Below are 57,671 nucleotides of genomic sequence, written 5' to 3' on the forward strand. Positions count from 1 at the left end.
ATGCACCGCATGGTTAAGGCCTTCCATGCCCAGGTCGATAAAATCGAGCATGTTGTCGGGCAGGTGGCTGCTTTTCAGCTGTCCCAGCTTGTGCGCATCCACGATCATGTTTTCTTCTAAAAACCCCAGGCGTTCCGGCGCATGGTTTATTCGGTAGGTAACTAATTTCATTTATTTTGGTTGTTTGTCTATCTTATTTGTTTTAATTCCACATTTTTTGTCACATCGAGCGCAGTCGAGATGCTTACGATATACAATTGTTGTTCTCGACTGCGCTCGAACTGACAATCGTTACTAACTGAAAACTGCGACTGCGACTGAAAACTAAACGGTTTGGTATTTGTCCGGATGCTCCATCTCTTGGTACAACCCCAGTGACGTAATCACCGGCAGGTCATTGAAAGAGAACAGGCAAGCATCTTCGGTCTCGCTCAGGTTTACATGCTCGTGGTACGCCCACGACGGTACGCAGAAAATATCCCGTTCTTTCCAATCAAAACGCTTGCCGCCAATAATGGAGTAGCCGTGTCCTTTCGCGCATTGGTACACGAACGACCCCGTATGCCTGTGTGCCAGCGTGTGCTCGCTTGGGCGAAGCAGTTGTATCGAAGCGCCCATGGTCTGCATCACGTGGCCGCCTGTTTGCGGGTTGGTGTAATGCATGAGTATGCCATCGTAGGGCGAACCTTCATTCACCTTTGCAGCTTCCAAAAGCGCCGGGTACACCTGCTTCCACGAATATTTGAATAGGGGAGAGTAGGGCTTGTCCCAACCGCTGTCGGCAGGAACCAGTCCCACGCCGCTGTATGTCATGGGCAAATGGTTTACCGGAGCAACTAATGGCTGCTTGCCGTCAAATACCGCATAATCGTTGGCTTCCAGTGCATTCACAAGCGGAATGTCCAGCCCGTCCTGCCAAATGCAGGTTTTACCGCCTTCCTCTACGCCATGCTCATGCCACGTGCTGTTGGGCGTTATCACAAAATCGTTGACCTCCAGCATGATCTTGTTGCCGTCTACCACCGTGTAGCCGCCTTCACCCTCCATAATGAAGCGCAGGGCAGAAGCCTTATGCCGGTGCGCCGACGTGCTTTCGCCCGGCCTTGTCACCTGGATTCCGGTGTACAGCCAGCCCACGGCGGCGCTCACATCGCGGCGCTTGTCGTTGACTAAATATACCACGCGGCGGCCTGCCTGCTCGGGCGTAACCAGTTCCGATGATTTCAGTACCAGTTCCCGAAGTTGCTCGTACTTCCAAAGCATCGGCACCGACGAGGTACGCGGCTCCCATGGCTCGATGTCGTTCGCTACCGTCCATAAGGCACCCGCGCCAAGGCTTTCCAACTCTTTGTAATAGGCTTCCAACTCCGGGGTGTCCTGCACCCGCGCACGGCCTAAAACACTGTCGTCATATTTTGTTTCCATACTAAACTTTATTTAGTTGAATTTGTTTTATTTAAAGCGGAATGGCCAGTTTCAAACCAGCTATCCCTGTTCCTGCCTTCCGCTGTATCCCCGCCGAAAAAGCGGGGGATGCCGCTTCAGTCAGGGCTAACGGCTATCTACTTTTATTTTTGGAGGCTTTTCCTACTGTTTCGTATTATTCTATCTTATTTCCGTAACGTCCCATTCTTGGCTGTCTCGGCTTTTTCTCTTTTTTATAATTCCTTACTCTTGGAATGAGCGACTTATCTTTTTGACGTTGGCCTATGATGGCGAATATCCCAAACATTAGAGCCAGGCCAATACCGGCAGCTACATCTGATTTTATTTCTGAACCCTCATCTTTAAACAAAAAGACAGAATGTTCCGAATCCGTCATTAAAATAAAAGTACCTCCTCTAAATATTTCGTCACAATGTAATCCCTTGAAATTCTTAACGTGCATCTTTCCAAGGTAGTTAAACCTGAAACGAGCTTTGTTGCTTCTTGAGCCTTCACCGCATCGTGTTGGCACATCAACAATATTTACAATTACTTCCCTGCCTGTCGTAAGAACATCCAAATCATCGTACTTCAGCTTGGTAAGCCAAAGTGCCCCAGCCATCATCAAAAGGCTTACAATCGTCAGGCCTTTTAACTTCCCAAACATCAAAAATCCTCCTGCGTATCAGTAAACGTAATGTTCTTCCTCGGGGCAGTATTCACACGCAGGTCGAAGATATCAAAGCGGTTATAATGGCCCAGGATGTCGTGCATCTGCTTGGGCTGTATGCATTTAGAGAGGTCAATGTCTGCATACACGATCCCTTCCTCATCGATCAGCGGCTCGCCGATTACCGCGCCATTCGGCCCAATGACACCCGAGAACGCGCTGTTCTTGCGTGTCAGCAGTTCTTCGGCATTGGGCACATCTTCCTTCATGATGTCAATGATCTCCTTGGTGATTGTCGAACACGACACAATCGTAAACAGCTTCCCTTCAAACGAGTGTGCTGCCGCCCTTATCTTTATCGCTTCTGCCATGTTGTAATCAGGGGGGGCAACGGGGAGGGAAATGTAGTTGGCAATGTGTATCAGCTCGCCCTGTGTCAGCAGCGTAAAGCGTGCCAGCGTATTGGTGTTTTCCCCACAGGCCAAAGTGCCTATCGGGCCAATGTCTGTGTTATATACTTTCAGTGACGACCCGTCACCACCGGTCCACGTGAGCTTTTCCGCCCAGGTAGGAACCAGCTTGCGGTGCTTGCCCACAAGGTTGCCGTTATTGTCGATTATCAGGTTGGTATTGTACAGCTCTCCAAAGCTTTGTCCGCGCTCGTTTACACCGATGACCAAATGACAGTTGTGTTCTTTTGCCGCCTGGCATATCCTATCAACTTCCGGCCCGGGTACGGTAATAGAGTTCACATACAGCTTCTCGTACCACTTGCTGCCCTGTACCGGTGTCATGATCCAGTTCCAGTAGGGGTAGCCGGCCACAAAGACTTCAGGGAAGGCCACGAGTGAAGCACCGTTATTGGCAGCCTCGGCAATTATCGAGCAGGCTTTATCCACCGTGGCATCCACGTTAAGGAAAACCGGTGAAGCCTGTACTGCGGCAGCCTTGAATTTTGGTAAATGAAACATATTTTAATTCTGGATTATCGATTATTGATGTACTTTTTTTGGGCATTTCAGGCTTAGTCTCAAATATCCTCCTTACAGTACCCTTTTTTCCTCTTAGCGATACCCTAAAATCTCGGATCCGGGATGAAATATTCCTCCAGTTTTTCCCTCATTTCATCAGGAAAGGGACTCGATTTTATATCGTCGCGCCCTTCATTGAATTCTACCCTTACAAGAGATACTTCGCCCTCCAGGCACAGTGATCCGTCGGCATGCTCAAACTTAAACCCGCACTTCATTGATGATACGCCTATTTTCTTTACCCAAATGTATTTCGTTAATACATCGCCTAATCGGGCTGCTTTTTTAAACTGTATCTTTAAGTCAACCGTGGGTATTCCACCTGTTTTATGGATGTTTTTAAAAGGCATGTCAAGTATCTCGTCATAAAAGTCCTCAACTATATTGTTGAGCATTTCCAGAAAGCGTGGGTAGAACACAATCCCGGCAAAATCAACGTGCTGGAAACGAACAGTTTCATCTTTTTTAAATGCTTTTTCCATTAGGCCTGTACTGTATTTTTAGTTTAAATCGTTGTATTTTTCCGGTCTCCGTTTTCGGTAATGCATCCATATAGCGTATCTCCCTTGGGTATTTATAGGGGGCCGCCACGTTCTTGAACCAGTCCTGTATCGCTTTGGTCAGGTCATCCGAAGCTTTTTCTTTGTCCTTCAACACCACGTAGGCGCACACCAACATCCCGCGGTTCTCGTCGGGAAGCCCTACAACAGCACATTCAGCTATGTCCGCATGCGCCAGCAGTACGCTTTCAACTTCGATGGCCGCAATGTTGTAGCCGGATGAGATGATCATGTCGTCACCGCGGGCCACGAACCAGAAATACCCGTCCTCATCCTTGCGGAAAATGTCGCCGGTGATGTTCCAGCCATTCTCTACATATTCCTTTTGCTTATCCGGGCTGTTCAGGTACTTGCAGCCGGTAATGCCGCGTACTGCAAGCCGTCCAGGACTGGCATCGGTAATTTCGTTGCCTTTGCTGTCCACTATCTTTGCCTCATATCCCCGTATAGGCAATCCTGTAGCGCCCTTGCGCATGTTTTCATCGTTCGAAGATATAAAGATATGGAGTATTTCGGTGGAACCGATGCCATCGATGATTTTTAACCCTGTGGCTTCGTACCAGTCTTCCCATACTTTTAGCGGCAATGTTTCTCCCGCCGATACGCATTTGCGGAGCGAGGAAATATCGAAGTCTTTTACTTTGGTAGTCAATATCCGCCATGCCGTTGGGGCAGTAAAGCAGATAGTTACCCTGTGTTCCTCAATAGCTTTCAGTAACAGGTCCGGCGATGGTTTTTCTATCAAAAATGTCGATGCCCCGTAATAGAACGGGAACAGCACCAATCCGCCCAACCCGAAGGTAAAGCCAAGTGGCGGGCTTCCTGTAAAGATGTCATCCGGTGTTGGCTGCAATGAATATTTAGGGAATGCCTCGCAGATAAGCAATATATCTTTATGGTAATGTGAGGTCATTTTCGGCTTGCCGGTGGTGCCCGATGTAAAGCCTATAATGGCTAACGAATCAGCTTTAGCAGGATAATTTTCAAAGGTCCTCGGCTTGTTGCCCATCAGCGTTTCCAGTTTCGAAATGTGCTGACCACAGCCGTCGAAAGTGATGATATGCTTCAGGAATGGCGAATCCACTTTGATCAGCGCTTCTTCCAGAGTGTAGTCGCAAAGGGCATGCGATATTTCCGCACAATCGATCATTACGTTAAGTTCTTTTTCGCGCAATAGAGGCATGGTTGCCACTACAATGCCGCCCGCTTTCAGGATGCCGAACCAACAGGCCACATACATCGGGTTATTTGCAGAGCGTATCAGTACGCGGTTGCCCGGTACAAAGTCAAGGTTTTCTTTTAATACATGGGCTATCTGGCTGGACTTTTCATAAAGTTCCTGAAACGTCCAATTACCCTCAAACGTGTGAATTGCGATCCTGTCGCCATTGCCTTCGGCTATATGCCTGTCCAGCAGCTTTTCCACACAGTTCAAGTTGTCCGGGAACTCAAAATCCGAATGCCCGGTAAAGCATTCCGCCTGTAGCGAAGCGTGGGGCAGGTGGTCGTGCGCAAAATTATCTTCGTAATGTTTCATTGCCGTAAGGTTATTACTTTTTATGTGTCACAGGTTTCAACGCTCTCTTCATACCTTCCATAACTTTACGTTCGCCGCCCTTATAGGGGTAGAAATGCGACGCGGCCGACATGTATTGCTTCGGTATGCCAACCGAATCCAGGTCGTTTGCCCTATATTGCTCATACGCCTGTGCATTACGCACAAACGATGGGTCAAGTAGTAATGTTTTGCCCAATGCTACAAGATCGGCGCGGCCATTTAGTAATATGGTATTTATTTGATCGATATCCTGTATGTAACCGGCTGTGATGGTTGGTACGTGCACAGTATTCCGCACCATATCGCTGAAAGGTGTTTGCCACATCCTGCCCACTGCGGGCTTTTGATGCGCAACGGTAAGCCCGGTGGAAACATTAATGATGTCTGCACCTGCTTTTTTAAAGGCTTCGGCAATTAGTACAACGTCATCATCGGTAATGCCCCCTTCTGCCCAGTCGGATGCCGAGATACGCACGCTCATCGGTTTTTCAGGAGGAAATGCCTCACGCATTGCTCTAAACACCCTTATAGGGAATTTCAGCCTGTTTTCTATACGTCCGCCAAATTCATCTTCCCTTATATTCGTTAGTGGCGAAAGGAACGATGCGAGCAAAAAGCCGTGATGCGCCTGAAGCTCGATCATGTCAAATCCCGCTTCGTCGGCGTTTTTAGCGGCGTTCACAAACTCATCGGTGATGATGTCCATGTCCTCCTGGGTCATTTCATGCGGCTCAGCTATGCTATCGTTGAATGGGATAGGGGACGCTGATAGCAGCCCCCAGGCATCTTTCAAAGGTTCGTTACTGCCCTCCCAAGGGAATTGCATCGCACCTTTGCGGCCGGAGTGACCTATTTGCACCGCGATTTTTGAGGCGCTGTTTTGGTGGATAAAATCGGTTATCCGTTTCCATGCAACTGTTTGTTCTGTAGACCATATACCGGGGCATCCTAAAGTAATTCTTCCGGTAGGGGAAATGGCTGTAGCTTCGGTAATTATCAAACCTACGCCGCCTATCGCTCTCGACCCGTAATGCATCAGATGCCAGTCGGATACGAGTCCTTCCTTTGCCGAATATTGCTCCATCGGGCTCATGACAATACGGTTGTCCAGCACCATCGAACGAAGTGAAAACGGCGTAAACGCAGCAGGCGTATCCGGTTTGTTGTCGGCTAAATGCGCATTGAATTCCGCCAGTACCTTTTGCGTGAACGACCTGTCGCGGAGGCCGAGGTTCTCAAACGTAACTTTTTTGGCACGTGTCATTACACTAAAGGCAAACTGCTGGAACGGATGCTGTATGTGGCGGTCCATATGCTCAAACCAGTCAAGCGATACATTGGCCGCATGTTGTATCATTTCCACGCGGTTGCGGCGCAGCTTTTCATAATTCTCAAAAACAGCAGGCACATCGTCTTCATATTTTATAACTGAATCGGCGAGCGCAATTGCGCATTCCATCGCAAGTTTGGTTCCGGAACCGATGGAGTAGTGGGCTGTAGCCTTGGCATCGCCCAGCAATACTATTTTATTATGGCTCCATTTTTTATTAGTTATCGCAGGGAACTGCCTCCAGTGCGAACGGTTGGATATCAGGCCGTGGCCGTCGAGCTCTTCTTTGAATAATTCAGACAATTTACTGATGGTATCTTCCTCATTCGTTACCGAGAATCCTGCTTTCTGCCAGGTTTCATCGGTAGTTTCAAATATCCAGGTACTCATGCCTTCCTCATACTGGTAAGTGTGCGCTACAAACGTCCCGAATGGAGTGGTCCTGAAGAAATAGGTAAACGCATCCAATGGGCGTCTAGAGCCCATCCATACAAAGCGGTTGCTTTTCATTTCGATGTTGGTGCCGAATTCCTGCTCAAAATGGCTGCGTACGCTGCTGTTAATGCCGTCAGCAGCTACGATAATGTCAGAATCTTTAAACTGGCTTAAATCATCTACGTTTGCTTCAAAATGCAGATTCACTCCTTCTTCCCGGGCACGTTGTTGTAGTAATTGAAGTAATGTCTTACGTGAACATCCACAAAAGCCGTTTCCGGTAATCCGCACCTTCTCACCGTCACGGGCTACGTCAAGCTCATCCCAATAGGCAAATTTGGTGCGTATCAGGTCGTACGACTGCGGGTCGCGGGTTAGGAACTCGCTCAGCGCTTCGTCTGAAAACACCACGCCAAACCCAAAGGAATCGTCGGCCCGGTTGCGTTCGAATACGTCAATGGCATAGTCAGGCTTTGCTTTTTTAAGCAGGATCGAAAAATACAATCCGCCGGGGCCGCCGCCTATTACTGTTATTTTCATTCTTTTATAAAAGGTCGTTTAAGGGAGAAAACCTCACCCAGTTTAGAATAATTAGAGCCTTCGAGGCGGGCTATAGGCTTATAGGTTTCCCGGTTAATCTTATAATCAGGCAGCAATACGCTTTCGTCCACATGAAACATCACGATCCGGCCTATCATTATGGTTGCACCGCCGTCCTTATGGTCTTCAAGGCTGTAGTGATGTACGAGTTCGCATTCGAAATGTATAGGGCTTTCTGCTACGCGCGGGGCTTTTACTAAAACAGAAGGTTTAGCGGTTAGTCCGGCATACTCAAACTCATTCCCGTCGGGAGGGAGGTTAACAGAAGTGTTGTTCATCGCCTCCACTAATTCCTCGGTAGCCATATTCACTACAAACTGCTTTGTAGCCAGCACGTTATTCAGTGTGTCTTTATTGGTGTTGCCACTACGCACTGTAGAGAACATTACGTGCGGCGGGTCTTCGCCAACGGCATTGAAAAAGGAAAAAGGCGCAAGGTTGGTGATGCCGTCCTCACTTATGGATGATATCCATCCGATAGGGCGCGGAATCACAGCACCCGTCAGTATCTTGTATATATCTTTCTGGCTGGTTTGTGCCGGATCGATCTGCATGGCTGTGTTGTTTAGTTTCCACAAATAAAAGAAAAATTATGGATTAGTTTTTATGATTTTTGTGATATGTTCAGGAATTGATTGAATTTTTAATTGCTGTGACAAAAAAGTATCAGATTTTATACATATAGTGTTTTTTAATTTCCAATAAGGCTTTTTATATTTATAAAAATTATTAACCGATAAATTTATGGCAGGTAACTCAACCAAAGGCATTTGGAAAGTAATCACCGCTTCATCGCTGGGAACACTTATAGAATGGTATGATTTTTATATTTTCGGAAGCCTTGCAGTGGTTATTTCTACAAAGTTTTTCCCTGACGGCAACCCAACAGCGGCATTCCTTTCAACGCTGGCAACCTTTGCGGCCGGTTTTGTTGTAAGGCCCTTCGGAGCTTTGTTTTTTGGCCGTTTGGGTGATGTCATAGGCCGAAAATATACTTTTATGGTTACCCTGCTGCTCATGGGAGGGGCTACCTTTCTTATCGGTTGTGTACCAACTTATGAAACTATAGGTTTTTTTGCCCCATTATTAGTATTGCTTTTGCGTTTGCTGCAGGGACTCGCGTTGGGCGGCGAATATGGCGGCGCGGCAACCTATGTGGCGGAACATTCGCCGAAAGGCAAGAGGGGGTATTGGACTTCTTGGATACAGACTACAGCTACTTTTGGCCTGTTTATATCCTTAATGGTGATATTGGCAACACGCGAATTACTATCTGCTGAAGAGTTTGATGAATGGGCATGGCGCGTACCGTTCTGGATATCAATTTTAATGGTGTTGGTATCGTATGTGATACGCAAAAAAATGCATGAATCGCCTGAGTTTGCCAAAGCTAAGGCAGAAGGGAAAATAACAAAGAACCCGCTGAAGGAAAGCTTTGGGAACAAATACAACCTGAAATTTGTATTGCTGGCATTATTCGGTGCCGCAATGGGACAGGGGGTAGTGTGGTATACCGGGCAGTTTTATGCCATGAGTTTCATGAAAACAGTTATGCACGTTGAGTCTTCACAAGTGGATAGCCTGTTAGGAATAGCATTGCTATTCGGTACGCCATTTTTTGTCTTTTTCGGATGGCTGAGTGACAAGGTAGGGCGAAAGCCGATCATGATGCTTGGATTATTGCTGGCGATAATTTCTTATAGATATTTATATACAGAAATGTACGAAACTGCTGATATTTCTTTAAAAATCGAAATGAGCAAAGATATTCGCCATAATCAAAATCAAATCGATTCTTATACAATTTATGAAGATGGGACAATAAAATATAATCGTAAAACAATTAATGAAAAGACAGGCAATGAGATTGTAGCTACCGTTATAAAAATTCCTCCTGATGATTATTTTTACCTTACCTTCCTCGTTTTCATCCAGGTTATCTTTGTAACCATGGTCTATGGGCCCATTGCTGCCTTTCTTGTAGAAATGTTCCCGGTAAAGATTCGCTATACCTCCATGTCATTGCCTTACCATGTAGGGAACGGTATTTTTGGCGGATTGCTGCCCGCTATCTCTACGTACTTAGTCACCAATGCCGAAAAAAGCGGCAATCCCGAATTTTACCTGGAGGGTCTGTGGTACCCGATTATCATAGCGGGAATATGCTTTGTCATAGGGATGGTGTACCTCAAGTCAAAAAATAATACAGAACATGATTAAAATCTGATTTATGAAATTACTTAAAAGAATGCTCGGAATCGTATGGATTTGGCTGGCTGCTGCTGCTGCCTATTTCTGTATTGTTGAATTTGGCCTCCCAAAGTTCGATACAGGCAGGCAGGATGACCTTGTTTTTGGCATCATCATACTTTTTGTACTGACACCTTTAATTGTCCTGGGGTTAGGCATATTTGGCTATTATGCCCTCAAAGGCGAATATGACAATGTTTAACGTCAAAATATTTAAGAAAATTTACAATAATTTATAAAGGATTGTATCTTTACAATTCCAAAAAGCAAACACAATGAGCTACTATCAGGTAAAAAGCCTAGAACAATACTTTAAGCATTATAACAAGTCTATTCGTGAGCCCCGTAAATTTTGGGATAAAATAGCAGAAGAAAATTTTACATGGTACCAAAAGTGGGATAAGGTTGTAGAATTTGACATGCAGGAAGCCGAAGTAAAATGGTTTCTTAATGCAAAAGTTAATATCGTAAAAAACTGTATCGACAGGCATCTGGCCAAAAGAGGAGATAAGACTGCAATCATTTTTGAGCCTAACAGCCCTGAAGACGCACAGCATATCAGTTATAACGAACTTTATGACCGTGTATGCAAGATGGCAAACGTACTGCGTGAACAAGGGGTAAAAAAAGGAGACAGGGTATGTATATACCTGCCCATGATTCCGGAACTGGCTATTGCGGTTCTTGCCTGCGCACGCATAGGCGCAGTACATTCGGTGGTATTTGCAGGATTTTCTGCTTCGGCTGTTACAGCCAGGATACAGGATTCGCAGTGTTCTATGGTAATAACATCCGATGGAGGCTATAGAGGGAGTAAAACCATTGATCTCAAAGGTATAGTTGATGAAGCGCTTGAAAAATGCCTTTCGGTGAAACAAGTACTTGTTGTTAAGCGTACAGGGTCTGCCGTTACAATGAAAGAAGGCCGCGACCAATGGCTCCAGCCGCTTCTTGATGAAGCCCAAGCCAACAATGTGGCCGAGATCATGGATGCCGAAGATCCGTTATTCATACTATATACTTCCGGGTCAACCGGCAAGCCTAAGGGAATGCTTCACACCACTGCCGGCTATATGGTATACAGCGCCTATACGTTTAAGAATATATTTGCTTACGAAGAGAATGATGTGTTTTGGTGTACTGCCGACATCGGGTGGATTACCGGACATTCTTATATATTATACGGCCCGCTATTGAACGGTGCGACTACCGTAATTTTTGAGGGCGTTCCATCATACCCTGACTTTGGCCGTTTTTGGGAAGTAATAGACAAACATAAAGTAACACAGTTTTATACGGCACCAACGGCTATCCGTTCGCTTGCTAAAGAAAACTGGGAATGGGTAGACAAACACAATCTTTCGTCACTAAAGATAATTGGTTCTGTTGGCGAACCGATAAACGAGGAGGCATGGCACTGGTATAACGACCACGTTGGTAAAAAGAAATCGCCTGTTGTAGATACATGGTGGCAAACAGAAACTGGCGGAATAATGATATCGCCGATACCATTCGTTACCCCTACAAAACCAACTTATGCTACACTGCCTTTACCAGGTGTACAGCCTGTGCTAATGGATGAGAAACGTAACGAAATTGAAGGCAACCAGGTGGTTGGCAGTCTTTGCATCAAGTTTCCGTGGCCTGGCATGGCACGCACCATATGGGGTGACCACCAGCGCTTTAAGGAAACATATTTCTCTACTTTCCCGGGCAAGTATTTTACCGGAGATGGTGCGCTTCGTGATGAAGTGGGCTACTATCGCATTACCGGAAGGGTAGATGATGTGGTCATTGTATCGGGCCACAACCTTGGTACTGCACCTATAGAAGATGCTATTAATGAGCATCCTGCTGTAGCCGAATCGGCAATTGTAGGCTTCCCGCATGACGTTAAAGGCAATGCCCTTTATGGCTTCATCATATTAAAAGAAACCGGAGAGGGCAGGGACAGGGATAATCTTAGCAGGGAGATCAATGAGCATATTTCAAGCCACATCGGGCCTATTGCCAAGCTGGATAAGATACAGTTTGTATCCGGTTTGCCAAAGACGCGTTCAGGCAAGATTATGCGAAGGATATTGAGAAAGATCGCAGAAGGTGATTTTTCCAACTTTGGTGACACTTCTACATTACTCAATCCTGAGATTGTAGATCAAATCAAGGAAGCCAGAGTCTAGCAACTGTTATGTCAATAATAAGAAATGGCTTTTGGACTTTATGTTCGAAGCCTTTTTTTTTCTTCATAATTTACATTAATAACAAAGTATTATGTATGAAAGTATTATTTATTTTGATATTAGCTGTGTTGTTTTCTCCTAAACAAGGATATAGTCAAAAGGCATATAAATTTGATTATGTACTTGAATATGAGTATGAGCATCCTGCGGATGACGGAAAGGTGCACGCTCATACGCATTACAGGTTTATCAATTCATCTGATAACAGCTATATTTTACTCATAAATGTTGATGAAAAAGTCGTTTCCATGCGTTTGATTACAGAAGGCGGCCAGTTTTATCACAGTACAATCTCTGAAGAAGATTTTTTAGTTGAGGCAATCAGCCTGAGATGTCCCGCAACAGGCCATGTGACGGAAACAAAGCTAAATAATTATGCTGTTGTGCCAAAAAGCGATACGATAATTAACAGCCGTTCATTCAGCAGGGTCGAATTATTGCCGGTTAATGAAAAGAAATTCAAAAAAGGAGAGCTGTCAGCAAGAGAAATTATTATGGATAATACTCTTGGCTTAAAATTTCCGTTTTTTACACCCGACGATACAGCACATCGGTTTTATAATGAAGGCGAGAAAATTCCTAATGGACTTTTAAAAGAATCTGTTGTTACTGACTTTGAAGGGAATATAACAGGCCGTACCCGGCTCATTCAATATATCCCTTTGAAAAAGATGATTATGGTAGATAAAAATTGTAAATAAGATATAGAATTTATGATTTAAACTATCCGTTAAAACTTTCATAATATTTCTTTTCTACCTGTTTTTATGGCAAAATTCAGTAATTTTGATATGATCTCCTTACGCTTATAAAAAAGAAGACTTATGAAAGCCGGATTCACAATTTTTTATACTGATGATGACCAGGATGATCTGGAATTTTTCAGGGAGATCATCGAGAGTATTGATGCCAACGTAAGTTTGGTAACCCATACTAACGGAGACCAGTTGCTTCATGCACTCAATAATCCGCCACCACAACCTCATCTTGTATTTTTGGATATTAATATGCCTGGAATGACCGGCTTTGAAGTGCTCAAAAAAGTACGTCAGTCGCATGATAGCCTGCCTGTAGTAATGTTTTCAACTTCGGGTGATGATGAAACCATAAATAAGAGCAGGCAATTGGGCGCCAGCTATTATGTAACTAAATCAGGTATATTTGAACAGCTTAAAAAATCAATTGAACATGCTATTTCTATAAATTGGGGTAGTTTTATCCCAACTGAAAACAATTTTGTTTACAGCTACTAATCTTTTATAATGAATACTGAACTTGCCCCCTTTTTAGAAAATTTGCGGCTAACTACAGCCCAATCACATAAAGATCTCGAGAGTCTGCCCTTATCTGAATCGATTATTAACCCCGAAATTACTGATGAACAATATGCTTTGTATCTTAGCCTGATGTACGATGTGGTTTCGGATGCTGAACAGAATATATTTCCACTATTGGAAAATATTATTCCCGATTTAAATCACCGCACGAAGGCACATCTTATCCTATCCGATCTTAGTGTATTGGACAGGAATATTTTGGCACCGAAAAGTCGTCCTATAACCCAAAACCTTAATGAAATCTCACCTGGATTTGCTTTAGGCATTATGTACGTATTGGAAGGATCTTCGTTAGGCGGAAGAGTAATCCTTAAAAACATTACAACGGCTTTGGGCTATGATGGTATAAAAGGGGCGTCCTATTTTGCCGGTTATGGAGATAAAACAGGAAGTGTATGGCGAAATTTTCTGGCGGTAATGACTGAATATGAGAGTAAACATGATGCAGGAGATGAAATAATAGCAGGTGCTAACTTTGCCTTTGATGCTATAAACGATTATTTCACAGAAAATTCACCAGTATAGTTGCATGAAGATAAAAGACATTGTTAACCGCGACATAGTCAACCTGTCCAATTGCGAACAGGAGCCTATCCATATTCCGGGAAGTATCCAGCCACATGGCTTTTTGCTCGGCCTGAAGGAAAACTCATTTGTAATTGATTACTGCAGTAGTAATTGCGGAGATTTAACAGGATATACTTATTCAGAACTCCTGGGTGCTGCATTTGATGCGGTATTTGGTGTTGAAGCCCTAAAGTTGCTCAAGGAATATATATTTGATGAAAAAATGCTGTCATCATCTTTGCTAAAATTGGAGATGAGAGGCAGTAACTTTTTGTGTACAGTACATAAAAGCAACAATGTATATGTGCTTGAAGCAGAACCAGTAAATGACGATTCTCGCCCTGCGAGCGCTGTATATGACCAGACATCACAATTTTTAAGCTATATGCATGACACGCATACGCTGAAAGAACTTTGTAGCCTTGTTGCAAATGGCACCCGTGAAATTACGGGATATGACAGGGTAATGATTTACAGGTTTGATAAAGATTATAATGGAGAAGTGTTTGCCGAAAGTGTAAGGAAAGACCTGGAACCATTTCTTGGGCTGCACTACCCTCATACTGATATTCCCCCACAGGCAAGGCAGTTATACATGCAAAATCTGCTTAGGCTTATTGTGGATGTCAATTATACACCTGTGCCTATTTATACTATAGATGAAGGCCAAAATAAAAATCTTGACCTTAGCCTCTCCATACTTCGCAGCACATCGCCGATTCACGTTCAATACCTGCACAATATGGGGGTTGGGGCTACACTCACTATTTCGCTTATATATAAAAAGAAATTATGGGGACTTATAGCCTGCCATCATTATTCACCCAAGAATATCAGTCCTGAAGTGAGGCTTGCTGCACAACTACAGGGGCATTTCATAACTTCACAGATTGATGTGCGCCAGGCTTCGGAAGAATATGATGAGGCACGAAAAGTTACCAATGCGCTGGAAAAAATAAATAGTTACGCACTTGGAAGCAAGTCTGACCTGAATGATATTGCCAATACCCCTGAAATACTTAAACTTTGCAATGCGGCAGGGATTGCCATAGTTTTTAACGAAAAAGTATATAAGGGAGGGCTTACTCCGTCTGATGACGAGGTAAGGCAGATTGCAAACTGGCTTGCGGCCTATAGCAATCGCACGTCCTTTAATACAGATAAGCTGGTAGATTTTTTACCGGAAACCAAGAGCTTGTGTAGCACTGCTTCAGGCATAATCTATCATTCATTAGACATAGAGAGCGACAATTGCATCATCTGGTTCAGGCCCGAAACTATTACTGAGGTACATTGGGCCGGTGATCCTGCAAAATCAATTATGAAAGATGCTAAGGGGCTCTCGCCAAGAAATTCATTTTCGTTGTGGAAGGAAATTGTTAGCTGTATGAGCAAACCCTGGCTGCAACCGGAAATAGATACAGCGGCTGCCTATGCTAACAGTCTGCAACGCCATATTAACCTTCTTATCATTTCACTGGAGGAAGAAAAATACAGAAAGTTGAGCGAATTGCTCAGGCAAACCAATTCAGAACTGGAAAACATAAATTGGATCAGCACACATGATGTGCAGGAGCCGCTCAGGAAAATACAGCTGATATCCTCACGCATATTAAGCAAAGAGGAAGATATGTCGCCCGATGTACACGATTCGCTTAAACGCATGAATGCTTCTGCACAGCGTATGCAGACCTTGCTGGTGGACATCCTGAAATATACCAAGTTAAAGCATACTGACGATTCTTTTGAAACAGTGGATTTGGAAACTCTTTGTAGAGAAGTTGTGGAAGATATGACCGAAACGATATCTGAGCAATCTGCAGAAGTAATTATTGAAGACCTCCCTTCTGTTGATGGGATACCGTTTTTGCTGAGGCAGCTATTTACAAATCTGATTGCAAATTCAATTAAATACGCTTCGCCGGGTATAAAACCTGTTATAAGAATTACTGCTGCAGAGGAACTTAAAAGCTATTTACCGGAAGATAAGACTCTTTTCAAGGTTATTAATGTGGCAGACAATGGGATAGGGTTTGATAAACAATATGCTGAATCCATATTTAACATCTTCACAAAGCTCCATGCTTCATCAGAATATAAAGGTTCCGGGGTAGGTCTGGCGCTTTGCCGCAAGATCATGCAAAACCATAATGGGTACATAACCGGTTCGGGAGTTCCGGGAAAGGGCGCAGTAATGAGTCTCTATTTTCCTTCTGAAGAACGTTATAATTGACAGACAATCACTATTTTATAATTAAACAGAGCTGTAGTGTTTTGCTACAGCTCTGATAATCAGCTAAGCACGGCTTAGCAGGAGGGCAATTTGGGTGTAAAATAATATAAGTTACTGCTTTCGGGTCACTTGTACTGCATATAAAGATAGGGGAGGGAAAGGTTTTATATGCATTTATTTTACTTTGTAAGACATTACAAATTTTCAAATTTTTATGGAGGATTTTGTAGCCACTATGGGTGATTTTAGATACCCCAAAAGAGGTATTTAGGGTGTGGCAAGGAGGATAAAACAGGATATCCAATATGATTTTAGGGTATACTTTCCTTTTAACCTGTTATTTTGATATTAACAAGTCCCGCAAAGAATAATTTTGAAACAAAAAACAAGGCTGCAACAAACGTGGCTGCAGCCCTGCCTGCAACTGAGCGCCCCTGCCCAGCATTATGAGGTATTTGAATAAATGCCTGTTCTGTAAACGACCCTGCCAGCTGCAGGCTGTCGCATTCGCTCCGCACCTGTGCGTACAGGTAAAAAGGATGCCCCGGAATAACACACTTCCGGCTGCCTGTAACCCCACGGCTCATGTTATAAAGGTCATTGTGAGAGAAGTTGTGCACCATCCGCTCCCTGCTTGCCAGGTTTACCTTCACAGCTACATCGCCTATGTGCATAAGGTCAGAAAGCCGCCTATTCATGTCGTTATCATCAGCAATATAGAAATCGAGCGTTACCCACTCACTATCCTTAGCGGAAGCCGGAAAAGGAAGCGGTCCCTGATTCTCAAGCGAAACACTGCAGCCTGAAAACAGATAGTTTTCCTGCGGTGTCGGCCATCCGCCGTTTATCATCTGCGCCTGCAGCCTGACTGTTTTCAGCCCGGTCTCTTTTTCCGGTGCTGTTACTGCCAAATTTGCGTAGTAATTAGCAACATCCATGATTTAGCATATTGGTTACTATTTGCCTGACTCTTTCCTTTATTACCTGTCCCGCCTGGAGACATTGCAAAGTTTGACATTCCCATAAGGTGTTTTATAACCCTATCGGATGATTTTGACCGATACCCCAAAAGAGGTATCGGAAGCGCAGGAAGCATAATAAAACAAGGCTGCAACTATGTATTACAGCCTTGCCGGATAAAGCGCTTGCCAGGGATTACGGTATATTTGGGGTAAATGTTCCCTGGGAGAATGCGCCTGTCAGCTGCTGGCTGTTGGTCTGGCTCCTTACCTGGGCATAGAGGTAGTACGGGGTTCCTTTTGTGATAAGTCCCGGATTGCCCGTTACAAACCTGCCGATGTTATAAAGATCCTTTGGAAGAATGCTTGAATTTATCTGCTGGTTGGGGCCAAGGTTTACATTTAATGGCGCGTCGCCGATTGATATGAGCTGCGAACGCTGCTGGTTCATGTCATTGCTGGTGGCAAAGTAAAAGTCCAGCGATACCCATTGGCTGATGTCTACAGAAGGAGGGAAGGGATTGGACGTCTGGTTTATAACGGTAAAGCTGCAACCGGAAAAAAGGTAGTTGTTCTGCGAGTTTGGCCAGCCTCCGTTTACCATCTGGGCTGCAAGGTTTGCAATCCGGAGCCCGGGAACAGTTTCGGGAGCCGGAAGGTTGGTAAAGTCAACCACTTCGTCTTCCTGTCCGGCAAAGAGGTAGCGCAGGCCGTTAACCTCTATGCAGGCCGACCAGCACTTATGTATGCCAAAGCACGGATCGCCAAAAATGCCATTGCCCATCTGAACTTGCGTGGTTCCGCCGTCAAGGGTATCCTGTAATGCATCTGTTACATTTATAACAGTATAATTGTTGATGTTAGTGTTAGTGTTCAATGCACCGTATACGGCCCATCGAACGTAATAGTTAGTTGTACTCATAATTTTTAGTATATTGGTTAAAACTTAGTTAATGTGCCTTCGGTGATGCGCATCGCTAACAGGCATTACAAAGTTTGAAATTATAGCCTGCTGTATCATGCCCCTAAAGGATGGTTTTTATGGATGCCTCAAAAGAGGTATGGCCGGAAAAACGGGGGTGCATTTGCAGGATGACATTTTTGAAGTAAGTTTACAATACCTCTTTTGGGGTAGTCCCTGCATCAAACAGGTAGCTATATTTGCATCATATACAAACAGTAACCAATAAATAATCTAAATATGCCAACAAATTCTAAACACATTTTCGTTCAGGTAAACACGGATGCCATCATCGACATCAGCAGGAAATATGAAGGCAATTTCCCGGAAGGGGCGCAGCTGGACCAAACCATAATATACGACCAGGGTTCCATGGTGCTGGGCAGCCCTATAAAAGAGCTTTATATTGATGTGGAACCGGGTCAGCAACTTTATATTACCATACTTCCGCTGATGCTGTATGGCTATCACAAAGTGTATTTTACTGATTTTGTGCCCGAATCTCCTTCCAGCGTAATAAATAAGCTGCCTGAATTTAATTCGCACGTCGTTAGCTTTAGCTTAGATGTTGACACTGAAGCACATGTTGGCGCGCAGGAGCGTTTTGGACTTAAAGCCGTACTGGAATATTCTGACGGCGATGGCAACATCCTTACAATAGACATGGACATAGACCCGGTGCTCAGGGTAATCCAAAGAAGACAGAAATAATACATTTAGTGAAGCGACAGGTTTACAAAACAGCCATACTCTTTTTCTTTTTTTTGTGCAGCGGTATTGCTTTTGCGCAGGATAAGGAAAAAGCAGACAGCCTGAAAGCCGTACTGGCGAAGGGGGGCTCGCTTACTGCTGTGGAAAAAATGGAAGTATTGGCCCAGATTTCCACCTATGCCGCTTCGCCTGAAGAGGTGCTTAAGTATGCCGATAAGCTTTTGGCGCTTGCTTCCGCACAGAAGGCTTACCCGTATATGGTTACGGCCTATCACTACAAGGGTGTAGCGCACCGGCTGAAGGGCGATTTGAAGGTTTCGCTGAAAAACCTCTTTGCCAGTGCGGCGCTGGCAGCCAATCATAAGCTCTACACCGAGGAGGCCGAGGCATACGGCGAGATTGCCAATACCTATACCGCCAACAAGGATAATAAAAATGCCCTTGTTTACAATAAAAAGGCGGTAACGATAATGCGTCGCCAGGACAATAAGGAAAGGCTGGCAGTAAACCTGCTCAATACAGGCTATAACTATTACATTTTGAACCAAATGGACTCCGCCCTTGTGTGCTACAATGAGGCGGAGCCTATTTTCGAAAGCATTGGCCTTACGATAGGCTCGGCCTATACCATAGGCAACCGGGCGCTGGTATACTGGAAACATGGTAAAACCGGTGTGGCCGAAAAAGACCTGCTCAAGGCAATAGCAATGCTTAAAACACTGGGCGACCAGTTTGGCATGGCCGATTACCACAACCAGCTGGGGAGGCTCTATTTCGAGCAGGGGCAGCCGGAAAAGGCGGCCGGACATACCCTGCAGGCTGAAAAGATGGCAAAGGGGCTCAACCTGAAAGGCCAGGTAAGGGATGCCAACAAGCTCCTGTCGGGAATATATGAAGAAAAGGGCGATTACCAAAAATCGCTTGCCTATTACAAACAATTCGTTGCCTATCGCGACAGCATTGAAAATACGGAAAATACCAAAGAAATTGCCAATCTCAGAACCGAATTTGAAGTCAACCAAAAGCAAAAGGAAATTGCTGTACTGGAAAAGAACCAGCTTATGAGCCGTATATACATCATCATTGCCGTATCGTTATTGCTCATTGCCATACTGCTGCTGCTCTATTTCAGGCAAAGGTTCGTAAACACAAGGCTCCTGGCGGGCAATGAGCGAAAGTTACATGACGAGAAAATAAAAAACCTGCTGAAGATGCAGGAAACCAAAGCGCTGCAGTCGATGGTGGAAGGGCAGGAGAAGGAACGCAAGCACATAGCGCGCGAGCTCCACAATCATTTTGGCAGCCTGCTGGCGACCATAAAGGTGAACCTTAACGCCATTGATGAGAAGGCCATTTCCAACCATGCCACGCTGACTACGCTGGTAGACCAGGCCTGCAGTGACATCCGGAACCTTTCGCATACGCTGAACATGGGCGTTTCGGAGGACTTCGGGCTTATCCCGGCCATTAAAGAACTGGTGGCCAACATTGAGCAATCGAACAAATTGGAGGTTGAATTGTCGGCCTCTGTCGGGGATGAAGAGATGGGGGTAGAAATGGAACTCTTCATTTACAGGGTCATACAGGAATTGGTAAGCAATGTCCTGAAGCATTCAAAAGCCACAAAACTGTCGATAACCATCATTTGCTTTGATGAGGATAACCTCATAAATATCATCATTGAAGACAACGGGAAAGGCTTTGACGTAGCGCAAAAAATGAAGGCCGGCTCCGGGATGGGCCTCAATACCCTTGCCGAAATGATTACCGAAAGGCATGGCGACATTAAGATAGACAGTAATGCCACAAGCGGTACGACTGTTATAATTGACCTGCCGATTGATGCAGAGGGTTATAACCAATAACTGAACAGAGATGATTAAAGTACTCATAGTAGATGACCACCATTTGTTTGCCGAAGGGGTAAAATCCATGTTTAATGCCGCCGACGGCATAGAGGTCGTGGCCCATACCATGAACGGGAATGCCATAGCTTCGATCCTGGAAACTACCGATATCGACCTGATCCTGATGGATATCGACATGCCGGTCATAGACGGCATTGCCTCGATGGAGCTTTTGAAAAGCAAGGGGTTTGACAAGCCGATACTGATGCTTACCATGCATCAATCCATCAAAATGATACGGGATGCGCTGGAAAAAGGCGCACAGGGCTACATACTCAAGGATGCCTCGAAATCGGACCTGGTGCAGGCCATCAAAACCACGAGCCAACGGCAGAATTATTTCCACCCTAAAATTAATGACCAGGTATTCAATTACCTGCGCGGAAAAAATACGGTAAACACCGACCAGCTTTCCTCGCGCGAAAAAGAGATCATAAAATGCGTTTCGCAGGGCATGAATACCAAGGCTATTTCCGGGGTGCTGTTCATCAGCGAGCATACCGTGAAAACGCACCGCAGGAACATCATGCACAAGCTCAATGTAAAAACCTCGGCCGAATTGATAAAGCTGGCCCTGGACAAAGGGATCATTTAATCAGATGCCCAGCTTTCTTTTGAGTTTAAGAAAAACCAGGGCGGTAGTATAGGCGTTGCCCGCGGCGGTAAGGCGCTCACTCTTGCTTATCTTAACCGCATCGCACAGCTCATCAAGCGTAATGGTGGCGTCTTCAGGAAGGTCCTTCCAGCGCTGGTACAGGGTATTGGTATCCATTACAGGGTTTTTGAGGCGGCCGAGATCGAGCCTTTTTAGCGCCTGGTTGATCATTTCAATGTCCAGGTTGACGTTGTGTCCCACAAGTGTAGCATCCTTTATAAAGTTAAGGAACTGTATCATGGCCTCGGCCTCGACAAACTTTTCCTGCGTCGGCTGCCTCAGGGCACCTCCGCTAAGCGCGACCGATTGCGTATTGAACTTATCCTGCTGCACGAATACCTGCATGAAATCGCCCACTTCAATCGCATTTCCCGTAACCCCGATCGCGCCAATGGATAGTATTACATCTTCTTTCCAGTCCATCCCGGAAGCTTCCATGTCAAATATCACATAGCGCCTGCGCTCTTTGTCGTCACCTTCAAACAGGGCGAGGTAGTTTTTCCAGAATTGGGGCGCGCTGCCGCCTGTAAGCCAGTCGAATGCCATATTACTTGATGGAGGTTATTGAAAATCGGTTCTTGATCATGTCCTGTATGTCGCTTATCGGCTGGAAAGTGTTTTTAAGCTTTACTTTATCTGATTTCGACAACTCGTTTAAGTTCAAATATTTGCCGTCTGAACTGCCTTTGAGCCCTTCCTCAGTACGGAACTTCATCAGGGTATTATAGGCTTCGGCGCACTCTTCATAAAGGTCGGCGCTTTTGGGTTCCAGTTCAGCCAGTTTTTTGTAGCGGTGGTACGTATTGGTTATTTCGATAAGGTTGTGGCTTAGCGCCAGCAGCCTTGCCGCATCAACAAGGGGTTCAAGAGCCCGGCTCTTAATGTCGAAAAAGTCTTTGTGCTCCCCGTCGCTTTCCACAAGGAATTGCCTGAAAAAGCCCAGTGGCGGCGGATTTTTAAGCACATCTGCGGCAAGGTAGGCAAAAAACTTCTTATTCCGGGCAATGTTCATTTCGATATGGGACGACAGGGCATCCTCAATTACCGGCGCACCATAGATGAAATCAAAATCAAAGAAAGTGCTGCTTAGCTCTACATTCTTTTCCGCAGGCGTATTGATCCATGAATCGTATTGCTTCATCCAGTCGGTCAGCGATTTGCACCACTGGCTGTTGCTGGCCAGCAGTTTGGCCGGTGAGGGCTCATAGCCTACCTTGCCCAGGTAGTCAATCACAATTTCGGCAAGCTCTACAAAATAACGCTTTACATTATTGTATTGTTCAGGCTCAACATCTTCAAAAATCAGGGCATTGTCCTGGTCGGTAAGCAAAAGCTGCTCTTTACGGCCCTGGCTCCCGATATTCATCCATACGAAACGGACAGGAGGGGGGCTGCCGATTTTTTCTACGGCCAACTCTATGGCGCGGCGCGTTATGGCAATATTGATCTCGGCAACGATATTTGAAATGTGGGAGATAGGTATAAGGTTGTCAATAGAACTCTGGATAAGGTCGGTAAGCTTTTCACGCACATAACGCAGTTCTTTGGCGTTGGCAGCCCTGCGCGTCTGTTTTAAAAGTACTCCCGGGGTATTGGATTGTGCTGCAACCACATCGTGCTCCGAAATGATGCCGCTTACCGTGGATTTGTCTGTCCCGTCCTTTGTTACGCAAAGGTGGGCTACATTGTGCTTGAGCATCAGCATTTGTGCCTCGGCAATGGAAATGTTTTCAGGGACGGTGATCACCGGGCTGGTCATAACCTCGCGTGCCGGCGCTTCAATGGACATCAGGCCTGTAGCAATTTTGGAACGCAGGTCCCTGTCGGTGATGATGCCTATCGGCAGGTGGTCCTCATGGATGATCACGCTGCCTACGGCGCTGTTGGACATTGTTTTGGCAATGAACTTCAGTATATCGTCGGCATTGGCCGTAATGGGGTTGCGGGTATATTTTATCGGCTGGAAATATTGTATGTCAGCAACCTGGTCGCTAAAAATCACATTCTCTGCCATCAGCTTGCCGCTGCGTTCCTTGTCGTAAGGGTTGCGTGTCTGTGAGGCAAAGCTTTCGAGCAGGAACTCGAGCACTTTTGGGTTTTGCGTGATGAAAGGGCGGAAAGCCTCGATAGGAATGGCATATACAATTGACTCCTCCCGTGCACGTGCCGTCATGAGATAATCGTTTTTGGCAAAAAAAGGCCGCAATCCGAGAATATCGCCCTCGTCGCACTTGTCGATAAGGGTTTCCTCCGCATCCGAAGTAAGGGAAAGGCCCACGGCGCCATCCTTAACTATATAAAAGTCAGGGTGGGTAGCATCTCCGCCCTTAAAGAGTACCTGGTTCTTTTCGAGATAAATGACTTTTGACTGCTCGCAAATATGCATAAGGTCGGCATAGTCGAGGCTGCTGAAAGGAGGGGAGTGCTTAAGAAAGTCGGCAATGCCTTGCGCTACGGGGTTTTTCATACAAATTATTTGGAACCTAAATGTACAGATTTTTCAATTCACCCAAAAGTGATGCTTACAGGAAAAGCATAAAGGTTTGTTAAAATTGACCCGACAAAGCAAATCAACCCTGTAATGCTTAAATTTACCGTATCAATTTTATAAATAAACAACCATGAAATTATTTACGAAAACCGTAATGCTTTTTGTAGCTGTGTTAGCTACATCATTAACATCTGCCCAGGATAAAAAACCGGCCAGCCCGCCGGCAACCGCTACCGGTAAGATCAATGGCGCAAACATTACCATCGACTACAGCAGCCCGTCTGTAAAAGGAAGGGTTATCTGGGGAGAGCTTGTGCCATATGGCAAATTATGGCGCGCAGGAGCCAACAAGCCCACAACTTTTGAAACCGATAAAGCCCTGATGGTTGAAGGCAAAGAACTGCCGGCAGGAAAATATGCGTTGTATGTAATTCCGGAAAAAGGTACTGCAACAGTGATTTTCGGTAAAGATCCTTCAGTTGGTTTCAATAAGTATGATGAATCCTATAACCAGTTAAGCGTTAGCGTAAAAACAAAGAAGTCGGCCAGGATGACCGAAAGTTTGGTATACAGCATCAATAAAGATAATGTAACGCTTACGTGGGAAAATTTAGACATCCCGGTGAAGATTAAATAATTATTCACATTAAGGATATGAAAGCACATTGTCTACATCAATGTGCTTTTTTTATTTATGTAAGTGATTTGATATTTTATTTTTTATTTTAGTACCAAAATTCAATACTAAACTTCATGGAGGAAAAGAAATCCCGTTTGATAAAAATTACAATAACGATTATAGTGTTTATCGGGATTTTAATCGGTGTCTATTTTTTTGGATATTCGCAGGGGAAAGGTGATTGCCAAAAAGAACAAATAGAGTTTTATAGGAGTAAAAATTAGACAATACAAACCAATAATATGATGATTGATATAATTACCAATTAAATTATTATTTTACATAATGTAAATTATAGTTCAAAATTTACATACAGGAAAGCGGGAGTAAACCCGCTAATTCCCAGTAATTATTGTTATTTCTTGATGTCACCTGTATAGACGAATTTCTCGCCCTGGTACACTGTAACCTGTACAACCCCCGTTTTAAGCGTATGCATCACATACCCGAAAACCTGGTTATTTGGGAAACGTATGTAATATGTACTGTCAGCCATTGTTGGCGCCGGTTTTTTAAGCTTAAAGCGGTATTCGCCATCAGGCATGATGTGCAGCGTAAATTTATCCGTTTCAGCTGCGGTATACATTAGCTGGCCACCAACATAATGCTCGGTAACAGTTTCAGGCAATGACGGAAAATCTTTGAAGGAATTTGATTTTTTAAGTATCGAATACAATTCAAAAGTCTTGATCGATAACGGCACCTGCTTATCCTGTGCAGCCATGTTCATTGCAAATGCCATCAGTAAGCAAACGAGTAATTTTTTCATTTTGGTAATTTTTTGATTTAAGGACGTAAATATAAAAAGATTTTAATTCCTTACAGGGATTACATGCAATTACAGCAAAAATATACCCGCTGTAATTTCCCGTTGAAATATTCGGGCGATATTTGCGTTGGATTACCTCAAACAAACCACAACTCATATGTCCGATACCGTTAGGATCATATCCTCTGCAGTGCTTTCTGAAAACTGGGGAAAGCTCAATAAAGTCAAATACGAAACGCTTTTGAAAGACGGCTCCTGGCAGACCCAGGAACGCGAAGTGTACAATCGCGGCAATGGTGCTGTGATTTTGCTCTATAATAAGGTAAAACAAACTGTAATATTAACCGAACAGTTTAGATTGCCCACCTGGTTCAACGGTAATGCTGACGGCATGATGATCGAAGCGCCTGCCGGCCTGCTGGACGAGCATGATCCGGAAGAATGCATTCGCCGCGAAACTGAGGAAGAAACAGGCTATACTGTGACCGATGTAAAGCGTATCATGGAAGTGTATATGTCGCCCGGCTCGGTTACAGAGATCATTTACTTCTTCATTGCTGCTTATTCCGATGCCATGAAAACCGGCGAAGGCGGCGGCCTTGACAAAGAACAGGAAAATATAGAAGTACTTGAAATAAACTTTGATAAAGCATTGAAAATGATATATTCAGGCGAAATTAAAGATGCCAAAACCATTATGCTTTTGCAGTACGCACAGATACATTCGCTTTTGGGTTCTGACTAAGGTACTGAGGTACTTAGGTACTAAGGTTCTTAGAGCCTAAGCGCCTAAGCCCATCAGCAACTAAGTAACTCAGTTTAACATAACTTTACAATCCGTTCTGTAGGTAATTGCTTATTTTTAAGTTCAAATACGTACCGGATGGATATTACCTTCAACAACGACCCCAAACTTTCCATACTGTTCCCCTTTATTTATTTCGCGTGGCAGGACGATGTGCTGACCAGTAAGGAAATCAGGATAATAAGCGATTTCATTGGCAGCCAGGATTGGCTTACCAAAGCCGAAAAAGACTTCCTGAAATCAAAAATAAATACCGCCTCCCCTCCTGCCCGTTCTGAGCTTTTCCACTGGAAGGAGAAGATCAATGCAGCCATGGAGAACAACAAGCCGTCCAACCTTACCGAATTAGGCATACTCATTGCAAATTCCGAAAGGGAAGCCATTAAAAATGAAGACATTGAATCCCTTGCTGTTGCTTTTGCGGGATTGGAATCCGGATTGGGCATCATGAGCCGCGAGGTCATTAGCGGCTTCCGCCAAAAAAGGGACACCATTACCAATAAATACCGCACGGCAGAGAGTTTTAACGTTGCTAAAATGACGGCATTGCTCGATGGCAGCCAGTCGGAAATAATAAATAAGGTAAAAGCGATCATTGGCTCCGCTGAATTTAAGCTTGACATTCCAACCGACACTCAGGAATACCGTGAAAAAGTATTCCAATGGTCGGAAATACTGGCTGAAAACGGCCTGGGTTCCTATGCATATCCTAAGGCGCAGGGAGGAAAAGATGATATACTGGGGTATTTTTCGATCATGGAGACCCTCAGTTACCACGACCTGAGCCTCGTTATCAAGTTTGGCGTGCAATTCGGGCTTTGGGGCATGAGCATCCTCTCCCTCGGCACCGAAAAACATTATAAAAAATACCTGAGGGATGCGGGAACCCTTGAGCTTCCCGGATGTTTCGCGATGACCGAAACCCATCACGGGTCTAACGTTAAAGGCATTGAAACGACGGCTACCTATAACCATGCAGACCGCTCGTTTACAATCCATACGCCTGTAAAATATGCACGCAAAGAATACATCGGCAATGCGGCCAACCATGGCGAGATGGCAACGGTGTTTGCCAAACTCATCATTGACGGGAAGGATTATGGCGTAAATGCGTTCATCGTGCCTATTCGCGACAAGGAGAAACAGACCGTGCCGGGTGTTACCATAGAAGATTGCGGCCACAAAATGGGGCTGAACGGCGTAGATAACGGCATTATTTATTTTGATAACGTGGTTGTGCCTTACGAGAATATGCTCGACCGCTTCGCACAGGTTAATGAGGCAGGCGAATTTGAAAGCCCCATCCCGAGTGACAACAGGCGTTTCTTTACCATGTTGGGCACATTGGTCGGCGGGCGCATCGGCATACCACGTTCAGCTTTGGCGGCAGGAAAGACAGGATTGGCCATAGCGATAAAATATGGCGACAAACGCCGGCAATTCGGGCCGGAAGGCGGCAGCGAAGTCCCTATCCTGAACTACCGCATGCACCAGCAACGATTGATGCCGTACCTGGCAAATGCGTACGCGCTTCATTTTGGCTTACAGTATCTTACCAAACGTTTCGTAGACCGCACCGAAGATGAAATGCAGGAAATAGAGGCGCTGGCCGCCGGCATGAAAGCCTACACTACGTGGAATACCCGCGACACGCTGCAGGAATGCCGCGAAGCCTGCGGCGGCAAGGGCTACCTGAGCGAAAACCGCATTGACGACCTGAAGAATGATACCGAAATCTATACGACTTTTGAAGGTGATAACACGGTACTGATGCAGCTTACGGGCAAGAACAGGCTGGGCGAATTCCGTAAAGAGTTTGGGGAAATGAATGTTTCCACAATTTTCAATTACGTACTGGACCAGGCCAAAACCGCTGTCACGGAAAAGAATCCGTTTGCCACACGGAATACCGACGAAGCACACCTCAAAAGCCGTGAATTCCACCTGAGTGCTTTTAAATACAGGGAAAAGGAAATTGTAACTTCGGCGGCAAGGCGTTTTAAAAGGCTGGTTGATGACGGGCTGGATGCTTTTGATGCGGCCAACGTCATGCACCCCCACATGATACAGATTGCCGGTTCCTATCTGGACCGCGTGATCCTTGAGCAGTTCCAGACCCAGCTTGACATTGTGCAGGATGAAGGCCTGAAGGAAGTTTTGGAAAAATTATACCACCTGTTTGCGCTCAACAAAATAAGCGAACACAAAGCCTTTTACCTGGAACAGGGCTACATGGAGGGCAGCAAAACCAAAGCCATACGCAAGCTGGTAAGCCAGTTGTGCTGGGAAATCCGGCAGGATGCAGTGCCGTTGGTCGATGCTTTCAACATTCCGGAAAGCTGCCTGGCGCCGATTGTTACCAACAAAAAGGGCGAAGCGTAAAAAGAAAAGAATGTGGTTTTATGAAAATCTTCTTGTCCCGAAAATTATTTTGTTTCGAGCGCAGAGACGTTGCAATGCAACGTCTATATCAGGACACATAAGTTAATTTCGTATATAGTCAGTTATTGCAATTTTATATCGAACTCACATATTTATTGAGAGCTCGGGATAAGCACTTTTTCTCAAATTATTGTGTTTAAATCATTCATATAGACAATTATCCTTTTTTTTACCACAAAGGGCACGAAGATTTACACAAAGTACACTATGTAATCCGTCAAAAGGCGGGAGTTCACAAAGCTTTGTGTCCTTTCAGCGTAAAGATTTTGTCCTTTCTGTTTTGTGTTCATAGTGGAAAAACCTTGTGACCCTTGTAGTAAAATCTTTAAATGAATCTTCCGAACACTTTTGAATTAAAGAACTTGCAGATTTAGAATAATAATTTTATCTCGAATTCACGTTATTTAGAAATTAACGTTCCATGCTAATATTGTATCATAACACAGCCTTCCGTTTTTTACTACTAATGGCGAATCGAAATTATTCGTGTATAGAGCGCCGGTACCCAGTCCCTGCGGCATAGGGTTATTTTGCAGGTAGGTCCACTGCGCAATGGCATTCAGGCCGATGTTGCTCTCCAAAGCCGAGGTAACCCACCAGCCGATGTTGTATTTTTCGGCAAGGCTGACCCATTCATTGGTACCACGGAAGCCGCCAACCAAACTTGGCTTTAATATGATGTACTGCGGCTGTATTTTTTGCAGCAGCGCTTCTTTATCTGCAAAGGAAAATACACCTATTAGCTCTTCGTCGAGGGCAATGGGCAATGGTGTGTTTTTGCACAGATCGGCCATGGCGTCCTGTTGATGTTGCTTTATCGGTTGCTCTATGCTATGTAATTGAAATGATGATAATTGATCTAATTTACTTAAAGCTTCATTTTCGGCAAAAGCCCCATTGGCATCGACCCTGATTTCGATTTCCTCAGCAGAAAAATTGGACCGGATAAACCGCAAAAGCCCCAGTTCCTTTTCAAAATCGATTGCCCCAATTTTCAGCTTTATGCAATTGAACCCCTGTTCCAGCTTCTCCCCGATCTGCTGCTTCATGTAGGCCTCCTCTCCCATCCACACCAGCCCGTTTATGGCAATGTCCTCCTCCCCTTTTGTAAAGGCGGAAGGGAACAGCAGATAGGGTGTTTCTGCTTCAAGCGAACGGAAAGCCGTTTCCAGTCCAAACTGGATCGAGGGGAATTCAAGCAATGCCTCCCACAGCTTTTCTTCCCCCAAACCGATGTTCCCGCACGCCCATCGGAGCTTTTCCTCATAGTCCGGACGGTCGTCAATGCTCAGCCCGCGCAGCAGCCCGCACTCCCCTATTCCGCGTTTCCCGTCTTTTTCAAGGATAATAAACCAGGTTTCCTTTTCGGTCATCACGCCACGGGAGGTACCTGAAGGGCGTTTGAAATTGAGCGTGTATTTTTTATAAGTCGCATTCATTGAGTTTGGGGCACTGATTATTAAAAATCAACACACTCCTAAATTCTCTCAAGACTATTGTTCGGACACATCTCCACCGAAATTAATTCCCTACGGGAAAATAACGTCCGGCGTAAACTTTGCTACCAAAATTAATTCCCTAACGGGAAATATCAGCACCTATATTATCCCGTAGGGATTAAATTTCGGTAGAAATAATGACGTTATGATCGGTTTTTCCCGTTAGGGAATTAATTTCAGTTCTCAAATATTTGTGCGTAAATGATAGTCTTGAGATGGGCTAGAAGTATGCTTTTTGATGACACAATTAAAAGTTGAAAATTATAATTCTATGTCTTCTCCAATAGCGATTAGCATCAGGTCTTTGCCTTTGTTGAAAAATTTCCTGATGGCTTCCTCATGGTTGATCTTGATATATCCGAAAGTATCGTAGTGATAGCCAAGCACTTTGTCGCACTCCACAAAATCGGAAGCAATGATGGCATCCTCAACATCCATGGTAAAGTTGGAACCGATAGGCAATATGGCAAGGTCGAGTTTGGTGCGCAACGGTATCAGCTTCATGTCGTAAGTAAGCGCCGTATCGCCGGCAATGTAAATATTCTTGTGTTCGCCCTCAATCACGAAACCGCCCTGGTTGCCGCCATAAGTCCCATCCGGAAATGAGCTTGAGTGCACTGCATTCACATACTTCACTTTCCCGAAGTCGAACTGCCAGCTGCCGCCGTGGTTCATCGGGTGCGTATTAAAACCTTTCTGTTCGTAATATCCGGCAATCTCGGCATTGGAAACTATCGTTGCGCCTGTATTGTTTGCAATAGCCTCTACATCCAGAATGTGGTCGCCGTGGGCGTGGGTGATCAGTATGTAATCCGCTTTCAGCTGCATGATGTCGATGTGCGAAGCCAGTTCATTGGCCGAAATGTACGGGTCTACGATGATGTTTTTGCCCCCTACCTCAATCCCGAGGCTGGCGTGGCCGTAATAGGTAATTTTCATTTTTTAGTTTATTTGTTGATATGTTTATAAATTGATTCGGTTATTTGTTGGTCGTTGGTAACGTCTTTGGCAAATAACCAAATCAACGCATCAACAAATAAACTTCTTTTAAAACTGCAGTACTATACAAAGCAGCACCGACAGGAAAAATGTACCCAACGCTACCTTTTTCAGTTCCGGGTCCAGGTCGCGCGGCACGGTATTTTTCGCTACAGTCCTCAAATGCAGGACGAACGGTACATACGAAAGTAAGAATAAATACTGTACCGGACTGAAATTGCTGAGGATGGCAAAGGCGAGCGTTAGGCTCAATGCCGTGATGATGACTGCGAAATGGTACACCTTAGCGTTCTTGGCACCCATTTGCACTACCAGCGTGTTTTTGCCCGATAGCGCATCCGAAACCTGGTCGCGCATGTTGTTCAGGTTAAGCACCGCAACGCTTAGCAGCCCTATGGAAATGGCAGGGAGTATCACAAGGGTGTCGACTTCTTTGGCAAACAAAAAGTAGCAGCCTATGACGCTTACAAGTCCGAAGAAGATGAATACGAATACATCGCCCAATCCCCTGTAGCCGTATGCGGAGCTGCCTACTGTATACTTAATGGCGGCGGCAATGGCGGCCAGCCCCAAAAAGAAAAAAAACAGGGAGTAGGTAAAATTTTCCTTTCCAAAGGACAGGTAAATCAAAATTACAGCGGCAGCCAGTGTGAGCAGTGACGTAATGATGATGCCTTTTTTCATGGCGCTTACGGTAATGGCCCCGCTTTGTATGGCGCGCTGCGGCCCGATGCGGTTCTCGTTATCGGTGCCTTTTACGCCATCGCCGTAGTCATTGGCAAAATTGGATAAAACCTGAAGCCCCAACGTTGTTACCAATGCAAAACTCAGTATGCCCCAATTGATGAAATCCTGTGAGTAGGCATAAAAGCTCCCCACCAATATCCCTGAAACCGACAGCGGCAGTGTCCTTAAACGTGCGGCCTGCAGCCATGCTTTTATGTTTGACATTCTTTAAAATCTGTTTATTTGTGGATTCGTGGATTTGGTTATTTGTACCTCTGATAATCCAAAAATCTAATATCAAAAAAGTCTATGTTTAATCGTGGCCAATCTGAAATCTGAAATCAAAAATCTGAAATGGCCTTACATCCAGTGCTTCTCCGTTGTCTCCACCTGGTACAGCCAGTAATTGGCCAGCTGCTTCAGGCGGGTATAATTGGCCAGTCCGAAAGAGATGGTTCCCCCGGCGGTGTGCAGCGAAACGATGCCTACATCCGAACCTTTTTGCCAGAAATACTGCGTGAGTGAAACGGTATGTATCTTGTGCGGCTCGAGGAAATCGTTGTCAATGTCCCATGCCCCGCCCTGCTTTATGATGAAATCATCGTTTACGAAAAGCCTGCTGTTCCTGAACCCGAAATAAATGACAGCCATGACAAACAGCGCATATACCGGAATTATAAGGATGATGTTATATAACTCCGGCTCGTATTTATATGCCGACCAAAAGTAAACGCTCAACGGAAGGACCAGCCAGAAAAACGCAGGGAAGATCATCTTCCTGAAATTGGGCTTGAGCATAACGCCTTTCTCGGGTATCCCGCCAAAGATGAATTGCAGGAGTATGTCCTTTTCCCGTTCGTCACAGCCGGGTATTTCTATGGCCGTTTTTTTCTGTTCCTTGGCGCTGGCCTCCATATTGCTGGCCTGGCGGATGTGCAGGTCGCGTATGTTGAGCTTCTTTTGGAAGAAGTTGCGAGTGACCCTTACAATCTGTACTTTTTCAGGCTTTAGAATGGTGCTTTTGGTATTGATGAGGCCGTACGACAGTAACAACGAACCGTCCTGTTTTGTAATGCGATAGCCAAAGAATTTGATGATTGTGCGGGCCAGGTTAACGACCAATATCAGCGCCATAACCCCCACAATTATGAAAGTAAGGAACTTAAGCACCATCTCGGCGGTAATGTATTCATCAACCGAAAAATCATACCCGGAGTATTCTAAAAACTCGTCAATGTGCTGCGATGTGGTAATGACAAATGCCAGCAACAGCGCAAATGTACGTGCGTAATTCGATGTGACTCCTGCTTTCAAGAGACTAAGCAGGCTAATTTCAATAAACGACTGCCTCTTGTCCACAGCATCGTGCATCTGCGTCTCTTCGGTAAAATCTCTCTTTAAAACGCTGCCTGTATGAAGGCGGGCTTTGAGTGCAATTGCCAAATCGTGCGGTATTGCCTTTATCGAAACTTCCTGCTTACCGGTTCCTGCGGTATCTACTTCCAGAGCATGAACCCCAATGAGCCTTTGCACAAGGGATTGGTTAATGTTCACCTGCTGTATCTTGTCTAATGGGATAGCCAGCCTGCTTTTGTTGATGATACCGTCTTTTACAATGAATTCCTGGTTCTCCTCGTCAAGGTAAAAGGTGAAATTCAGGTATTTCAAGTAGGCAATGACCGCTATGAAAACGAAAAACACCCCCGAGCCGATAAGCAGGTAAAGCTTATTTATCTCCTGGAACTTGAAGAGCATCCCAAGCAATATCGGCCAAAGCGCGCGAGCCATCTTTTGCAGGGTATTGCCAAACATTACCACTACCCCAACGAGCGACTGCCTTTGCGGGCGGCTGAAATCATTGTTCATCGGCTTCCTCTTTTAGGATCTTGCCCATCAGCAATTGCTTGATGCGTTCGGCCTGGTCTTTGTCTATCCCCGGTATCTGGATGTCGCTCTTTTGTCCGCCTGCTGTGAAAATATCCACCTCGGCAAGGCCCAGCCTCCGCGAAAGCCAGCCTTCTTCGATAGCCACGTGCTGCACACGGTTATAAGGGATTATCGTTGTGGTCAGCGCTATGGCACCGCTACGGTATATCACATCGTGCTTACGGAATGCAAAGCCGCTATTCCTGAAGCGTACCGTGGCAATGACTATCGTGAGCAGCAATATGGCAGTATAGGCAATGGCAACATAGAGCCAGTACGGCTGCAATTCTTCAATAAAGTAGAAACCCGCACCGCATACCATGGCAATGATCCCAAAAGTGATGCCGATATTCAAACGTATAACGTTGATATATGAGGGCTGTAAAGGCGTAAGCTCCACATCCTCAAAGCGTGGCAACGAAGCGGTGTCTATGGTTTCGTTTGTAAAATCTTCCATTATTCAGTTAAGGGTTTGGAGTTTAGGGTTCAGGGTTTGGCGCGGCGAATTCAGGGTACTAAAAGGCAACCCGGAACTCAAAACCCAAAACCCGGAACTTTTTACGGTATCCATTTTACATCCTTAAAGTTAGGCTTCCTCTTTTCAAGAAACGCATCACGGCCTTCTTTGGCTTCTTCGGTCATATAGGTAAGGCGGGTAGCTTCACCGGCAAATACCTGCTGGCCCACCATGCCGTCGTCGGTAAGGTTAAAGGCGAATTTGAGCATCTTGATGGATGTCGGCGACTTGGCCAGTATTTCCTGTGCCCATTCGTAGGCGGTGTCTTCAAGTTCGGCGTGGGGTATAACGGCATTGACCATTCCCATTTCATAAGCATCCTGTGCTGAGTAATTGCGCCCCAGGAAGAATATCTCGCGTGCCCTCTTCTGCCCTACCATCTTGGCAAGGTAAGCAGAGCCGTACCCGCCATCAAAACTGGTCACGTCGGCATCGGTTTGCTTGAAGATGGCGTGTTCCTTGCTGGCAAGGGTAAGATCGCACACCACGTGCAGGCTGTGCCCACCTCCCACGGCCCAACCGGGAACCACGGCAATAACCACCTTCGGCATAAAACGGATAAGCCTTTGCACCTCGAGGATATTGAGCCTGTGCATGCCGTCATCGCCCACATAGCCCTGCTGGCCGCGTGCCTTTTGGTCGCCCCCGCTACAGAAAGAATATACACCATCTTTAGACGATGGCCCTTCGGCAGAAAGCAGCACCACACCTATAGAGGTATCTTCACGTGCATCAATGAATGCTTCGAAAAGCTCGGCTGTGGTCCTCGGACGGAAGGCATTGCGCACATCCGGCCTGTTGAAAGCGATACGGGCTACACCGTTACACTTTTTATAGGTTATATCTTCAAATTCCTTTACGGTTTTCCAGTTTATCTTGTTCATCAGAAATAGTTATTTCCCGTAAAAATAAGGCATTTTTTGCATTCGTCAATAAAAATTCCAATGGCGATTCGTGCGTCGGGGAAACATTGCAGCCATAAATAATTTGATTTCAAAACTTTATCCCTCCCGCGAGGAATTATTGCTGTTTTTAACTGTTAACCTTGACAAAAAAGACGCTTCAAAATACTTTGATTGCCTATATTTGCGATTTGACGCTTTTAGAAAATGAGATTTTTACGACCTTCACTATATATATTGCCTTTGCTGCTATTGTCTTCATGCAAAAAGGAAGACAAGCACATTGCCGAAAATACCCCTATAGAAATCGTTTCGCCTTTTCATGTTGATTTTAATGCCCTTAGCGATAAATACATCAAACAAAAAGGTAACAAAATAGAACATTTTTACAACAAAAACTGGCCTAAGGACGACCTGAGCGGTGGTTTCCTGATTGCCAAGAACGGTAAGGTACTTTTTGAAACTTACGGCGGGCTATCCAATAGGAAAGATAAAACAGAGATCACTGCCGATACGCCCATACACATTGCCTCGGTAAGTAAAGTGCTTACCGCCGCACTTGTACTAAAGCTGGTTGACGGGAAGCAACTGGAACTCGACCAGAAAGTTAACAGCATTTTGCCAGAGTTCCCGTATGAAGAGATCACGGTAAAAATGCTGCTCAACCACCGCAGCGGCCTTCCAAATTATGCCTACTTCAGCGATGACCGCGCGATTTGGGACCGCAGCATGCTCCACAACCAGGACATACTCAACCTGCTGGCACAGCATAAATTCAACCTGTATTTTAAGCCTGATAAAAAATTCGGGTATTGCAATACCAACTATGCCATCCTCGCCCTGATCATTGAAAAGGTAACCGAAATGAACTACAGGGACGCTATGAAAAAGATGATCTTCGACCCGCTGGACATGAAGAACACCTTTGTTTTTGACTATGAAAAAGATAAGGACAAAGTAAGCCTGTCCTACAAAGGCAACGGAGTGCTGTATGGCTTCGATTTTCTTGACGATGTATATGGCGATAAAAACATCTACTCCACCCCACGCGACCTCCTGAAATTCGACCTCGCCACCTACTCGGATAAATTCATCGACCCGAAGCTGAAAAAACAGGTATTCCAGGGCTATAGCTATGAGCACAAGGGCGTGAAGAATTATGGCTTGGGCATACGCCTGCACGAATGGGAAACCGGAGAAAAAGTATTTTACCACAACGGATGGTGGCATGGCAATACTTCATCCTACGTAACCTTAAAGCAGGATACTGTAACCATGATCGCGCTGTCCAACAAATTCTCCTACAAGCCTTATAAAACTTGGAAACTGTCGCCCCTCTTTGGTAAGTACCCGATAAAGGAAGACAAAGACGATGCTCCTGAATAAAACAACAAACCGCCTGAAAGTCATTTTTCAGGCGGTTTGGTTTATAACACAAGCAGTACTTAACGCCACCCCAACTCAGGGGCAACGTGTTCCAAAATAGCCGAAAGCACGTGTACATTGTAGTCCACACCCAAGGTATTAGGGATGGTCAACAGCAATGTGTCGGCTTCCTTAATGGCCTCGTCTTCCGCAAGCTCTTTAATGAGCTTATCCGGCTCCGCAGCATAGCTCTTGCCAAATATCGCACGCTTATCGCTTTCGATATAACCAAAACTATCCGCCGCCTTGCCCTGCTGCCCAAAATAGAACCTGTCCTGGTCGTTGACCAAAGCAAATATCGAACGGCTTACCGAAACCCTTGGCTCACGGGTATGGCCTGCCTTTTTCCAGGCTTCCTTATACAGGCGTATCTGTTCCGCCTGCTGGATGTGGAACGGCTTTCCACTCTCGTCAAACTTCAGGGTCGAGCTTTGCAAATGCATCCCGTTCTCCGCGGCCCACACTGCGGTAGCGTTCGATGCCGCTCCCCACCATATCCTGTCCCTCAGGCCTTCGGAATGTGGTTCCAGCCTTAGCAATCCCGGCGGGTTGGGGAACATTGGATACGGATTGGGCTGTGCAAACCCTTCGCCTTTCAGCCTTTCCAAAAATTCCAACGCCTTTTTACGGCCCATGTCGGCATCGTTTTCACCTTCGTCGGGTTCGTAGCCAAAATAGCGCCAGCCTTCGATCACCTGCTCCGGCGATCCGCGGCTGATACCCAGTTGTAAACGCCCTTCTGATATTAAGTCGGCCGCACCGGCATCTTCCACCATGTACAGCGGATTTTCATACCTCATGTCAATCACACCCGTGCCAATCTCTATCTGCTTTGTTTTAGCGCCAATGGCCGAAAGCAGCGGAAAAGGCGATGCCAGCTGCCGTGCAAAATGGTGTACACGGAAGTAAGCGCCGTCAATGCCGATCTCTTCGGCGGCTACAGCCAGGTCGATGGACTGTAGCAGCGTATCGGCAGCCGTACGTGTTTGGTAGGAAGGATGCTCTGCCCAATGGCCAAACGATAAAAATCCTATTTTTTTCATAGGTTTCCTTTCTGATTTATAATTCAACAGTATAAAAATTCATTTAACCACATAGTAACATAGGTTTTATAGCTTTTTAAATCCCTAAAGCAGATCCAGCGAAACATAGTGAAGCGAAGCTTCAGCTCTGTGTAACTCATTACAACCTATAAATGCTATGTATCTATGTGGTTAAATAGTAGACTGTAACTAAAAACTCATTACTCCCCAATAATTACCCGGCGGTGCTTCACTCCCCAGGCTGCAAGGTCGTTAATGAGGCTTCGCAATGACCAGCCATACTCTGTCAGGTTGTAGTGTACCGATACCGGCTGTGTATCCAAAACCGTGCGTTTAATGAGCTTGTTCTGCTCCAACTCTTTGAGCTCCTTGCTGAGCTGCTTGTTTGAAATGCCGTTCAGGTCGTTAAGGATGTCCGAAAACCTCCTTTGGTTATAATAACACATGGTCGATATGATGGATATCTTCCACTTCCCTCCCAGCACATCCATCGTATCATGTATCGCCATGATCTCTTTTTTATGGCATACGTTCTCTGTCATAAGTTACCTTGTTACTCAAAAGTTACTGTTACTTTTAGTAACAAAGTTACAATAATTAATTAACCTGTACTAATTTTGCTGTGTAATAAAATTAAAACCTAATAGTAAAATGAGTTTAGTAAACAAAAATGTAGTCATAACCGGCGGTACCACAGGAATTGGTTTCGCTACCGCCAAAGCATTTATAAACGCCGGTGCCAATGTGCTCATCACAGGAAGAAGCATTGCCAACCTGCAAAAAGCCGCCGAAGAGATCAACAGCCCCAACCTGAAAACCCTCGTATCAGATACCTCCAATTCAGAAGGCATTGCCGCACTGGAAAAAGCGGTGACAGAAAGCGGCAACAAACTGGATGTACTTTACCTGAATGCTGCCATTGCGACTTTTGGACCGATTGAGCAGGTTACTGAAGCCGACTTTGATGCGCAGTTCAACACCAATGTAAAAGGGCATTTCTTTACGTTGCAAAAGCTATTGCCACACCTGGCCGATGGCGCATCGGTAATATTCACGTCGTCTGTAGTGGCGACATCGGCGGGTATAGGCACAAGCGTATATTCAGCAACTAAAGGAGCATTGAACAAGATTGCTGAGATTGCGGCAAACGAGCTGGCCGGAAGAAAAATACGCGTGAACATCGTGAGTCCGGGCCCGATACAAACACCGGGGCTGGATTCGGTAGCTGATAGCGATGCTAAAACCAACCTGGCCGCAGCGACTGCCTTTAACCGCCTGGGTACAGCCGATGAGATTGCAAATACCGTGTTGTTCCTGGCTTCGGATGCTGCAAGCTTCATCAGTGGTGCGGACATTGCCGTTGATGGGGGCTACCTTACCTATAGCAGGAAGTAATTGCATTATAATGAAGGTAATAGCCGGAAGATAAAATGTCTTCCGGCTATTTTATTTGAACTAATTTTGTAGCTTAGTAAAAAAATATACGCCATGGACATCGATAAACTGAAAGAAAAGATCATACGCCGCATTGAGGAAACGGATGATTTGGGAATGCTGCTTGACATTCAGGATATTATTAATAATCAATCTGCCGCCGCTGAGCCCGCTGTCGCGTATGGGATAGAATCCGATGAGGACATTGCAGCTTATACGGTAGACGGCAAGCCAATGACACGGGCGGAATACATGGCAGATATTGAGGCTGCCGAAAAAGAATTTGAAGAGGGAGATTTTTACACGACCGATGAAGTTAAAAAAATTGTAGCCTCTTGGAAAAAGTAAACTGGTCAAAACGGTCGGTCAATTCACTTAACAAAATTTGGAGGTTTTATGCTGAAAAAGCGGGGGTGGTTGTTGCCGACAAGATCGTTTTGGAAATCATTTCAGAAGCTGAAAGCATCATTTTCGCTTCGCAATATCAAAATGAAGAATTTTTAAACAACGGACAGCGACGGGCAATCGTACGGCATTTCAAAGTGATCTATACATTCACTGGTGATGTTTTCAGGATTTACAACATTTTCGATTCCCGCCAAAATCCTAAGAAACTAAAGTAGGATCTTATTTCGTAACTTAGTAAAAAATATACGCCATGGACATCGATAAACTGAAAGAAAAGATTATACGCCGCATTGAGGAAACGGATGATCTGGGAATGCTGCTTGACATTCAGGATATTATTAATAATCAATCTGCCGCCGCTGAGCCCGCTGTTACGTATGGGATAGAATCCGATGAGGACATTGTAGCTTATACTGTAGACGGCAAGCCAATGACAAGGAAAGAATATGTAGCGGATATTGAGGGAATAATCAATAGCAATGAAAAAACAATACCGCATAGCGAAGTTAAAGCAAGAATGGATAAATGGGTACAAGACCGGTTGAATGGCATCCTGTAGCCATCAAAAGCTTAGAGGATATTTTCCTGTTTATTTTCGAAGAGAGTCCCCAAAACGCCGCTATGGTATATCAACAGCTTTTGGAACTGGCCGAAACAGCTAATCTGTTTTCAGAAAAATATCCCTTGGAAAAGAGTTATTTTAATCCTTCGGTACGATTTATCCCAAAATGGAATTACAAAATCGTTTATCAAATACTCGAAGATAAAATACTGATCCTGAAAGTATTTCCGACACACCAAAACCCAAAAAAACTTTCCCGCTGATCGGAAAAGATTATTGTTGTATTTAAATATCCTTTATCAACACACCCTGCTCACAATTTTAACTTTTAGTACTCTACCAATTAGTAGCATATTGATTTTTACCGTATTTATTCCGAACGCGAAGATTTGCAGAACGCCTGCCATCTTTTTGCTATCAGAAAGGTGTTTACGATAAGGAGTATCCATAGTAAAATGTACCGTTTTTGGAAAGGGTTTTCCTGAAAAAGGTCTGTCATTACAAGAATCAGTAAAACAGTTCCAATGCAATAAGCAATTGTGATCCCGTAAAGGAACTTTTTAGTGAATTTCATATTATTGTGTATTAACCAATTTTCAAGGGGGAATCCGGCCTGCTCTGCAACCTTTTCAACTCCAAACTATTCCTTGACCAAATAAATACCGTCTTCTTTTATTTCGATAAGCTTTTGCTTGTAGAGCGCGCCGATGGCTTTCTTAAAGCTTTTCTTGCTCATCTTCAGCACGGTCTTGATGTCTTCCGGGTGGCTGTCGTCATTGAGGCGCAGGAACCCCCGGCTGGCACGCAGCTCGTCAAGCACCGTTTCGGCATCCGGCTCAATGGCAGCAGCTCCCTGCTGGCGAAGCGTAACATCGATCTTATTGTCAGGGCGTATGGTTTTGATGTAGCCTGTGATCCTGTCGCCGGTGCGAAGGTCGTCATATACCTCGTTCTTATATACCAGTCCCTTGTACAGCTCGTTGATGATCACATTGATTCCTTTTTCGGTAATGTGCGATACGATCAGGTTCACCTCGTCGCCTTCGGCAACGGTAAGTTCGCTGTTGTCCAAAAACTGGTTGATCTTGCTGGTGGCTGCAAGCCGTTGCGTTTCATGGTCAATGTACATGAATACAAGGTAGCGCTTGCCTTTTTCCATCGGCCTTGCCTGCTCACGGAAAGGCACGAAGAGGTCCTTCTCCAACCCCCAATCCAGGAAAGCACCGAACTTGTTTACATAGTTTACACGAAGCAATGCAAACTCATTCAGCAATATGTAGGGTTCCAGCGTGGTAGCCACTTTGCGTTCCTCATGGTCGAGGTAAACGAACACGATAAGCTCCTGCCCTACCTCAAATTCTTTGGGTACATATTTATTGGGCAGCAGTATGTCTTCCGTGCCATCGGTCAGGTAAAGGCCTACTTTGGTATCGCGCGCTATCTTCAGCGTATTGTATTTTCCTATCTGGATCATGGTTGTAATTTGAAGGTGTAAAGGTACGAAGAAACTATCAGGATTGATTAACTAAACCAACTCCCTAAAATACCCCAGCAACACCCCGTCATTCTCCCGCATAGGCGTAAAGACTTCCAATATCTTGGGTTGCCCTGATCTTTCCATGAAGGATGGTAGGGCATCTTTCAGGCTTTCTTCGTCTGATGCCGACTGGTATCCAAACCCATACATTTTTGCCAGATGCTCTGCCGTAAGGTGGTGTGCCGTTTCAAAATAGGTGTTGAATACTGCATTCTCCGAATGGCCGGGCAATATCCTGAAGATACCTCCCCCGCCGTTATTGATAACAATGATCTTAAAATCCTTCGGAATGTAGTTGTTCCATAATGCGTTGCTGTCGTATAAAAAGCTCACGTCGCCGGTGATCAGTACGGTTTCTTTTCCGCTGCCTAATGCCGCGCCCACAGCTGTCGACGTACTGCCATCTATCCCGCTCGTGCCACGATTACAGAATACTTCAACATCGCCACGCATTTCAAACAGCTGTGCGTACCGAATTGACGCGCTGTTGCTTATCTGCAGTTGCGAATTTTGTGGCAATGCAGGCAATATCGTGTCGAACGCCTTCAGGTCGGAGAACGGTACTTTCGCCAAATAAGCATCGTGCTTTACTTTACGAAAGGCCTTTAATTCCTGCGCTTTTTGATTGTAATCGCTTTCAATTGGCTGTGTTTTCGGTAGTAAATCATTAAGGAATACATTGGCATCAGCCACAAAATGCTTTGTCAGCGCGCCAAAAGTATCATACGCCCTGAAGGTATCGATGTGCCAGTGCTCTGCGGGAGCGTATTTGCGGAGCCAGGCCTTCACGCGTTTCGACACCACCATGCCCCCAAATGTCAGGAGTATGTCCGGTCGCCACGCCTCAAAATCGTCGTGGGTAAACGGTGTTATTATCGTATCAATGCTGCCTAAAAACTTTTCATGGTGTAGGTTGGCCGGGGTTTCGGTCATCACAACTACCGACGGGTCGTTCGCCAATTGCTCAATGATAGCCCTGTCAATCGTATTGGGGTCATTCACGCCTACCAATACCAGTTTCTTTTTAGCAGCATTCCATTTCCCGATGAAAGGTGCCAAATCTTCCTGTACAGGCAGTTCCTCAGCGGCTTCGGTTACGTTTGGCGTAACCGAAAGTTCGTTCACCGTTTCATACAACGGCTCTTCAAACGGCGCGTTGATGTGTACGGGGCCTTTTTGCGATACAGCCGTGTTGATGGCCTCGTTAATTAACCTGTCATTTTCCTGTGACGCTTGCTCGAGCAGGTTGGCATTGTAAAGTATGTGGTTGGCATACACATTTTCCTGGCGTATGGTCTGGCCGTCGCCGATGTCAATCTTGTCGTGCGGCCTGTCGGCAGAAATGACCACCAGCGGTATCTGGCTGTAAAATGCTTCGGCGACTGCCGGGTAATAATTCAGCAATGCCGATCCCGACGTACATACTACCGCCACCGGCTTTTTGATCTGCTGTGCAATGCCCATGGCAAAAAATGCGGCGCATCGTTCGTCGGCAATGCTGTAGCAGGTAAAGCCGGGATGGTTGGCAAAGCCAATGGTTAGCGGTGCGTTGCGCGAACCGGGAGAGATAACGATATGGCCGACTCCTTTAGCAAGGCATATTTCGATAATACTTTGAGCCAAAGGTATTTTAGGGTAGGTCATTTAATTGATTACGTTAAATGCAATGAGCATTGTAGTTACAAACAGGGAGATGAGGCCGGTAAGGAAAACCACATCGGCTACCTTCTCATACTTCGGTGTTGCCTCCCGGCTGCTGCGCATGGAAAGATACGATAAGATACTGCTGGCCATGAACATGATGATAGCCCCGGCAGTAAACTCATCGATAAGGGAAGCCTCCCTCGAGTTGGTTACGTGCATAGACGTAAGCACCACGAAGCAAAGCCCCAGCAGCGTAGAGGATGCCGTGAGGATGTGGGGAAAATTGTTATTCCCGCCCATTGGTTAGGCTTTGATCCAGTCCACCACCTGCGGGTCGGTAGGCAGTGTTTGCGGGCCGATCACTTTTTCAAGCTCACCCTTTTCGTTGATAAGGTATTTCTGGAAGTTCCATTCCACCTCGCTATCCTGAAGTCCGTTCTTGCTTTTCTCGGTCAGGAAATGGTAGATTGGCGCCATGTCTGCACCTTTTACCGAGATCTTTTCCATCATCGGGAAGGTTACGCCATAGTTCATCTGGCAAAACTCCGCAATCTCCTGGTTCGTGCCCGGCTCCTGCGAAGCAAAGTTATTGGCAGGGAATCCCACAATCACCAGTCCTTTGTCCTTATATTCTTTATACAGTGCCTCAAGGTCTTTGTATTGCGGTGTAAGCCCGCATTTGGATGCCGTGTTCACGATAAGTATTTTCTTGCCTTTAAGGGTCGAAAAATCAAATTCCTTGCCGTCAAGGGTGGTCACTTTATACTGGTAAATGGTTTCTTTTGCCATAGGTTTTGTTTTTTCGGTTGCTTTGGCGGCTTTGGTCTGCGCCTGGTTCTGGCAGCTGAACAGCAGCAGCATCCCGCAGGCCAGCATTGCTATTTTTTTCATGGATTATTTTTATATAAAATTACGATAAAAGTAAGAACTATCGCAAAGATTCGCAAAGGAAGCACAAAGTTACACAGAGAAATTTTTAGAACGGTTCTATGCGCTCTCAACAACAATTTAACTTTGCGGATCTTTGTGCCTTCTTTGTGCATCTTTGCGAAATAGCCCGCAACTACTTCCTCAAATGCCTCCTGAACTGGACATATGCCAAGCCTCCGAGGATAAACACGCCCAGCGCCATCCAGAAGAAGTACATTGGGGTCCTCACCTCCCCGCTCGCATACGAGTGCAGCCCGGTAAGGTAAAAGTTTACGCCAAAGTAGGTCATTAATATCGATGCAAATGCCAATACGCTGAAGAAGTTATATGTCCAGCGGCTGCGCAATGCAGGTACGAAACGCATGTGTATCACGAAGGCATATACCATGATGCTCACCAATGCCCAGGTCTCTTTAGGGTCCCAGCCCCAGTAGCGGCCCCAGCTCTCGTTGGCCCACTGCCCTCCAAGGAAGTTGCCTATGGTAAGCATTACGAGGCCTACGGTAAGCGCCATTTCGTTGATATAGGTGATCTCTTTGATGTTCAGGTCCATTTTTTCCTTGTTTTCCTTGTTGGTAAACACCATTAGCAGCATGGCTACGATGCCCAGCATAAAGGCAAGGGTAAACGGCCCGTAGCAGGCCACGATAACGGCTACGTGTATCATCAGCCAGTACGAGTTGAGTACCGGTACGAGATTCCCGATTTCCGGGTCAGTCCAGCTTTGATGGGCTACCCACAATATTATGGATGCCACGAATGCCGCCGACGCAACCGTAAGCTCCGACCGGTGGTTTTCAGACAGGCCAAAAAATGCCCTCAATACGGCCTTTATTTTGAATACCGGCTGGTAGCTGAACGCACTCAGCAGGAACCCGAACAATACCGTAGCCCATCCTACGTAGATAACCGACTCATAAGCATTGCTCCACGGTGCATGGCCCGATACGTACCAGCGTGCGATGAGGCCGAGCGTATGGAGAACCAACAAAAACATAACGATGCCATAGAAAACATTAACTGTGATACGCAGCCATTTCCAGTTCCTGAATATTTTAAGTATCACAAAGATCATCATCAGCACCCCCGCAAGCATGTAATACGTGTACAATTTCTTGAATATATCGTATTTGTTGTACAGTATTTCCGCTTTTACCTTGTCATCAGAAGGCATGACATCTTTCCCGTACTTGTGCTGCATCTTGTTCAGTCCTTCCAGGATGCTGTCGGAAAGCTTGTAATCACCTGTTGTTACCGCCTGGCCCAGGCTTTGCAGGTAAAAGGGTATGATATTTTTAATGGTGTCAAGGCCTTTAATGCTTTCTTCGTTAGCCTCGCGGTAGTTAACCCAACGGTTTCCTTTGTCGCCCGGCACGGGTATCACCCGGAATACCTCGCCGGAAATGGCCCAGTTGAGCAATGTGAGCCTCTTATCGATATCAAGGAAATCCTGCTGGAATTTATTGGGTACCTTTTCCCTGTTGGCTTCGGCCAATATTCCGGTCAGCTTGTAACTTTGTGTTTTAGGATCAACAAAGTCGGCCAAAGCGGCATATTTTGCATTTTTCGGAAGGCCAAGCACCGTGCGTATACTGTCATTGCCTCTTTGGAGGTGCAATATCGGGACATTGTACCAAATCCTGTCCATAAGCGCCATCGAAAGCAGCACCTGTTCGGCGTTCATGCCGTTGTAGGTATCGCTCTTGCTCACCTTGCGCAGCAGTTCTGACGCAAAGGTGTTCGCCGGCTTCATCCTTCCGTTGTCCTGTATCACGAGACGGCCGAATTTAGCCGCGTGTTCCTCGCTTACCTTATACTTGTCAAGCAGCGAGTCGATCTGCTTCTGGCTCATGCGCTCATGGATGTGGCCCTCCTGTGCGAATGCGCCAATACTTATGAACAATGCAATAACCGTTACCAGCTTTGCTTTCTTCGCTTTTACCTTATCCAGTTTTTTCTTCAGGTCGCCAAAGCGGGTATTCTTGTCGAACAGTATCGCCATCAGGCCAATGTATAAAAAGAAATACCCTATGTAGGATATCCACGTTCCCCAGAAATCGTGGCTTACCGATAGCACCGTGCCCTTTTCGTCCGCATCGTACGAAGCCTGGAAAAAGCGGTAGCCTTTATGGTCGAGTACGTGGTTCATGTAAATGTGGTAATCAAAATTATCTTCTTTTTCAGGGCCGGAAAGGGTCACCTTGCTTTCAAACGACTTATAAGTCGTTTCAGACCCTGGCTGCTTCTCGGCAATGAAGTCATTCAGCTTAACATTGAACGGCAGTTCATACACCTTACTGCCATAAAGCAGCGTATACTCAAGGTTGCCCTGCTTGAAGGATACCGGTGTGCCTATCCTTTTCATGCCGCCCAAAAGCGTTACATCACGCTCCTGCCCTTCCGACTTCACGGTAACCGTAAGCGCTGATTGTTCTTTGGTCTTAAAGTCATTATCAGAAACATAGTCCCTCCTGGCTTTCAGCGATGTCTCCGGGAATACGAACATGGCGCCCCCTACCGTGTACAGCGAGCGCAGCATCAGCGGCTGTGCGGTGTCTTTGGCAACCTGTCCCTTCATTTGGTCCGCCATGCGCATGAAGCTGCCATCAAACGGTGTTTTTATAGTGTAGCCGTCACCCTGTTTGGTAATGTTGATGGCGCCCTCAGTAGGCGCATTAAAGGCAAACAGGATGTTGTGGATGTTCTGCACCTCACCTGCCTTGAGGTAATGCTCGTGGCGGGTGCCTCCACCGGCTTCCACCAGCTTCAGGTACTCATCGCCTTTCGGGTCGGCCACCAGCGTGTCCTTCGCCCCTATCTTGTAATCTTTATAATTTACTTCAAAAGGTATCTTGTTGAAATCGCCTTTGATGGTGAAGTCATTGGAATTCATAAATTCTGCGGCACTGAAAAGCAACGGCTCTTCAAAAGTACGGCGCTGCATGGAGCCCTGGTATTCGCCGTCTACCCAAATGGTAAGGTAGGCTTTGTCGGAGTAGAATTGTTTTTCGGTTGCGCCTTCGCGGATGTTCATTACGCCCTCAAAACTAATGTAGCGGGTTACAAACGCGCCAACGATGATGAATATGAACGAAAGGTGAAGGAGCAGCGTAGCCCATTTTTCTTTTTTGTGGAGCTGGTAACGCTTGATGTTGCCTATGAAGTTGACAACAAAGAGGAACATGATGAGTTCAAACCACCATGCATTATAGATAAAAAGGCGTGCGGTTTCGGTGTTGTATGCATCTTCAATAAAGGTACCTATACCCATGGCGAGGGCAAAAACGAGGAAAAGCACTGCCATTAAACGGGTTGAGGAAAAGAACGATATTATTTTATCCATGAGTGTGGAACGTTGAGTATAAATTGGTGCAAAAATACTGGAAAATTTACTCTCACGGTAAAAAAATAGCCACGAATTACACGAATTTCACAAATTAAAGAACCGCTAATTATTATAAATTTAAAACTGCATATTTTTCCGCTACAACACCTGACAGGTTTTTATAACACAGGTGTTCGGAATAGTTTTAAATTACTTATATGCCGCTCCTCCGGAGCTATAAGTCACTCATCATCAATATTGCTATAAACATTTCGCCCCGCTGGGGGGGGCTGCTGCTGAGTCCCGGAGGGACGGTATGTTTATAGCAAGAATGTTAGCAATCCCCTTGAGCTCCGGAGGAGCGGCATATAAATGATACAAGCACACTAAATAAGCCTGAAAATGGAATAAGCAAGCTTTTATCATGTCATTTATTGTGAATTACAATATTCCAAACAACCTGTGTTTAAATCCTGTCAAGTATGAAGAAAATTGATGAAATTCGTGCAATTCGCAGCAAAAAAGGACGACCTCTAAATATTTTTCATTATTAATCAGAACTTAGGTATATTTGACGTTTACCAGAAACAATTAACTCAACAAAAAACGTAACGATTACATGAGATTACCCAAATTAGCACTACTCATGGGACTTATGGGAACCATCGCTTTTGCACAGGAACCCGCCAATAAGAACAACCAGTCTGAATTTGATGACGTAATGTACCGCCGGGGCAACGAATACCGCGCCGCATCGGGTGTGCCGGGCCCTAAGTATTGGCAGAACAATGCCGACTATTCCATTGAGGTGGAACTGGATGACCAAACCAACATCCTGAAAGGCAAGCTGACGATGACCTACCATAACAACAGCCCGCAAACGCTGGAATATATCTGGATGTATGTGGAGCAGAACCGATTTACCGAAACTTCGCGGGGTACGCTTACCACGCCAATTGCAGGCAACCGCTATTCGGGAGATACCGATGGTGGCATTACAATATCCAACCTTTCGGCAAAGACAAAAGGCAACCCCTCGAACAAGTTCCTCATCAGCGATACAAGGATGCAGGTATATTTTAACGAGCCGCTAAAGCCTAAGGCTAAAGCCGTGGTTTCTATGAACTTTGAATTTAAGGTGCCTAAAGCAGGCATGGACCGCATGGGACAGCTGAAAACGCCGAAAGGGACCATTTATTCCCTGGCGCAATGGTATCCGCGCGTGGCAGTATATGACGATGTTGTAGGCTGGAACGTAGAGCCTTATCTTGGCGCAGGCGAATTTTATGTTGAATATGGCAACTTTGATTATAAGGTAACCGTACCGTACGACCATATCGTGGTGGGTTCGGGCGAACTTGTCAATGGCAAGGAGGTACTCACCAAACAGCAGCTGGCCCGTATGGGGGAAGCTGAAAAAAGCGACAAGACCGTATACCTGATTACGCCGGAAGAAGTAGGCAATACCGCCATTACGCGGCCAATGAAAAGCGGCAAAGCGACGTGGCATTTTAAAATGACCAATACGCGCGATGTGGCATTTGCTACATCGAAAGCATTTGTATGGGATGCCGCGCGCATCAACTTCCCAAGCGGAAGGAAAGGCATGGCGCAGTCGGCCTACCCTGTTGAGCGCAAAGCCAACACTGCATGGGGCCGCTCTACCGAATATACCAAAGCATCTATCGAGCACTACTCAAAAATGTGGTTTGAATATCCTTACCCTAATGCTGTAAATGTAGCGTCGAATGCGGGCGGGATGGAGTATCCGGGCGTATCATTTTGTGAGGCGGGAGCTTTTGGGGCAAGCCTTTGGGACGTTACCGACCATGAGTTCGGCCATAACTGGTTCCCGATGATCGTAGGCTCCAACGAGCGCCGCTATGCTTGGATGGACGAGGGTTTCAATACCTTTATCAATTATTACAGTACGCTGGATTTCAACAATGGCGAATACCCAACCGACATTGCCAAGGCGCAGAACCGCGTACACTATTTTAAATGGAAAGGCCGCGAGGGCATCTCTACCTACCCTGACGTTGCCAAGAACATGAACCTGGGGTACACCGCTTACTACAAGCCTGCTACCGGAATGATCATGCTGCGCGAGTACATACTGGGCCAGGACCGTTTTGACTATGCTTTCCGCAGTTATATAAAGAACTGGGCATTCAAGCACCCCCAGCCTTCGGATTTCTTCAATGCAATGGACAACGCCGCCGGCGAAAACCTGAACTGGTTCTGGAAAGGCTGGTTCATGGAGAATGGCAACATCAACCTGGGGATTTCGGAAGTAGAGCAGGAAGAAGGTTCCGCCATAATCAAGTTTGTGAACAAAGGCGAGATTCCCATGCCGGTAGTATTCAAGATCACTTATGACGATGATACCATCGAGATGCGTACCCTGCCGGTTGAAACCTGGATGCGCACGAAGGAATGGAAATACCTTGTGAAATCGGACAAAAAGCTCAAATCTGTTGAAATCGACCCGATGAAAGTAGTACCGGACATCGACCTGAAAGACAATAAATGGGTTAAAGAATAATGAGAGCGGCTTCGGCCGCTTTTTTTGTTTTAGTACCGTAAAGGAACACTAAGTCCCTCCAATTATTGAGTAACCGGAACGATGATTAGCATGGGAAATCTTCGAATCTTTGCGCCTTCTTTGCGAATCTCTGTGAAATAACTTCAAGCGTAGCGCTTCCTAAACCTGAAAGTTTTTTATAATTTAGCCGTCATGTTAAAAACAGTCATTATCGGGTCGGGAAATGTGGCGCAGCACCTTGCAAAGGCCATCGATGCATCGGGGCAGGCAATGCTGGTGCAGCTGTATGCCCGGCACCCCGAAAAGCTGGCACATTTGTTTCCTGAAGAGAAGATCATCTCCTCTTTGGAAGACCTTGGCGATGCCGACATTTACATCATTTCGGTGACCGATGATGCCATCGCGGAAGTATCTGCAAAGCTGCCGTTTGAAAGAAAGCTGGTGGTGCATACTTCGGGCAGCGTGGCACTGGAACAGATGGATGGCAAAAATCGCAGAGGGGTGTTTTACCCGTTGCAGACGTTCTCCAAAAGCAAAACTGTTGATTTCAGCAAAGTGCCGTTGTGCCTTGAAAGCGAGAACGAAGCCGACTATAACGTCCTTGAAACATTGGCGAATGCCTTATCCCGAACGGTTTACAACATCGGTTCCAAACAAAGGCAGGCACTGCACGTGGCGGCCGTTTTCGTGAGCAATTTTTCGAACCATATGTATGCGTTGGGCGATGCTGTATGTCAGGAGAATGATATCCCGTTCAGCATACTGAACCCTTTGATTGCTGAGACTGCCGACAAGGTGAATACCCTCTCCCCTGTTCAGGCACAGACAGGGCCGGCCATACGCCACGACCAAAAGACCATTGAAAAGCACCTTGACTTCCTGAAGGACGACAACCAAAGGAATATCTATAAAATATTAACCCAATCGATACAGGACACCCATGGCTGAAAGCTATAAAGAACTGATGAACAACATTACCACATTCATTTTTGATGTGGACGGCGTGCTTACTGACGGCACCATACACGTTACCCCTACCGGCGAAATGCTGCGCAACATGAACATACGCGACGGCTATGCCATGAAGGCCGCTGTGGAGAACGGTTATACCGTATGCATCATTTCGGGTGGGCTGAATGAGGGCGTACGCATACGCCTGCGCAACCTCGGCATTACTGATATTTATCTTGGTGTGCCTAATAAAGTGGAGACATTTGATGAATTTACCGACATCTATAATATTAAGCCCGAACAGGTGTTATATATGGGTGACGACATTCCTGACTACCACGTGATGCAGCTGGTTGGCCTGCCTACCTGCCCGCAGGATGCAGCTCCTGAAATCAAGGAGATAAGCCGCTACATTTCGCATAAAAATGGCGGTACGGGCTGTGTGCGCGACGTGATTGAGCAGGTAATGAAAGTACAGGGGAAATGGATGGAGCATTTTAATGCACGTTATGATTGATTTAAATTCCAAGTTTAAAATAACAAATTACAAACCATCAATACAAATAACCAAATCCACAAATAACCGAATAAGCAATAAATGAAGATCTTCAAATTACTCAACATACCCGACCTTATCATCCTTGCCGTGTCACTGTTTATTTTCCGTTATGGGTTCATATCGGCACAGGAGGCGGTCATTCCAGCGCTAAACGACTGGCAATACGCGCTGCTGGCTTTTTCATGCATTTTTATAGCTGCAGGGGCTTACTTCATAAATAACACAGCCGGGATTGGGCATAAAGAGTACGATATTTCAGAAGCACAGAGCTATAACCTGTATATAGTGCTCACCATAATAGGTGTCGGCCTGGGGTACTACATTGCCAATCTTGTCGGGATACCCCTATACTCCGGTATAATGGTGGTGGCTGCGGCAACGCTCTACATTTATGCTACAAGCCTGAAGCAGACGCTGCTAATCAGTAACGTCCTGATCGCAATTACCACGGCATTACCTATCGTAGCCATAGGTATCTTCAATTTTTACCCGTTGCTGATACCGGAGACAAAACCGCTGTTGGGCACACTTTTCAGTCTGTTACTCGATTATGCCCTATTCGTATTTGTCATTGCATTGCTCCTTACTTTTGTACAGGATTTAGCCCATGCCGACAGCGACTACAATGCAGGCATCAACACCCTGCCCATTGCTTTGGGTAAAGAGCGTACAGTTAAAATTGTCTGCGCACTTACTATAATACCCATTGCCATGGTCCTGTATTATGTGAATACCTACCTGCTCAACCTGTTATGGGCAATGGGATTCTGCCTGTTGTTCCTGCTTGGGCCGGTCATATATTTTGCCATTAAGCTGTGGAATTCCAAAACCCAGAAAGACTTTACGCAATTGGTTACCGTTATGAAGCTTGTGTTGTTCTTCACATCCGTTTCCATTGCGGTTATAACATTCAATATCCAATACAATGCTAAGGGATAAGCTAAAAAACCATAAGGTGGTACTCGCATCCGGTTCGCCAAGAAGGCAGCAGTTCCTGAAAGAACTCGATGTGCCGTTTGAAGTGCGCCTGAAAGAGGTGGAAGAAATTTATCCGGACAACCTGCAGGGAGCTGAAATAACAGATTTTCTGGCCGAACTGAAGGCCAAAAGCATGGACGACTCGCTTTCGAACGACGAGATACTCATAACCAGTGATACCATTGTGTGGCATAACGGCAGGGCATTGGGCAAACCGAGAGATTATGATGATGCTTTTGCAATGCTTACAACGCTTTCAGGAAACACGCATGAGGTGATTACATCGGTGTGCATAAAGAGCCCGGATAAGACAGAAGTGTTTAACGAAACGACCAAAGTCACTTTTAACACGCTTTCGGATGCCGAGATCAAATATTACCTTGACAACTACAAACCCTTTGATAAAGCGGGGTCTTACGGCATCCAGGAATGGATTGGGCTTGTGGCGATTGCCAGGATCGAGGGCTCGTATGCCAATGTTGTAGGCATGCCGGTAGATAAAGTCTACCAACATTTAAGTAAATTTGCTTAATGGAAGAATTACAAAAGCACGTATATTATACTGAAATACTGCGTACAGCCATAACTGTAATAGTATTTATAGCATTGAGCCTGCTGATAAAGCGGCTCACTAAAAAGTATGCCCGTACGGCCCACCTTTCCGAACACCGCACCAACCTTATTACCAAGTACATCGACATAGGTATGTTTGTGCTTTTTACAGTAATAATCATTGCGGTATGGGGCATTAAGACAGAAGACCTGTTCGGGTTCATCACAGGGGCGCTGACCATAATAGGCGTGGCATTTTTTGCGCAATGGTCCATACTCAGCAACATCACTTCGGGCATCATCATCTTTTTCACCTATCCTTTCCGCATAGGCGACGTGATCCGCATACACGACAAGGATTTCCCCATCGAAGCCCAGATTGAGGACATAAAAACATTCCATACCATACTCCGCACCCGCGAGGGCGAACTCATAACCTACCCTAACAGCCTGCTGTTGCAGAAGGGCGTGAGCATTGTGCCCATAACCCGCGAGGACAAAGAGTTTTACGATTAAACACCATGCAGAATTTTTTAAAAATTGAACCACATAACTTGTTCCGCTATAGCGGGAAGCACATAGCTTTCCGAATGAAGAAAGTATTGGTAAATCTGTGCATTGAAAGTCCACAGAGATTGAAGCAAAGCTTCAAAGACTATGTGGTGATATGCCTTACTCAAAAAAACCTATCCGACCTATGTTCCTATGTGGTTAATTATAAAATGCAACTGTTTTCATTTATTTTCCTTTTTTCCTTTACCCTAAGTTTTGCACAACCGCCGAAGCCTACTTCGGCAGAGATATACAACAAGCTTGAAAAGCTCAACTTCCTGGGTACGGCGCTGTACATTGCGGCACACCCGGACGATGAGAACACACGCCTGATTTCATTTTTGGCGAATGAAAAGCACGCACGCACCGGATACCTCTCGCTCACACGGGGCGATGGCGGGCAAAACCTCATTGGCCTTGAATTGCGTGAGCAGTTGGGTGTTATCCGTACGCAGGAGCTTATTGAGGCCCGCAAGGTAGATGGCGGTGAGCAGTTCTTCAGCCGTGCTAATGACTTCGGCTACTCTAAAATGCCGGACGAAACGCTGGAAATATGGGAAAAGGGAAAAGTATTGCAGGACATGGTTTGGGTGATACGCAGGTTCAGGCCTGATGTGATCATCAACCGCTTTGACCACCGCTCGCCCGGTACGACCCATGGTCACCATACGTCCTCGGCCATGTTAACCCAGGAAGCGTGGGACCTGGCTGCCGATGCTAAATATGAAACAAAGCAGTTGGAATATGTGAAAACATGGCAGCCAAAGCGGCTGCTATTCAATGTATCGTGGTGGTTTTTTGGAGGAAGGGAAAACTTTGAAAAAGCCGATAAATCGAAATACATCAACCTGCAGACAGGCGTTTACAATCCGCTACTTGGTAAATCGAACCAGGAGATAGCAGCGCTGAGCCGCAGCAAGCACCGTTCGCAGGGGTTTGGGTCGACCGGCCAGCGTGGGGATGACATGGAGTACCTTGAGCTTATAAAAGGCGACGACCTGAAAGACAAGCAAAACCTGTTTGAAGGCATTGACACGACATGGAACCGCGTAAAAGGCGGCAAGCCAGTTGGCGATGCGATTGCCCTGATCCTTAAAAATTTCGACTTTAAAAATCCGTCAGCTTCTGTTCCTGCATTGGCCGATGTGTATGTGATGATAGGCAAGCTGGAGGACAAGCATTGGGTTGCCATAAAGCAGGAAGAGGTAAAAAATATCATTGCCGCATGCAGTGGATTATATCTTGAAGCGGTTGCCGAACACCAGGCGGTTACGCCGGGAAGCCCGCTGAAAGTGAAATGGGAAGCCATCAACAGGAGCGCCATCCCTATGTCATTGGAGTCAATTTCCGGACAAAAAGACATTGCAGCACCGCTTGATAATAATGTTAATCAGTCGGGCGAATTCGACATTAAAATAAAGGAAAGCGCCAATTATACCTCACCCTACTGGCTTACAGAAAAAGGAACTTCAGGAATGTACCGGGTTGATGATTTGCAAAAGATCGGAATACCCGATATCATCAGGGAACAGTTCATTGATTTCAACATTCGAATAGGCACTATTTCGATCCCCTTCAAAAGGGAGATTGTTTACAAATACAATGACCCCGTTATGGGTGAGGTGTACCAGCCGCTGGATATCATTCCCGCTGTTACCACCAAAATATTGAATAAAGTGCAGCTGTTTACGAACAACAAAAAACAAACGATAAGCATCCGCATACAGGCAGGAATCGATAATTGCAAGGGTGACCTGAAGTTTGAACTGCCCAACGGTTGGAAGGTAACGCCGGCCTCAATCCCATTCGACCTTGCGAGGAAAGGCAGTGAGACGACCGTAACCTTTGAAGTTGCTCCGCCTGCCGAACCGACCGAGGCTACAGGAAAAAGTGTAGCAACCATTAATGGGAAGGAATACGACAGGGAACTCATCATGATTACCTACCCGCACATTGTGTCGCAGCAGGTATTGATGCCATCGACAGCCAAATTCACCAAGGCCGACCTGAAGATACGCGGCGAAAAGATCGCCTACATCATGGGTGCGGGAGATAATGTGCCCGAAAGCCTGAAACAGATGGGCTATGAAATTGCACTGCTAACCCCTGAAGGCATTTCCGCTGAGAGCCTTAAAGATTTTGATGCCGTGGTATTGGGCATACGCGCCTATAATGTTTTGGATGCTTTGGCGTTTAAACAGCAAATCCTGTTTGATTACGTGAAGGACGGTGGCAACATGGTGGTGCAGTACAACACAACGGGCGACCTCCGCATAAAAGAGCTTGCCCCCTACCCGCTCCGCATTTCGCGCGACAGGGTAACGGAAGAGAATGCTAAAGTAACGTTCCTCGAACCATCGCACCCCGTACTGAACTACCCGAACAAGCTGTCGGATAAAGACTTTAAGGGCTGGGTACAGGAACAGGGGTTGTACTATCCGGACCAGTGGGCGCCGGAGTTTACGCCGATACTATCATCGCATGACAAGGGCGAAGAAGCCAAAAAAGGCGGCCTGCTGGTAGCGAAATATGGCAAAGGTTACTATATTTATACCGGCCTGAGCTTTTTCCGCGAACTGCCCGAGGGCGTTTCCGGGGCATACAGGCTGATGGCGAATATTATTGGCCTTGGTAAGTAAAGCCGCCCTTAAAAACCACCCCGGCCTACGGCCACCCCTCCAAAGGAGGGAAAGCAGAGTGGTTACGTTCCCCTTCCCCTCCTTTGGAGGGGTGCCTGAAAGGCGGGGTGGTTGAAATAAAAAATAATAAATAGAAAATAAAAAATATGAAAAATCCGTCAACGTGGAAAAAGAGCTACTCGCTGGTGCTGCTGCTCAACGTGATCTATATCGTGCTTTTTTATTTCCTAATGCAAATATTCTAGTATGCAGTTATACGACTGGATCATCTTATCGGCAACACTCCTGTTCATTGTGGGCTATGGCGTCATTAAAACAAAGGGCAGCAAGAATGTCAACGAATACATCCTGGGCAACAACGAAACCCCGTGGTGGACGGTTGGCCTATCGGTAATGGCCACACAGGCCAGCGCCATCACATTCCTGTCCACGCCCGGGCAGGCCTACCATGACGGCATGGGCTTCGTGCAGTTCTACTTCGGGTTGCCGCTGGCTATGGTGGTCATCTGCATTACATTCATCCCCATCTTCCACAAGCTGAAGGTGTTTACTGCGTATGAATTCCTCGAACAGCGTTTTGATGTGAAAACGCGTACCGTTGCTTCGGTCATATTCCTCATACAGCGCGGACTGGGAACGGGGCTTACCATCTATGCCCCTGCTATCATCCTGTCGTCGCTATTGGGCTGGAATCTGAACCTGATGAACCTGCTTATCGGTGTAATGGTAATCATCTACACCGTATCGGGTGGCACTAAAGCGGTAAACGTAACGCATAAACAGCAGATGTTCGTGATCATGACGGGCATGGCATTCGCGTTCTTCACCATACTCCACTACCTCCCCGACGACCTGACCTTCTCTAATGCATTGCACATTGCAGGGGCCAATAAAAAGCTTGAAATACTCAACTTTTCTTTCGACCCTGAGGAACGTTACACAATATGGAGCGGTATTGCCGGAGGTTTCTTCCTGATGCTGGCGTACTTCGGTACCGACCAGTCGCAGGTACAGCGCTACCTTTCGGGTAAGTCCATCCGCGAAAGCCAGATGGGGCTTATCATGAACGGACTTTTGAAAGTGCCCATGCAGTTCTTCATACTATTGATTGGCGTAATGGTGTTCGTGTTCTTCCAGTTCCACTCGGCGCCCCTGCACTTTAACCCGAACAACACCAAGATCATCAATACTTCTGTTTATAAAGCCGATTATGAAAAGCTTGAAGGCCAGCTGAAAAATATTGAGGCAGAAAAAGAAGAGATCAGCCTGCTGTATGTACACCAGTTGGGGCAGGATTATGATAACAGGGAACTGCATAACAAGCTCATAGCGCTGAACAGCCGCGAGAAAGACCTGCGGGACCAGGCTAAAGACCTCATAAAAGCGGTCGACAAAAATGCCGA

General features: G+C 45.8%; 53 protein-coding genes (2 of these 53 only partly in view). 27 read left to right on the forward strand and 26 right to left on the reverse strand.

Annotated features, from left to right (window positions below):
- The 8 genes from OGH69_RS03065 to OGH69_RS03100 form a co-directional block, all read right to left on the reverse strand.
- Positions 1-171 carry the 5' portion of a fumarylacetoacetate hydrolase family protein gene (locus OGH69_RS03065; RefSeq protein ID WP_265172966.1) on the reverse strand. Its footprint begins 750 nt before the window's first position, so the window shows 171 of its 921 coding nt (coding positions 1-171); the start codon lies at positions 169-171; its stop codon lies off the left edge, out of view.
- A gap of 153 nt (positions 172-324) precedes the next feature.
- Complete coding sequence (locus OGH69_RS03070; protein WP_265172967.1) at positions 325-1,425, reverse strand: cupin domain-containing protein; 1,101 nt, start codon at positions 1,423-1,425, stop codon at positions 325-327.
- Between the two features lie 175 nt (positions 1,426-1,600).
- Complete coding sequence (locus OGH69_RS03075; RefSeq protein ID WP_265172968.1) at positions 1,601-2,092, reverse strand: hypothetical protein; 492 nt, start codon at positions 2,090-2,092, stop codon at positions 1,601-1,603.
- Positions 2,092-3,066, reverse strand: a complete 975-nt coding sequence (locus OGH69_RS03080) for a carbon-nitrogen hydrolase family protein (RefSeq protein ID WP_265172969.1) — start codon at positions 3,064-3,066, stop codon at positions 2,092-2,094. The genes OGH69_RS03075 and OGH69_RS03080 overlap by 1 nt, the downstream gene beginning before the upstream one ends.
- A gap of 104 nt (positions 3,067-3,170) precedes the next feature.
- Positions 3,171-3,608 carry an acyl-CoA thioesterase gene (locus tag OGH69_RS03085; RefSeq protein WP_265172970.1) on the reverse strand — a complete coding sequence of 146 codons (438 nt, stop codon included), beginning with the start codon at positions 3,606-3,608 and terminating at the stop codon, positions 3,171-3,173.
- The gene (locus tag OGH69_RS03090; protein WP_265172971.1) at positions 3,592-5,223 is read right to left on the reverse strand and encodes an AMP-binding protein; all 1,632 of its coding nucleotides are present in this window, start codon (positions 5,221-5,223) and stop codon (positions 3,592-3,594) included. The genes OGH69_RS03085 and OGH69_RS03090 overlap by 17 nt, the downstream gene beginning before the upstream one ends.
- A gap of 13 nt (positions 5,224-5,236) precedes the next feature.
- Positions 5,237-7,549 (reverse strand): oxidoreductase, encoded by a 2,313-nt coding sequence (locus OGH69_RS03095; protein ID WP_265172972.1) that lies wholly within the window; start codon positions 7,547-7,549, stop codon positions 5,237-5,239.
- Positions 7,546-8,163, reverse strand: a complete 618-nt coding sequence (locus OGH69_RS03100; protein ID WP_265172973.1) for a flavin reductase family protein — start codon at positions 8,161-8,163, stop codon at positions 7,546-7,548. Before OGH69_RS03100 ends, OGH69_RS03095 begins: the two co-directional genes overlap by 4 nt.
- Positions 8,164-8,353: 190 nt before the next feature.
- On the opposite strand from OGH69_RS03100, the gene OGH69_RS03105 reads away from it, so the two are divergent.
- From OGH69_RS03105 to OGH69_RS03135, 7 genes are all read left to right on the forward strand, one after another.
- Positions 8,354-9,829 carry an MFS transporter gene (locus OGH69_RS03105; protein WP_265172974.1) on the forward strand — a complete coding sequence of 492 codons (1,476 nt, stop codon included), beginning with the start codon at positions 8,354-8,356 and terminating at the stop codon, positions 9,827-9,829.
- A gap of 10 nt (positions 9,830-9,839) precedes the next feature.
- Positions 9,840-10,061 carry a DUF6814 family protein gene (locus tag OGH69_RS03110; protein WP_265172975.1) on the forward strand — a complete coding sequence of 74 codons (222 nt, stop codon included), beginning with the start codon at positions 9,840-9,842 and terminating at the stop codon, positions 10,059-10,061.
- A gap of 73 nt (positions 10,062-10,134) precedes the next feature.
- Entirely contained in the window at positions 10,135-12,039 is a 1,905-nt protein-coding gene (acs, locus tag OGH69_RS03115; protein WP_265172976.1) for an acetate--CoA ligase, read from the forward strand.
- Positions 12,040-12,134: 95 nt separating this feature from the next.
- Positions 12,135-12,800, forward strand: coding sequence for a hypothetical protein (locus tag OGH69_RS03120; protein ID WP_265172977.1), 666 nt, complete (start codon positions 12,135-12,137; stop codon positions 12,798-12,800).
- Positions 12,801-12,923: 123 nt separating this feature from the next.
- The gene (locus OGH69_RS03125) at positions 12,924-13,352 is read left to right on the forward strand and encodes a response regulator (protein ID WP_265172978.1); all 429 of its coding nucleotides are present in this window, start codon (positions 12,924-12,926) and stop codon (positions 13,350-13,352) included.
- A gap of 9 nt (positions 13,353-13,361) precedes the next feature.
- Positions 13,362-13,961 (forward strand): biliverdin-producing heme oxygenase, encoded by a 600-nt coding sequence (locus tag OGH69_RS03130; RefSeq protein ID WP_265172979.1) that lies wholly within the window; start codon positions 13,362-13,364, stop codon positions 13,959-13,961.
- A gap of 4 nt (positions 13,962-13,965) precedes the next feature.
- Positions 13,966-16,236: an ATP-binding protein gene (locus tag OGH69_RS03135; RefSeq protein ID WP_265172980.1), complete on the forward strand. Its 2,271-nt coding sequence runs from the start codon at positions 13,966-13,968 to the stop codon at positions 16,234-16,236.
- Between the two features lie 329 nt (positions 16,237-16,565).
- Here OGH69_RS03135 and OGH69_RS03140 read toward each other — a convergent pair whose 3' ends face one another.
- Both OGH69_RS03140 and OGH69_RS03145 read right to left on the reverse strand, forming a co-directional pair.
- Positions 16,566-17,174: a hypothetical protein gene (locus OGH69_RS03140; RefSeq protein WP_265172981.1), complete on the reverse strand. Its 609-nt coding sequence runs from the start codon at positions 17,172-17,174 to the stop codon at positions 16,566-16,568.
- A gap of 217 nt (positions 17,175-17,391) precedes the next feature.
- Entirely contained in the window at positions 17,392-18,117 is a 726-nt protein-coding gene (locus OGH69_RS03145; RefSeq protein WP_265172982.1) for a hypothetical protein, read from the reverse strand.
- A 279-nt stretch (positions 18,118-18,396) separates the two neighbouring features.
- On the opposite strand from OGH69_RS03145, the gene OGH69_RS03150 reads away from it, so the two are divergent.
- The 3 genes from OGH69_RS03150 to OGH69_RS03160 are packed head-to-tail and all read left to right on the forward strand — an operon-like array spanning position 18,397 to position 21,369.
- On the forward strand, positions 18,397-18,867 hold the full coding sequence (locus OGH69_RS03150) for a hypothetical protein (RefSeq protein ID WP_265172983.1): 471 nt from the start codon (positions 18,397-18,399) through the stop codon (positions 18,865-18,867).
- A gap of 8 nt (positions 18,868-18,875) precedes the next feature.
- Entirely contained in the window at positions 18,876-20,732 is a 1,857-nt protein-coding gene (locus OGH69_RS03155) for a tetratricopeptide repeat-containing sensor histidine kinase (RefSeq protein ID WP_265172984.1), read from the forward strand.
- Positions 20,733-20,742: 10 nt separating this feature from the next.
- Positions 20,743-21,369, forward strand: coding sequence for a response regulator (locus tag OGH69_RS03160; protein ID WP_265172985.1), 627 nt, complete (start codon positions 20,743-20,745; stop codon positions 21,367-21,369).
- Here the strand turns inward: OGH69_RS03160 and OGH69_RS03165 are convergent, their stop codons facing one another.
- Together OGH69_RS03165 and OGH69_RS03170 are read right to left on the reverse strand one after the other, a co-directional pair.
- A complete protein-coding gene (locus OGH69_RS03165) occupies positions 21,370-21,975 on the reverse strand; it encodes a 3'-5' exonuclease (protein WP_265172986.1) in 606 nt (201 codons plus the stop codon).
- A 1-nt stretch (position 21,976) separates the two neighbouring features.
- Positions 21,977-23,896 carry a DUF294 nucleotidyltransferase-like domain-containing protein gene (locus tag OGH69_RS03170; protein WP_265172987.1) on the reverse strand — a complete coding sequence of 640 codons (1,920 nt, stop codon included), beginning with the start codon at positions 23,894-23,896 and terminating at the stop codon, positions 21,977-21,979.
- A gap of 154 nt (positions 23,897-24,050) precedes the next feature.
- Here OGH69_RS03170 and OGH69_RS03175 point away from each other — a divergent pair, with 154 nt between their 5' ends.
- The gene (locus OGH69_RS03175) at positions 24,051-24,557 is read left to right on the forward strand and encodes a DUF2911 domain-containing protein (protein WP_265172988.1); all 507 of its coding nucleotides are present in this window, start codon (positions 24,051-24,053) and stop codon (positions 24,555-24,557) included.
- 397 nt (positions 24,558-24,954) lie between these two features.
- Here OGH69_RS03175 and OGH69_RS03180 read toward each other — a convergent pair whose 3' ends face one another.
- Positions 24,955-25,368 (reverse strand): hypothetical protein, encoded by a 414-nt coding sequence (locus tag OGH69_RS03180; RefSeq protein WP_265172989.1) that lies wholly within the window; start codon positions 25,366-25,368, stop codon positions 24,955-24,957.
- A gap of 157 nt (positions 25,369-25,525) precedes the next feature.
- Between OGH69_RS03180 and nudK the strand changes: the two genes are divergently transcribed.
- Complete coding sequence (nudK, locus tag OGH69_RS03185) at positions 25,526-26,113, forward strand: GDP-mannose pyrophosphatase NudK (protein WP_265172990.1); 588 nt, start codon at positions 25,526-25,528, stop codon at positions 26,111-26,113.
- 138 nt (positions 26,114-26,251) lie between these two features.
- Positions 26,252-28,555: an acyl-CoA dehydrogenase family protein gene (locus OGH69_RS03190; RefSeq protein WP_265172991.1), complete on the forward strand. Its 2,304-nt coding sequence runs from the start codon at positions 26,252-26,254 to the stop codon at positions 28,553-28,555.
- Between the two features lie 464 nt (positions 28,556-29,019).
- Here OGH69_RS03190 and OGH69_RS03195 read toward each other — a convergent pair whose 3' ends face one another.
- The 6 genes from OGH69_RS03195 to OGH69_RS03220 form a co-directional block, all read right to left on the reverse strand.
- Entirely contained in the window at positions 29,020-30,054 is a 1,035-nt protein-coding gene (locus OGH69_RS03195) for an o-succinylbenzoate synthase (RefSeq protein WP_265172992.1), read from the reverse strand.
- Between the two features lie 321 nt (positions 30,055-30,375).
- Positions 30,376-31,053 (reverse strand): metal-dependent hydrolase, encoded by a 678-nt coding sequence (locus tag OGH69_RS03200; RefSeq protein ID WP_265172993.1) that lies wholly within the window; start codon positions 31,051-31,053, stop codon positions 30,376-30,378.
- 108 nt (positions 31,054-31,161) lie between these two features.
- Complete coding sequence (menA, locus tag OGH69_RS03205; protein ID WP_265172994.1) at positions 31,162-32,064, reverse strand: 1,4-dihydroxy-2-naphthoate octaprenyltransferase; 903 nt, start codon at positions 32,062-32,064, stop codon at positions 31,162-31,164.
- A 135-nt stretch (positions 32,065-32,199) separates the two neighbouring features.
- The gene (locus tag OGH69_RS03210) at positions 32,200-33,705 is read right to left on the reverse strand and encodes a PH domain-containing protein (protein WP_265172995.1); all 1,506 of its coding nucleotides are present in this window, start codon (positions 33,703-33,705) and stop codon (positions 32,200-32,202) included.
- Positions 33,695-34,222: a PH domain-containing protein gene (locus OGH69_RS03215; protein WP_265172996.1), complete on the reverse strand. Its 528-nt coding sequence runs from the start codon at positions 34,220-34,222 to the stop codon at positions 33,695-33,697. Before OGH69_RS03215 ends, OGH69_RS03210 begins: the two co-directional genes overlap by 11 nt.
- A gap of 101 nt (positions 34,223-34,323) precedes the next feature.
- A complete protein-coding gene (locus OGH69_RS03220) occupies positions 34,324-35,166 on the reverse strand; it encodes a 1,4-dihydroxy-2-naphthoyl-CoA synthase (protein ID WP_265172997.1) in 843 nt (280 codons plus the stop codon).
- Between the two features lie 225 nt (positions 35,167-35,391).
- Between OGH69_RS03220 and OGH69_RS03225 the strand changes: the two genes are divergently transcribed.
- Positions 35,392-36,570, forward strand: a complete 1,179-nt coding sequence (locus OGH69_RS03225) for a serine hydrolase domain-containing protein (protein ID WP_265172998.1) — start codon at positions 35,392-35,394, stop codon at positions 36,568-36,570.
- A 59-nt stretch (positions 36,571-36,629) separates the two neighbouring features.
- Here the strand turns inward: OGH69_RS03225 and OGH69_RS03230 are convergent, their stop codons facing one another.
- Together OGH69_RS03230 and OGH69_RS03235 are read right to left on the reverse strand one after the other, a co-directional pair.
- Positions 36,630-37,652 carry an LLM class flavin-dependent oxidoreductase gene (locus OGH69_RS03230; RefSeq protein ID WP_265172999.1) on the reverse strand — a complete coding sequence of 341 codons (1,023 nt, stop codon included), beginning with the start codon at positions 37,650-37,652 and terminating at the stop codon, positions 36,630-36,632.
- A gap of 200 nt (positions 37,653-37,852) precedes the next feature.
- A complete protein-coding gene (locus tag OGH69_RS03235) occupies positions 37,853-38,194 on the reverse strand; it encodes a winged helix-turn-helix transcriptional regulator (protein WP_265173000.1) in 342 nt (113 codons plus the stop codon).
- A gap of 109 nt (positions 38,195-38,303) precedes the next feature.
- On the opposite strand from OGH69_RS03235, the gene OGH69_RS03240 reads away from it, so the two are divergent.
- The 5 genes from OGH69_RS03240 to OGH69_RS18250 all read left to right on the forward strand — a co-directional run bounded on the left by OGH69_RS03240 (position 38,304) and on the right by OGH69_RS18250 (position 40,319).
- Positions 38,304-39,047, forward strand: a complete 744-nt coding sequence (locus tag OGH69_RS03240) for an SDR family oxidoreductase (RefSeq protein WP_265173001.1) — start codon at positions 38,304-38,306, stop codon at positions 39,045-39,047.
- A gap of 93 nt (positions 39,048-39,140) precedes the next feature.
- A complete protein-coding gene (locus OGH69_RS03245; protein WP_265173002.1) occupies positions 39,141-39,434 on the forward strand; it encodes a hypothetical protein in 294 nt (97 codons plus the stop codon).
- Positions 39,422-39,709 (forward strand): type II toxin-antitoxin system RelE/ParE family toxin, encoded by a 288-nt coding sequence (locus OGH69_RS03250; RefSeq protein WP_265173003.1) that lies wholly within the window; start codon positions 39,422-39,424, stop codon positions 39,707-39,709. Before OGH69_RS03245 ends, OGH69_RS03250 begins: the two co-directional genes overlap by 13 nt.
- A gap of 35 nt (positions 39,710-39,744) precedes the next feature.
- Entirely contained in the window at positions 39,745-40,053 is a 309-nt protein-coding gene (locus OGH69_RS03255) for a hypothetical protein (protein ID WP_265173004.1), read from the forward strand.
- Positions 40,020-40,319 carry a type II toxin-antitoxin system RelE/ParE family toxin gene (locus tag OGH69_RS18250; RefSeq protein ID WP_372339327.1) on the forward strand — a complete coding sequence of 100 codons (300 nt, stop codon included), beginning with the start codon at positions 40,020-40,022 and terminating at the stop codon, positions 40,317-40,319. Before OGH69_RS03255 ends, OGH69_RS18250 begins: the two co-directional genes overlap by 34 nt.
- 377 nt (positions 40,320-40,696) lie before the next feature.
- Here the strand turns inward: OGH69_RS18250 and OGH69_RS03260 are convergent, their stop codons facing one another.
- The 5 genes from OGH69_RS03260 to ccsA all read right to left on the reverse strand — a co-directional run bounded on the left by OGH69_RS03260 (position 40,697) and on the right by ccsA (position 47,510).
- Positions 40,697-41,530 carry a CvfB family protein gene (locus tag OGH69_RS03260; RefSeq protein WP_265173005.1) on the reverse strand — a complete coding sequence of 278 codons (834 nt, stop codon included), beginning with the start codon at positions 41,528-41,530 and terminating at the stop codon, positions 40,697-40,699.
- Positions 41,531-41,581: 51 nt separating this feature from the next.
- Entirely contained in the window at positions 41,582-43,237 is a 1,656-nt protein-coding gene (gene menD, locus OGH69_RS03265) for a 2-succinyl-5-enolpyruvyl-6-hydroxy-3-cyclohexene-1-carboxylic-acid synthase (protein WP_265173006.1), read from the reverse strand.
- Positions 43,238-43,537, reverse strand: a complete 300-nt coding sequence (locus tag OGH69_RS03270) for a hypothetical protein (RefSeq protein WP_265173007.1) — start codon at positions 43,535-43,537, stop codon at positions 43,238-43,240.
- A gap of 3 nt (positions 43,538-43,540) precedes the next feature.
- Positions 43,541-44,128: a glutathione peroxidase gene (locus tag OGH69_RS03275; RefSeq protein ID WP_265173008.1), complete on the reverse strand. Its 588-nt coding sequence runs from the start codon at positions 44,126-44,128 to the stop codon at positions 43,541-43,543.
- A gap of 172 nt (positions 44,129-44,300) precedes the next feature.
- The gene (gene ccsA / locus OGH69_RS03280; protein ID WP_265173009.1) at positions 44,301-47,510 is read right to left on the reverse strand and encodes a cytochrome c biogenesis protein CcsA; all 3,210 of its coding nucleotides are present in this window, start codon (positions 47,508-47,510) and stop codon (positions 44,301-44,303) included.
- Between the two features lie 601 nt (positions 47,511-48,111).
- On the opposite strand from ccsA, the gene OGH69_RS03285 reads away from it, so the two are divergent.
- The 8 genes from OGH69_RS03285 to OGH69_RS03320 form a co-directional block, all read left to right on the forward strand.
- Entirely contained in the window at positions 48,112-50,037 is a 1,926-nt protein-coding gene (locus tag OGH69_RS03285) for a M1 family metallopeptidase (RefSeq protein WP_265173010.1), read from the forward strand.
- A gap of 192 nt (positions 50,038-50,229) precedes the next feature.
- A complete protein-coding gene (locus OGH69_RS03290) occupies positions 50,230-50,985 on the forward strand; it encodes a Rossmann-like and DUF2520 domain-containing protein (protein ID WP_265173011.1) in 756 nt (251 codons plus the stop codon).
- Positions 50,978-51,505 carry a KdsC family phosphatase gene (locus tag OGH69_RS03295; protein ID WP_265173012.1) on the forward strand — a complete coding sequence of 176 codons (528 nt, stop codon included), beginning with the start codon at positions 50,978-50,980 and terminating at the stop codon, positions 51,503-51,505. Before OGH69_RS03290 ends, OGH69_RS03295 begins: the two co-directional genes overlap by 8 nt.
- An 81-nt stretch (positions 51,506-51,586) precedes the next feature.
- Positions 51,587-52,486 carry a UbiA family prenyltransferase gene (locus OGH69_RS03300; protein WP_265173013.1) on the forward strand — a complete coding sequence of 300 codons (900 nt, stop codon included), beginning with the start codon at positions 51,587-51,589 and terminating at the stop codon, positions 52,484-52,486.
- Positions 52,473-53,057, forward strand: a complete 585-nt coding sequence (locus tag OGH69_RS03305; RefSeq protein ID WP_265173014.1) for a Maf-like protein — start codon at positions 52,473-52,475, stop codon at positions 53,055-53,057. The genes OGH69_RS03300 and OGH69_RS03305 overlap by 14 nt, the downstream gene beginning before the upstream one ends.
- The gene (locus OGH69_RS03310) at positions 53,057-53,593 is read left to right on the forward strand and encodes a mechanosensitive ion channel family protein (RefSeq protein ID WP_265173015.1); all 537 of its coding nucleotides are present in this window, start codon (positions 53,057-53,059) and stop codon (positions 53,591-53,593) included. The genes OGH69_RS03305 and OGH69_RS03310 overlap by 1 nt, the downstream gene beginning before the upstream one ends.
- A 206-nt stretch (positions 53,594-53,799) precedes the next feature.
- On the forward strand, positions 53,800-56,268 hold the full coding sequence (locus OGH69_RS03315) for a PIG-L family deacetylase (protein WP_265173106.1): 2,469 nt from the start codon (positions 53,800-53,802) through the stop codon (positions 56,266-56,268).
- A gap of 246 nt (positions 56,269-56,514) precedes the next feature.
- Positions 56,515-57,671, forward strand: the 5' portion of a protein-coding gene (locus OGH69_RS03320) for a sodium:solute symporter family protein (protein WP_265173016.1). It continues 562 nt past the right edge of the window; the window shows 1,157 of its 1,719 coding nt (coding positions 1-1,157); the start codon lies at positions 56,515-56,517; the stop codon falls past the right edge of the window.

Origin of the sequence: Flavobacterium sp. MFBS3-15, from assembly GCF_026107645.2 — a bacterium.
Lineage (GTDB): Bacteria > Bacteroidota > Bacteroidia > Flavobacteriales > Flavobacteriaceae > Flavobacterium.

Coding starts and splice junctions, on each gene's coding strand:
- OGH69_RS03070 (WP_265172967.1), bottom strand. CDS start 1,425: ATGGAAACAAAATATGACGACAGTGTTTTAGGCCGTGCGCGGGTGCAG.
- OGH69_RS03075 (WP_265172968.1), bottom strand. CDS start 2,092: ATGTTTGGGAAGTTAAAAGGCCTGACGATTGTAAGCCTTTTGATGATG.
- OGH69_RS03080 (WP_265172969.1), bottom strand. CDS start 3,066: ATGTTTCATTTACCAAAATTCAAGGCTGCCGCAGTACAGGCTTCACCG.
- OGH69_RS03085 (WP_265172970.1), bottom strand. CDS start 3,608: ATGGAAAAAGCATTTAAAAAAGATGAAACTGTTCGTTTCCAGCACGTT.
- OGH69_RS03090 (WP_265172971.1), bottom strand. CDS start 5,223: ATGAAACATTACGAAGATAATTTTGCGCACGACCACCTGCCCCACGCT.
- OGH69_RS03095 (WP_265172972.1), bottom strand. CDS start 7,549: ATGAAAATAACAGTAATAGGCGGCGGCCCCGGCGGATTGTATTTTTCG.
- OGH69_RS03100 (WP_265172973.1), bottom strand. CDS start 8,163: ATGCAGATCGATCCGGCACAAACCAGCCAGAAAGATATATACAAGATA.
- OGH69_RS03105 (WP_265172974.1), top strand. CDS start 8,354: ATGGCAGGTAACTCAACCAAAGGCATTTGGAAAGTAATCACCGCTTCA.
- OGH69_RS03110 (WP_265172975.1), top strand. CDS start 9,840: ATGAAATTACTTAAAAGAATGCTCGGAATCGTATGGATTTGGCTGGCT.
- acs (WP_265172976.1), top strand. CDS start 10,135: ATGAGCTACTATCAGGTAAAAAGCCTAGAACAATACTTTAAGCATTAT.
- OGH69_RS03120 (WP_265172977.1), top strand. CDS start 12,135: ATGAAAGTATTATTTATTTTGATATTAGCTGTGTTGTTTTCTCCTAAA.
- OGH69_RS03125 (WP_265172978.1), top strand. CDS start 12,924: ATGAAAGCCGGATTCACAATTTTTTATACTGATGATGACCAGGATGAT.
- OGH69_RS03130 (WP_265172979.1), top strand. CDS start 13,362: ATGAATACTGAACTTGCCCCCTTTTTAGAAAATTTGCGGCTAACTACA.
- OGH69_RS03135 (WP_265172980.1), top strand. CDS start 13,966: ATGAAGATAAAAGACATTGTTAACCGCGACATAGTCAACCTGTCCAAT.
- OGH69_RS03140 (WP_265172981.1), bottom strand. CDS start 17,174: ATGGATGTTGCTAATTACTACGCAAATTTGGCAGTAACAGCACCGGAA.
- OGH69_RS03145 (WP_265172982.1), bottom strand. CDS start 18,117: ATGAGTACAACTAACTATTACGTTCGATGGGCCGTATACGGTGCATTG.
- OGH69_RS03150 (WP_265172983.1), top strand. CDS start 18,397: ATGCCAACAAATTCTAAACACATTTTCGTTCAGGTAAACACGGATGCC.
- OGH69_RS03160 (WP_265172985.1), top strand. CDS start 20,743: ATGATTAAAGTACTCATAGTAGATGACCACCATTTGTTTGCCGAAGGG.
- OGH69_RS03165 (WP_265172986.1), bottom strand. CDS start 21,975: ATGGCATTCGACTGGCTTACAGGCGGCAGCGCGCCCCAATTCTGGAAA.
- OGH69_RS03170 (WP_265172987.1), bottom strand. CDS start 23,896: ATGAAAAACCCCGTAGCGCAAGGCATTGCCGACTTTCTTAAGCACTCC.
- OGH69_RS03175 (WP_265172988.1), top strand. CDS start 24,051: ATGAAATTATTTACGAAAACCGTAATGCTTTTTGTAGCTGTGTTAGCT.
- OGH69_RS03180 (WP_265172989.1), bottom strand. CDS start 25,368: ATGAAAAAATTACTCGTTTGCTTACTGATGGCATTTGCAATGAACATG.
- nudK (WP_265172990.1), top strand. CDS start 25,526: ATGTCCGATACCGTTAGGATCATATCCTCTGCAGTGCTTTCTGAAAAC.
- OGH69_RS03190 (WP_265172991.1), top strand. CDS start 26,252: ATGGATATTACCTTCAACAACGACCCCAAACTTTCCATACTGTTCCCC.
- OGH69_RS03195 (WP_265172992.1), bottom strand. CDS start 30,054: ATGAATGCGACTTATAAAAAATACACGCTCAATTTCAAACGCCCTTCA.
- OGH69_RS03200 (WP_265172993.1), bottom strand. CDS start 31,053: ATGAAAATTACCTATTACGGCCACGCCAGCCTCGGGATTGAGGTAGGG.
- menA (WP_265172994.1), bottom strand. CDS start 32,064: ATGTCAAACATAAAAGCATGGCTGCAGGCCGCACGTTTAAGGACACTG.
- OGH69_RS03210 (WP_265172995.1), bottom strand. CDS start 33,705: ATGAACAATGATTTCAGCCGCCCGCAAAGGCAGTCGCTCGTTGGGGTA.
- OGH69_RS03215 (WP_265172996.1), bottom strand. CDS start 34,222: ATGGAAGATTTTACAAACGAAACCATAGACACCGCTTCGTTGCCACGC.
- OGH69_RS03220 (WP_265172997.1), bottom strand. CDS start 35,166: ATGAACAAGATAAACTGGAAAACCGTAAAGGAATTTGAAGATATAACC.
- OGH69_RS03225 (WP_265172998.1), top strand. CDS start 35,392: ATGAGATTTTTACGACCTTCACTATATATATTGCCTTTGCTGCTATTG.
- OGH69_RS03230 (WP_265172999.1), bottom strand. CDS start 37,652: ATGAAAAAAATAGGATTTTTATCGTTTGGCCATTGGGCAGAGCATCCT.
- OGH69_RS03235 (WP_265173000.1), bottom strand. CDS start 38,194: ATGACAGAGAACGTATGCCATAAAAAAGAGATCATGGCGATACATGAT.
- OGH69_RS03240 (WP_265173001.1), top strand. CDS start 38,304: ATGAGTTTAGTAAACAAAAATGTAGTCATAACCGGCGGTACCACAGGA.
- OGH69_RS03245 (WP_265173002.1), top strand. CDS start 39,141: ATGGACATCGATAAACTGAAAGAAAAGATCATACGCCGCATTGAGGAA.
- OGH69_RS03255 (WP_265173004.1), top strand. CDS start 39,745: ATGGACATCGATAAACTGAAAGAAAAGATTATACGCCGCATTGAGGAA.
- OGH69_RS18250 (WP_372339327.1), top strand. CDS start 40,020: ATGGGTACAAGACCGGTTGAATGGCATCCTGTAGCCATCAAAAGCTTA.
- OGH69_RS03260 (WP_265173005.1), bottom strand. CDS start 41,530: ATGATCCAGATAGGAAAATACAATACGCTGAAGATAGCGCGCGATACC.
- menD (WP_265173006.1), bottom strand. CDS start 43,237: ATGACCTACCCTAAAATACCTTTGGCTCAAAGTATTATCGAAATATGC.
- OGH69_RS03270 (WP_265173007.1), bottom strand. CDS start 43,537: ATGGGCGGGAATAACAATTTTCCCCACATCCTCACGGCATCCTCTACG.
- OGH69_RS03275 (WP_265173008.1), bottom strand. CDS start 44,128: ATGAAAAAAATAGCAATGCTGGCCTGCGGGATGCTGCTGCTGTTCAGC.
- ccsA (WP_265173009.1), bottom strand. CDS start 47,510: ATGGATAAAATAATATCGTTCTTTTCCTCAACCCGTTTAATGGCAGTG.
- OGH69_RS03285 (WP_265173010.1), top strand. CDS start 48,112: ATGAGATTACCCAAATTAGCACTACTCATGGGACTTATGGGAACCATC.
- OGH69_RS03290 (WP_265173011.1), top strand. CDS start 50,230: ATGTTAAAAACAGTCATTATCGGGTCGGGAAATGTGGCGCAGCACCTT.
- OGH69_RS03295 (WP_265173012.1), top strand. CDS start 50,978: ATGGCTGAAAGCTATAAAGAACTGATGAACAACATTACCACATTCATT.
- OGH69_RS03300 (WP_265173013.1), top strand. CDS start 51,587: ATGAAGATCTTCAAATTACTCAACATACCCGACCTTATCATCCTTGCC.
- OGH69_RS03305 (WP_265173014.1), top strand. CDS start 52,473: ATGCTAAGGGATAAGCTAAAAAACCATAAGGTGGTACTCGCATCCGGT.
- OGH69_RS03310 (WP_265173015.1), top strand. CDS start 53,057: ATGGAAGAATTACAAAAGCACGTATATTATACTGAAATACTGCGTACA.
- OGH69_RS03315 (WP_265173106.1), top strand. CDS start 53,800: ATGCAACTGTTTTCATTTATTTTCCTTTTTTCCTTTACCCTAAGTTTT.